The sequence below is a fragment of the Longicatena sp. genome (genome assembly GCF_982403165.1).
This window is the reverse complement of sequence record NZ_CEVYEL010000001.1, coordinates 57,672-101,532: the sequence shown is the minus strand read 5'-3', so window position 1 is coordinate 101,532 and position 43,861 is coordinate 57,672. Positions and strand designations below refer to the sequence as shown.

At 38.4% G+C, this 43,861-nt stretch carries 39 protein-coding genes and 3 tRNA genes (1 of these 42 running past the window's edge); 36 read left to right on the top strand and 6 right to left on the bottom strand.

Features of this window, described 5'->3' with window-relative positions; genetic code table 11:
* Window positions 1-19: 19 nt before the first annotated feature.
* Entirely contained in the window at window positions 20-166 is a 147-nt protein-coding gene (locus AC1VS3_RS00485) for a helix-turn-helix domain-containing protein (protein ID WP_331866636.1), read from the bottom strand.
* 858 nt (window positions 167-1,024) lie between these two features.
* Between AC1VS3_RS00485 and AC1VS3_RS00480 the strand changes: the two genes are divergently transcribed.
* From AC1VS3_RS00480 to AC1VS3_RS00455, 6 genes are all read left to right on the top strand, one after another.
* A tRNA-Ile gene (locus tag AC1VS3_RS00480) sits at window positions 1,025-1,101 on the top strand.
* A gap of 18 nt (window positions 1,102-1,119) precedes the next feature.
* Window positions 1,120-1,195 (top strand) — tRNA-Ala (locus AC1VS3_RS00475).
* Between the two features lie 318 nt (window positions 1,196-1,513).
* Entirely contained in the window at window positions 1,514-2,170 is a 657-nt protein-coding gene (locus AC1VS3_RS00470) for a hypothetical protein (protein ID WP_008689962.1), read from the top strand.
* Window positions 2,171-2,373: 203 nt separating this feature from the next.
* The gene (locus AC1VS3_RS00465) at window positions 2,374-3,306 is read left to right on the top strand and encodes an AAA family ATPase (protein WP_008689960.1); all 933 of its coding nucleotides are present in this window, start codon (window positions 2,374-2,376) and stop codon (window positions 3,304-3,306) included.
* Window positions 3,306-4,298 carry a DUF58 domain-containing protein gene (locus AC1VS3_RS00460; RefSeq protein ID WP_008689958.1) on the top strand — a complete coding sequence of 331 codons (993 nt, stop codon included), beginning with the start codon at window positions 3,306-3,308 and terminating at the stop codon, window positions 4,296-4,298. The genes AC1VS3_RS00465 and AC1VS3_RS00460 overlap by 1 nt, the downstream gene beginning before the upstream one ends.
* Window positions 4,291-6,426, top strand: coding sequence for a transglutaminase-like domain-containing protein (locus tag AC1VS3_RS00455; RefSeq protein WP_008689957.1), 2,136 nt, complete (start codon window positions 4,291-4,293; stop codon window positions 6,424-6,426). The genes AC1VS3_RS00460 and AC1VS3_RS00455 overlap by 8 nt, the downstream gene beginning before the upstream one ends.
* A gap of 135 nt (window positions 6,427-6,561) precedes the next feature.
* On the opposite strand, the gene AC1VS3_RS00450 is transcribed toward AC1VS3_RS00455, so the two are convergent.
* Window positions 6,562-6,954 (bottom strand): thioesterase family protein, encoded by a 393-nt coding sequence (locus tag AC1VS3_RS00450; protein ID WP_008689956.1) that lies wholly within the window; start codon window positions 6,952-6,954, stop codon window positions 6,562-6,564.
* A gap of 107 nt (window positions 6,955-7,061) precedes the next feature.
* Between AC1VS3_RS00450 and AC1VS3_RS00445 the strand changes: the two genes are divergently transcribed.
* The 5 genes from AC1VS3_RS00445 to AC1VS3_RS00425 all read left to right on the top strand — a co-directional run bounded on the left by AC1VS3_RS00445 (window position 7,062) and on the right by AC1VS3_RS00425 (window position 9,893).
* On the top strand, window positions 7,062-7,715 hold the full coding sequence (locus AC1VS3_RS00445; protein ID WP_008689955.1) for a ferritin family protein: 654 nt from the start codon (window positions 7,062-7,064) through the stop codon (window positions 7,713-7,715).
* A 69-nt stretch (window positions 7,716-7,784) separates the two neighbouring features.
* Window positions 7,785-8,834 carry a hypothetical protein gene (locus AC1VS3_RS00440; protein WP_008689954.1) on the top strand — a complete coding sequence of 350 codons (1,050 nt, stop codon included), beginning with the start codon at window positions 7,785-7,787 and terminating at the stop codon, window positions 8,832-8,834.
* 73 nt (window positions 8,835-8,907) lie between these two features.
* Window positions 8,908-9,570, top strand: coding sequence for a deoxyribose-phosphate aldolase (deoC, locus tag AC1VS3_RS00435; protein WP_008689953.1), 663 nt, complete (start codon window positions 8,908-8,910; stop codon window positions 9,568-9,570).
* A 75-nt stretch (window positions 9,571-9,645) separates the two neighbouring features.
* The gene (locus AC1VS3_RS00430) at window positions 9,646-9,792 is read left to right on the top strand and encodes a hypothetical protein (protein WP_017144552.1); all 147 of its coding nucleotides are present in this window, start codon (window positions 9,646-9,648) and stop codon (window positions 9,790-9,792) included.
* Between the two features lie 25 nt (window positions 9,793-9,817).
* Window positions 9,818-9,893 (top strand) — tRNA-Asn (locus AC1VS3_RS00425).
* A 315-nt stretch (window positions 9,894-10,208) separates the two neighbouring features.
* On the opposite strand, the gene AC1VS3_RS00420 is transcribed toward AC1VS3_RS00425, so the two are convergent.
* Window positions 10,209-10,784: a DJ-1/PfpI family protein gene (locus tag AC1VS3_RS00420; protein WP_008689952.1), complete on the bottom strand. Its 576-nt coding sequence runs from the start codon at window positions 10,782-10,784 to the stop codon at window positions 10,209-10,211.
* Between the two features lie 363 nt (window positions 10,785-11,147).
* On the opposite strand from AC1VS3_RS00420, the gene AC1VS3_RS00415 reads away from it, so the two are divergent.
* The 9 genes from AC1VS3_RS00415 to AC1VS3_RS00375 all read left to right on the top strand — a co-directional run bounded on the left by AC1VS3_RS00415 (window position 11,148) and on the right by AC1VS3_RS00375 (window position 21,675).
* Window positions 11,148-12,212: a M42 family metallopeptidase gene (locus AC1VS3_RS00415; RefSeq protein ID WP_008689951.1), complete on the top strand. Its 1,065-nt coding sequence runs from the start codon at window positions 11,148-11,150 to the stop codon at window positions 12,210-12,212.
* Between the two features lie 95 nt (window positions 12,213-12,307).
* Window positions 12,308-13,636 carry a hemolysin family protein gene (locus tag AC1VS3_RS00410; protein ID WP_008689950.1) on the top strand — a complete coding sequence of 443 codons (1,329 nt, stop codon included), beginning with the start codon at window positions 12,308-12,310 and terminating at the stop codon, window positions 13,634-13,636.
* Window positions 13,637-13,821: 185 nt separating this feature from the next.
* Window positions 13,822-14,271 carry a thioredoxin family protein gene (locus AC1VS3_RS00405; protein WP_008689949.1) on the top strand — a complete coding sequence of 150 codons (450 nt, stop codon included), beginning with the start codon at window positions 13,822-13,824 and terminating at the stop codon, window positions 14,269-14,271.
* A 663-nt stretch (window positions 14,272-14,934) separates the two neighbouring features.
* Window positions 14,935-15,354 carry a peptide deformylase gene (locus AC1VS3_RS00400; protein ID WP_008689948.1) on the top strand — a complete coding sequence of 140 codons (420 nt, stop codon included), beginning with the start codon at window positions 14,935-14,937 and terminating at the stop codon, window positions 15,352-15,354.
* 164 nt (window positions 15,355-15,518) lie between these two features.
* Window positions 15,519-16,496, top strand: coding sequence for a sugar ABC transporter substrate-binding protein (locus AC1VS3_RS00395; RefSeq protein ID WP_008689947.1), 978 nt, complete (start codon window positions 15,519-15,521; stop codon window positions 16,494-16,496).
* Window position 16,497: 1 nt separating this feature from the next.
* Window positions 16,498-17,811, top strand: a complete 1,314-nt coding sequence (locus AC1VS3_RS00390) for a sensor histidine kinase (protein WP_008689944.1) — start codon at window positions 16,498-16,500, stop codon at window positions 17,809-17,811.
* Window positions 17,804-18,463, top strand: a complete 660-nt coding sequence (locus AC1VS3_RS00385; RefSeq protein WP_008689942.1) for a response regulator transcription factor — start codon at window positions 17,804-17,806, stop codon at window positions 18,461-18,463. The genes AC1VS3_RS00390 and AC1VS3_RS00385 overlap by 8 nt, the downstream gene beginning before the upstream one ends.
* Window positions 18,460-19,764: an ABC transporter substrate-binding protein gene (locus tag AC1VS3_RS00380; RefSeq protein ID WP_008689940.1), complete on the top strand. Its 1,305-nt coding sequence runs from the start codon at window positions 18,460-18,462 to the stop codon at window positions 19,762-19,764. Before AC1VS3_RS00385 ends, AC1VS3_RS00380 begins: the two co-directional genes overlap by 4 nt.
* Window positions 19,765-20,313: 549 nt before the next feature.
* Window positions 20,314-21,675 carry a glycoside hydrolase family 3 protein gene (locus AC1VS3_RS00375; RefSeq protein WP_008689938.1) on the top strand — a complete coding sequence of 454 codons (1,362 nt, stop codon included), beginning with the start codon at window positions 20,314-20,316 and terminating at the stop codon, window positions 21,673-21,675.
* 162 nt (window positions 21,676-21,837) lie between these two features.
* On the opposite strand, the gene AC1VS3_RS00370 is transcribed toward AC1VS3_RS00375, so the two are convergent.
* From AC1VS3_RS00370 to AC1VS3_RS00360, 3 genes are all read right to left on the bottom strand, one after another.
* On the bottom strand, window positions 21,838-23,232 hold the full coding sequence (locus tag AC1VS3_RS00370) for a polysaccharide deacetylase family protein (protein WP_008689936.1): 1,395 nt from the start codon (window positions 23,230-23,232) through the stop codon (window positions 21,838-21,840).
* 264 nt (window positions 23,233-23,496) lie between these two features.
* A complete protein-coding gene (gene tgt / locus AC1VS3_RS00365) occupies window positions 23,497-24,708 on the bottom strand; it encodes a tRNA guanosine(34) transglycosylase Tgt (protein ID WP_008689935.1) in 1,212 nt (403 codons plus the stop codon).
* The gene (locus tag AC1VS3_RS00360) at window positions 24,705-25,340 is read right to left on the bottom strand and encodes a queuosine precursor transporter (RefSeq protein ID WP_008689934.1); all 636 of its coding nucleotides are present in this window, start codon (window positions 25,338-25,340) and stop codon (window positions 24,705-24,707) included. The genes tgt and AC1VS3_RS00360 overlap by 4 nt, the downstream gene beginning before the upstream one ends.
* Before the next feature lie 265 nt (window positions 25,341-25,605).
* On the opposite strand from AC1VS3_RS00360, the gene AC1VS3_RS00355 reads away from it, so the two are divergent.
* From AC1VS3_RS00355 to AC1VS3_RS00280, 16 genes are all read left to right on the top strand, one after another.
* Window positions 25,606-26,364: an SDR family NAD(P)-dependent oxidoreductase gene (locus tag AC1VS3_RS00355; RefSeq protein WP_008689933.1), complete on the top strand. Its 759-nt coding sequence runs from the start codon at window positions 25,606-25,608 to the stop codon at window positions 26,362-26,364.
* 287 nt (window positions 26,365-26,651) lie between these two features.
* Window positions 26,652-27,893 (top strand): glutamyl-tRNA reductase, encoded by a 1,242-nt coding sequence (gene hemA / locus AC1VS3_RS00350; RefSeq protein ID WP_008689932.1) that lies wholly within the window; start codon window positions 26,652-26,654, stop codon window positions 27,891-27,893.
* Window positions 27,878-28,777: a hydroxymethylbilane synthase gene (hemC, locus tag AC1VS3_RS00345; RefSeq protein ID WP_008689931.1), complete on the top strand. Its 900-nt coding sequence runs from the start codon at window positions 27,878-27,880 to the stop codon at window positions 28,775-28,777. Before hemA ends, hemC begins: the two co-directional genes overlap by 16 nt.
* Window positions 28,770-30,230, top strand: a complete 1,461-nt coding sequence (cobA, locus tag AC1VS3_RS00340) for a uroporphyrinogen-III C-methyltransferase (RefSeq protein ID WP_008689930.1) — start codon at window positions 28,770-28,772, stop codon at window positions 30,228-30,230. The genes hemC and cobA overlap by 8 nt, the downstream gene beginning before the upstream one ends.
* 3 nt (window positions 30,231-30,233) lie before the next feature.
* Complete coding sequence (gene hemB / locus AC1VS3_RS00335; RefSeq protein ID WP_008689929.1) at window positions 30,234-31,205, top strand: porphobilinogen synthase; 972 nt, start codon at window positions 30,234-30,236, stop codon at window positions 31,203-31,205.
* Between the two features lie 2 nt (window positions 31,206-31,207).
* On the top strand, window positions 31,208-32,503 hold the full coding sequence (gene hemL, locus AC1VS3_RS00330) for a glutamate-1-semialdehyde 2,1-aminomutase (RefSeq protein WP_008689928.1): 1,296 nt from the start codon (window positions 31,208-31,210) through the stop codon (window positions 32,501-32,503).
* Entirely contained in the window at window positions 32,500-33,732 is a 1,233-nt protein-coding gene (locus tag AC1VS3_RS00325) for a precorrin-2 dehydrogenase/sirohydrochlorin ferrochelatase family protein (protein ID WP_008689926.1), read from the top strand. Before hemL ends, AC1VS3_RS00325 begins: the two co-directional genes overlap by 4 nt.
* A 214-nt stretch (window positions 33,733-33,946) precedes the next feature.
* Window positions 33,947-34,315, top strand: a complete 369-nt coding sequence (locus tag AC1VS3_RS00320; protein ID WP_008689924.1) for a hypothetical protein — start codon at window positions 33,947-33,949, stop codon at window positions 34,313-34,315.
* A 64-nt stretch (window positions 34,316-34,379) separates the two neighbouring features.
* Window positions 34,380-35,153, top strand: a complete 774-nt coding sequence (locus AC1VS3_RS00315; RefSeq protein ID WP_008689922.1) for a histidinol-phosphatase HisJ family protein — start codon at window positions 34,380-34,382, stop codon at window positions 35,151-35,153.
* A 38-nt stretch (window positions 35,154-35,191) separates the two neighbouring features.
* Window positions 35,192-35,740, top strand: coding sequence for a histidine phosphatase family protein (locus AC1VS3_RS00310; protein ID WP_017144555.1), 549 nt, complete (start codon window positions 35,192-35,194; stop codon window positions 35,738-35,740).
* Between the two features lie 207 nt (window positions 35,741-35,947).
* Window positions 35,948-36,997 (top strand): CobW family GTP-binding protein, encoded by a 1,050-nt coding sequence (locus tag AC1VS3_RS00305; protein ID WP_481275472.1) that lies wholly within the window; start codon window positions 35,948-35,950, stop codon window positions 36,995-36,997.
* A gap of 9 nt (window positions 36,998-37,006) precedes the next feature.
* Window positions 37,007-37,954: a TIGR03943 family putative permease subunit gene (locus tag AC1VS3_RS00300; protein ID WP_008979699.1), complete on the top strand. Its 948-nt coding sequence runs from the start codon at window positions 37,007-37,009 to the stop codon at window positions 37,952-37,954.
* A gap of 192 nt (window positions 37,955-38,146) precedes the next feature.
* Entirely contained in the window at window positions 38,147-40,891 is a 2,745-nt protein-coding gene (locus AC1VS3_RS00295) for an Ig-like domain-containing protein (protein WP_481275471.1), read from the top strand.
* Between the two features lie 167 nt (window positions 40,892-41,058).
* Window positions 41,059-41,514, top strand: coding sequence for a DUF3284 domain-containing protein (locus AC1VS3_RS00290; protein WP_008689915.1), 456 nt, complete (start codon window positions 41,059-41,061; stop codon window positions 41,512-41,514).
* A 40-nt stretch (window positions 41,515-41,554) separates the two neighbouring features.
* A complete protein-coding gene (locus AC1VS3_RS00285; RefSeq protein WP_227160462.1) occupies window positions 41,555-43,549 on the top strand; it encodes a BglG family transcription antiterminator in 1,995 nt (664 codons plus the stop codon).
* Window positions 43,550-43,683: 134 nt separating this feature from the next.
* Window positions 43,684-43,861, top strand: partial view of a PTS sugar transporter subunit IIA gene (locus AC1VS3_RS00280; RefSeq protein ID WP_008689913.1) — the 5' portion only. It continues 275 nt past the right edge of the window; 178 of the gene's 453 nt are visible here — the first part of the coding sequence; it begins with the start codon at window positions 43,684-43,686; its stop codon lies off the right edge, out of view.

The following is a 43,861-nucleotide window of genomic DNA, read 5'->3' as shown; positions in this document are numbered from 1 at the left end:
GGAAAACACAGGTTATTTCTTAATATCCTTTTGTTTGGGAAACTCCGGTTTCCCACTTGGACACAGCTCTGTCTGTAATGCTTAGTCTTTCTGCGAGTTGCGCTTGTGTTAATTTTTTCTCTTTGCGGCATCTCGCAATAAACTTACCTGTTTTTATTTGATCCATTGAGCGTTCTCCTTTCACCATTACAATACACGTGTTTTCTATTTTATAACACGAACTATTGGTTGAGTATGCTAAATTCAACTGTTGGTTTGGTGATTATAATACATTTACTAATAAATTCATTGGACAATCTAGCAATTTTACTTATCTGTTTGATTTCCATCAGACATCAACAGTTTTTTTGCTGCTAGGACAAGACATATAGTTTCATTCCTTTTTATCTTTAAAACAAAGTCTAACAATATAATTATATGCGGGCAATCGATGAAAAGCAATAAACAGAACATATGTTAAATTTTAAGACTGTAATCTTTTCTTAAGGTTCTTACATGGAAATGATTTTAACAGAAAAAAGGCACTACTCTTGAACAGAAGAAAAGCAACTTTGGTAGGTTTGTTGCTGTTATGGAAAGTATGTGGGTAACATGGAATTCATGCTACGCATAATTTATAAAGAGCAGATGTCCAGACGTAAAATTATATGGTTAACGTTTTTCAGAAAGTGGATATTGTTTTAAACAGCGTTGAAGGACCCATTTCTATACAAAATTTAAAGACACTGAGAAACTGAAGAATATGGCATAACCTTAGTAGGGGATGATACCACCTAATACGGAGAACTCATCAAATATGTTGAAAGACTTCCATAAGATGTGGTATGCAAGACATGAGATATAAAAAATTATTCATGATGTGGAGAATTGCGGTTAGAAGATATACTTCTATGTAGTCAAAAACCCTTTAGTTATAGGCTTTTTTAACACTTTATAAAAAAAACAAAAAAATTTTATTTTTTTAAAAAAAGTTGTTGACACATTAGATATCCCATGGTATTATATATGGGCATTCGATGGAAACGGGCCTGTAGCTCAGGTGGTTAGAGCGCACCCCTGATAAGGGTGAGGTCGTTGGTTCAAGTCCATTCAGGCCCACCATCGAATTTAAATATACATGGGGTTTTAGCTCAGCTGGGAGAGCACCTGCCTTGCACGCAGGGGGTCATCGGTTCGATCCCGATAAGCTCCACCAATAAACACATTCGATTCCGAAGTATCGGGATCTTTTTTTTGCATTAATCTTAAAAGGTATAAACTTGGCAAGGCAGTTGCCAAACAAGAAGGTATGAATCATTTGCATAAAGAAATCTAATAAACACATTCGATTCCGAAGTATCGGGATCTTTATTGCATTAATCTTAGAAGGTATAAACTTGGCAAGGCAATTGCTAAACAAGAAAGTATAGATTTTTTTCATAAACGTATGCTGTACCACCTGAATGTGCAAAGATTTGCTTAAGGTAGTTGCAATCTTATAAAAATAGTGTACTATTACAAAAGGTGATAAAAAATGAAATATATCAATGGAAAAGAATTACTCATGTTTCTAGAACCTCCGATTACAAGACTATCCGTATTTGAGGCAGAAACTGTCGATGCAGCGCTCATCATGTGTGCGGAAGCATTCAAAAAATTAGAAACCGAATTTCAGGTGACAATTGACTTTGCGACCTTCAAATACCAACTGTTAAAAACGATGGGAGAATTTTTACGTGCCTGTCGTGAAAACGAACATGAATGTTTACAGCAGCCAAGAGCACACATTGCCCAAGAACGCTATGAAGCTTTAGCAATTGATATAGCGCAATGGCCTAAGCACTTACAAAAAAATAATGCAGAAAACTTCTTTATCATAGAATATTGTTTGTGTTATGCCAATATTTTAAGCCGCTATCTTATGGACAGTGGTTTACCAAAAGAATTTAGCTGTCGCTTAGCCAATGATGCGGCAATCAAACTGGCACAGTGGTGTGATGAGAATTGTGTCAAGAAGTGTGCATATGAATGTATACGACGCAGCTCTTCAAACGGATATTGTACCTTATGCAGCTTTATGATCCAACCAATGGCTTGCCCTAAGAAACAGGAAATTCCATATGCTCGCTTACAGTTGGAAGAGGATGATTTACAATGCATGCGTCCAGAAAATTTAACGTTAGGATCCTGAATTAGGATCTTTTTTTATTACATTAGGAAGTATACGGTAAGGGAAAGAATGCGAGAATGGAAAGGGGTCAAACTTGTCAAGCCAGATAAAAGCAGTTTATCGGAATGGTTATTTTTTAAGATTTCTTTTGTATTTCAAAATTGACAAATACACAAAAATGACATACGCTAAAATTATATAAACAAGACAGAGGGAAAGCGATTATGAAAAAAACAACAGAAATTTTACAAGAAGTGAATAAGGTCATGATTGGAAAAAAACAAGAAGTCGAAAAAGTTATGATGGTGATTTTAGCTAAGGGACATATTCTTTTGGAAGATATTCCCGGTGTCGGAAAGACAACATTGGCGATGGCATTTGCCAAAGCTATGCAGCTTAACAGCAAGCGTATGCAATTTACCGTGGATGTTTTGCCAAGCGATGTGGTTGGCTATAGTGTAATTGATCCATCTAGTGGAGAAGTTCGTCTGCATGAGGGCGCTGTTTTTTGCAACATCTTTTTAGCTGATGAAATTAATCGAACGTCAAGTAAGACACAGGCGGCCTTACTAGAAGTCATGGAAGAAAAACAAATTACCATAGATGGATATACACAAACGGCGCCACAGCCATTCATGGTCATCGCTACACAAAACCCATACGGTTCTGCCGGTACACAGCTTTTACCAGAAAGCCAGTTGGATCGTTTCATGATACGTATGAGCATCGGCTATCCAAGTGCACAGGATGAGGTTGAAATGTTAAAGCGAAAACAGGCTAAAAAGCAATATCAGATACAACCAGTTGCCAGTGTAGAGGATGTCATCGAAATGCAAAACGCATGCGATGCCATCTTTGTACATGAGGATATTTATCAATATATCGTTGATCTGGTGAATGCTACTCGTCATCATGAGCGAATTTATCAAGGGGCAAGTCCACGTGCCAGTATTGCCTTAACGGCTATGGCCAAAGCACATGCCTATTTAGCCGATCGTGATTATGTCATACCGGAAGATGTCACTCAAGTCTTCCACGATGTTCTTGCACATCGTATAGTAATGAAAAACGATATTGTTAAGGATCATCGCACGACTGCTGCTGTTTTACAAAACCTTTTAGATGAGATTGAAAAACCGCAGCTGAGGAAAGCATAATGCTTCGCGCCTGGTGCCGCTATCTGCTTTTGTTGGCAGTGTGTGCACTGCTCTACATCTTTTTAGGCGGCTATTTATTTCTGATAATTTTGACAGGTGTTATTGCGCTGCCCTTGATTAGTTTATTTGCCATGCTGATTTCATCAAATCATTTACAAGTAGACTTTCAACGCCGTAAAGAGGGCAGTTACTTTTATTGCGCCAGTGGGAAATGGTTCCCGCTTGCTCAACTCAAAATCAACATCCAACAAGAGAATATCTTTTTGGATGAGCAAACCCAAGATAATCTGACCTTATTTACAAGTGATACCATCGTGTATGTTCCTATGATTGCCCATGAGGCAACGATGGGAAAAATTCGCTTATGCTTTGATGGTTTTGTACTACAGGATATGCTAGGATTATTTCAACGCCATTACCACAGCCATCAAAAGCGTACTTATTATTTATATCCTCATGCAACTGGGGCCACTATATCATCACAAATTCATGATATCTTACAAGATCAGGAACATGTATATGAAGGTCATATCCAACACGGTGGCATCTTAGAAGATACACATGAAGTGAAAGAATACCAGCCTGGTGATGATTTGCGCCATATTCATCATAAATTAAGCTACAAATTAGCGAAGACAATGATACGTACTTTTGCCTCTTACCAACAGGAACAACTGCTTGTATATTTAGATTTGCATGGAAGTGTTGAGGAATGCGAGCAGGTTTTGGGACACTTTTATGCCTGTGCTATAGAATGGATACAGCGTTCTATGAGTGCCATTGTCTGTTGGAATTCTAAAGATGGCAATTTGGAACAGGAGGTCTATGATAAAGCGAGCTTAAAACGTTGTTTACAGGCAATTCTCGCACATCCCAAAGCGGAAGAAGAGGACAATGTTCTTTACCGTTCACAGCTGGGGACACACGTATGCATACGCTCTAGCGGGATAGAAACATCTATGGATGAGAAAGGAAGTGATGTGCATGCATAAGACATTCTCACTTACCGATCGCTTTCTTTTCGTCTTAACAAGTTATCTTCCTTTCCTTATCTTCCTATGGGTTTTTCAAATGCTGAATGGTGTCGTACTATGTACGACCTTTATCGCAACACTGCTTTTTCTATTCTTACAAACGACAAAACTGAAAAAATGGGTAATACCTATTTATGGTGCTTTGATAATGCTTTTACTTTTAAGTCTGATCATTAACTTTCGTGATACCATTAATGCCATATATAATCAAATCACATCTGTGTATGCTCATTCTTCCAACTATACGTTTCAAGTTTATGAAGTGACACTATCACAACAAGAGCTTCCTTTCTTATTTTCACGAGTTTGGATAGCGTTGTATCTGATGATCATGTTACTGGAATACCTTTTTATCATTCGCTGGAAACGTCATTTCCCAGCCTTTGCCATCAGCTTTCTGCTATATTTTCCAACGATGCTGTATAGTGTCAAACAGCCATGGCTGCTTACCTGTTTGCTTTTGATGGATTGGTTTACTTTATTGTTTCTTTCTTATATCAGAAGACATAGTACACGTTCATGGCATTATGGCAAGCTGTTTGGCTATGTTTTGCTTTGCTTCTCTCTTATATTTGGTACGCTTTTTATCCTATTACCAGAAAAGGAGTATGAAGTCTCTTCCACTAGCAGTCATATGCGTCAAAAACTGTTACAGACAATTGAGCAGTTCACTTATAATTTGCGTTATGGCTCAGAAAGCATAGGTGAAATTGACTTAGGAAGAGCGGGGAATCGTTCTTATACTGGTGCTATCCAAATGGAACTTACTTATCCTAAGGCATCTCGCTTATATTTAAAAACCTATAGCGGTGCTATTTATGATGGACATACATGGAAATCCCTTGCGCATAAACAATATCGTCAATATCCCAATATTGATTGGACAACAATTCGTTTTTGGATGAATCAGGCGGCATTACCGAAAAATATTCATGCGAATCCATTGATGATCAAAGATATGCGCGCCAATACACAATATGCCATTGTGCCATATTATCTTAAGCACATCAATCAGGATATGAATATTTATTATGATGGCTATGCAGCATGGAGCAATTCAACAAAGGATGCTGTTACTTATGAAATCTGGGATGATGAACAAAAAATATTGCATGTACCACAGGGAACATCCTATAAGGAATATGTGGATTTTATTAAGGAGCAGTATTTACAGCTACCTAAAGATATAAAAGAAAAATTTAATACGGTAGAAGACTTACAAGATAACTTCCATCGTTTTGCGTCTACGGAAGAAATTATTGACTATGTAAAAGGCTATTTGTATGCTCATACCCGCTATACACTTTATCCGGGATCGCCTGACCTTTCCAAGGATTTTGTTTCCTATTTCTTATGGGAAAATCAGGAAGGGTATTGTGTTCATTATGCATCCTCTGCTGTATTGTTATTACGCTATTATGGCGTCCCAGCCCGTTATGTAGAAGGGTATCGTGTGGATAGCAATGCTTATGATCATGAAGGACATGCACAGGTCAAAGATTCTGATGCACATGCCTGGGTGGAAATTTTTGATGAAACCTATGGATGGATGCCTGTGGAAGTAACGCCGGCAGCAGATAACGATTCTACCATACAAAAAAGCGAACAGCCTCTCACGCAAACAACGCCATCAGAAATTACCCCCGGTCTTGAAAATAAGGAAGAGCCGAAACCAATCCAACAGCCTACGCAACACTTAATGGAAGAAAATGGCACGACAACAACGTCTGCCTCTTCCTCGCTGCCTTCTTTCTTGTTACCAGTTCTCGTTGTGCTTATCTTACCCTTATTCATTTATGCACAGGCAAGCCTAAGAAGAAAGTATCGCCGGAAACAGTTGGAAAGCATGAAACAACGACAAAAGCTGTTAACGCTTTATGGCTGGTTAGAAGATTTATTCCCATATGGAGCGAAGATTGATCAAGAAACATTACAACTTGTGGAAAAAGCACGCTTTTCGCAGCATGAGATTACGAAAGAGGATGTACAACAACTGCAATCGCAATGGCAAACGCAGCGAGCTCATGTTCTTACAACATTGTCATGGCAAAAGAAGCTTCGCTTTTGGATATGGGATGCGCTATAAAACAACATAACAATCATTTTGAAAAGGAATATGCACCTTGCTAGGATATTCCTTTTTTTCATTCACAATAAAAAAACAGCGATTGAAATGTCTTTCCATTGAATAACAAATGAAAATTCACTTCAAAAGCTGCTTTTAACAAAGTTTTGCTTGGGCTTTTGCTTCAAACTTTTCTTTCATCACCACAAAACGTTCATGGCTTGCTTTACCGATGATATCCTTTTCATCTTGGGCGATGATCGAAAAGGTGACTTTCTTACGATCAACCGCGATAATTTCAGCGCTTATCCGAACCTTCATACCTGCTGGTGTGGCAGCATCGTGTGTCGTATGCATCAAGACACCAACACTGGTTTCTCCTTCTTCTAAGAAAGGCTGTAGACATTGCACTGCCGCATGCTCCATCGCCGCAATCATCATTGGTGTTGCATATACAGAAACAATGCCGCTGCCCACATTGCAAGCAAGCTTAGCTTCATCTACGATTACTTCTTCTTGACACTTTGCATGTAATTGAACTTCTTTCATCTTTTATCTCCTCTTACGACAGGTTTCCTGCCCATTTTTGCAGCATTATTATAGCATAATCTTCTTTTTCATATCCATACTAGAATTGAAAAAGGAGGAAATCTTGCATGTATTTGTATGATAATCAATTACCTATGGAAATAAACAATATTACCCCAGATCCTAAGCTTTATGAATATATGGATCATGAATGTGGCGGATGTGAAAAAGGCTTACAACTTGCTATATTATATTTGCGTCAAAGCTTCATGATACACAATCCCACATTTCATGAATTATTTCGCCGTATTGCTGCCCGTCGCTTAAGTGATATGGAAGTTTTAGCCGAGCTATTGCACCATCTGCATGGGGAAGATGATCGCTATTATGATGAATCCAATGACGATACCCCGGTCTTTGCATTTATTCCACCCTGTGATCAGCCAACGCATAAGGAAATAAAACAACATCATGTAAATAATGATCTAAGCGCTGCCTTACTATGTGATATCGAAGAAGAACAAGCCTATCAAACATATTATGAACAAGTATTAACCAAAACAAAGGATGAAGAGACAAAAAAGGTCTTGACATATTTATCTGAGAGCAGTGCCCATGTATTGCAGCATTTAAGAACAACACTGGACATTTTAACTACACATGACGAATTAAAAGACTTTGGAGAAGGGGATATGCATAATGCATGGGATTTAGATACGTCCAATTATTTTGATAAACCGAATCCATATTTCTTCAATCCAAACGACAAATTGAATAGCTGATAGAAGAACGGTCACATTTGTAAGAGATGCGACCCTTTTTTTCATGTATAATAAATACAGGTGATGCATATGCATGAGAAAAAGGATACAACAAGATATCAGAAGAAGATAAAAACGCAGCTGCGCTTATTTACTTGGCTTTTTCTATTGTTTTACATATGCTATGCCGTTTTACAAGTCATGCTATTGAAAGAACTATTTCCAATTCGCTTCCAAGAGCCACAGAAAAGATACATGATACGTTTACTCATGGAAGGGATATTATGGCTGTTTATCGTCAGGTCATTGCAAAAGGGTAGAAAGATTGCGCGCCTACTGTTCACCCTATGTGCGATCCTCTCTCTGTATTTTCTATCGGCACTGCCTGCTTTTTATCAGCTCAGCCTGTCTGGCTGGGAAGCTACGACGTTGCGGATCTTATTCACCTTATTGATGATCAGTAAGTACCTCATCACCTTTTGTTGCGTCTGCTATCTCTATCGCGATCCACATATTGTCAGTATATGGAAAAAAGCAGATAGAAGGATGGCAATAACGCAGCCAGAAGAGGAGGAAGAAAGACAAGAAGATGAAGTCTTAAACCAAGTGTTACAAGAAGTATCTCTGGTCCATATGGAAGAGGATAATCGTCTTTTTATAAGAGCACAGCATTTTTTACATCGCTATACGTTTTATCTTGTCATGATTTTATTGGGGACGTTGATAGGCTTCTTACTGTTTTTATTCATCATGCAACTAAGTTTTCCTACGGACATAGATGGGTTACAATATGTGCAGCGGTTTTTCCTGTTAGCTATTCTTTTTACGTCGTTGCTATGGTCTTTTGCAGGTGTTGCCATGTTCATGTACAGTTCTTCCTGTCGCATTCTAATCATGCTTGCATGGCTTTGTGAAAGTATCCATCTGCTGCAAGAACTCCCTCAAGTATGGCAGACTTTTCAAAGTCAACAGTATCAACTGCCTTCCATACTTTGCATTATCGTGTTGGAGTTATTGCGTTATGGATTATTGTTAAAGCTTACGATAGCGCTATATCAAAACCCATTCTTGCAATTATATTGGAAACGTAAAACAGCAATTAAAAAAGCCCAAAGAAACAAGGATAGTCGTTATAGCTGAGAAACAATAAAATCAGGTTTTCGTTTCAGAGGGAAAATGCTATACTTAAAGTGATAAGTAGGAGGATGTTCTTATGAAAATGAACAAATATATCGATCACACTTTATTGAAAGCGGATGCTACACAGGATAAGATCCAGGTATTGTGTGAAGAGGCTAAGAAATATGATTTTGCGAGTGTTTGTGTAAATACGTATTGGGTAGCTTATTGTGCGAAACTATTAAACGATAGTGATGTTAAGGTTTGTACGGTCGTAGGTTTCCCACTAGGCGCAATGAGTACGAAAGCAAAAGCTTTTGAAACAAGCAATGCCATTGCCGATGGGGCAGAAGAAATTGATATGGTAATGAATATCGGTGAAATGAAGGCACATCATTATGATGCTGTTCGTGATGATGTGGCTGCTGTTGTTAAAGCGGCAGATGGACACTGTGTCAAGGTAATTTTGGAAACATGCCTATTAAGTGAGGAAGAAATTGTGAAGGCTTGCCAGCTTTGTGTAGAAGCAGGGGCAACCTTTGTGAAAACATCCACTGGTTTTTCTACAAGAGGTGCAACACCAGAAGATGTGAAGCTGATGAAGGATACCGTAAAAGATAACTGTAAAGTTAAAGCAGCTGGCGGTGTACGTTGTCGTGCAGATATGGATGAGATGATTGCAGCAGGTGCTGATCGTATCGGAACCAGTGCCGGAGTTCAATTGATGCAAAATGAAGCAAGTGAAGGAGGCTATTAAGCCTCTTTTTCATAGCGCAATGAAAGAATTCTTATCTGCTAGAAAAGCAATCGATAGAACACGCTAAAAGTTTTTATGATAGCACAAAACGGAATTCATAAAAAATTAAGTAAGATTGGAAAAAAGATGGAAGTAAAAAAACACTTGCAAGGAAGCATTCCACATGAAGCTTTTTCTGCTATTTTTGCTAAAAAAGATATTGTCAAAAAACTAACTTTATGATATTATAATTAAGCACTTGATAAGTGCCTTAATAGCTCAGTTGGTAGAGCATCCGGCTGTTAACCGGCAGGTCACAGGTTCAAGTCCTGTTTAAGGCGCCATTAAAAAAGATAACCTCACAAATGTGAGGTTTTTTTGTTATGTTTGCGATATCCTAAGTAAGTGCTTTTTAATAAGTTGCTGTTAAACTATTTAAATGGTTTCTACCAAATAACCATTAAATTGAAAGAGGCTTCTTTAGCATTATAAGGCAACTCAATAAATAGCCTCTTTTAAACGACATTTTAAATAGTATTATCGAGAACCCTTGATTAATCAGTACTTCGAAATTACTTGAAGGAATATAAAAATGTGTCACAATGCCTTTACAGGACGAATGACACATTTTCTTACATAGATGAAGTTTTTTGCTGCCTTTATAATCCAAATGATTTAGGATAAACGGGAATATCTAGCATTCTGCCTATTTCCATAGCCCACTCACGAAATCCATAGATCACACTGGTGATGATATGCTCATGACGGATAAATTTAAGATCTTCTTCAGCACAACATGCATCCCAATCGATCATATTCTGTAAACAGCTTAAAGCGTAACCTTCTTCAACAAGATCTTGTTTGTTCATGGCACACATAAATGGGCGATCTTTTAGAATGCCGGCATTGTATAAAAGTAAAGGAGCAATGGAAATAGCCCCAATGACTTTTTTCTGTTGATCAAATATGCGCAATTTTTCTTTAAGAAGTTCATTCTTTAATATAGTAGGGTTCTCTTCCATAAATCCCGACAACAAGATGCCATCATAATCATCAACATCCAATTCATCAAGGGTATGTTCACATTGCAATACTATGCCTTCTTCACTGCGATATGCTTTCTTTTCAACACCAAAATAAGTAACGGGGATGTCAGCCATACGAAGCATTTCTAAAGCTACGGTGATTTCACACAGGCAATATCCCTCATATAAGATAACTGCAATTTGTTTCATAACGTCATTCCTCTTCTTTCTTAGTACAATAAAGCACAATGGATGAATTACGTTTTTCTTTTGATTTTATGCTCACTTAACCATGACAAAAAATAAAAGCTAGAGAAAAATTATCGATATTTCTTTACATACATGTGCGCATACAAAAAGCAAATCATCCATTGAAAAAAACATTCGTTTTCTACAATAGATTATTTGCTCATGTTCATCACCACGCCATTTCTTATTGCTTTTATTGTAGCCTGTGTTTGGATGTCTGTCAATAAAAAGGGAAACCATAGTGATGCAACATCTTACTTTTCCAAAGACTTCGCATATGCTACAATATTTTGTAAGTATAAAAAAAGAAAAGAGGAATACAGCATGAATGAAATAGAGCGAATCAAGGCCTTAAGTAATGCCTTTGGACCAAGTGGCATGGAAGATGATGTAATCGCATTGGTACGTGAAGAGTGTAGTGCTTTTCATTGTGAAGAGGATCATATGCGCAACTTATACATTTATTCATCGACAAGCAACACGAAGCAAGAAAAACCGATCATTCATCTTGATGCCCATGGGGATGAGGTTGGTTTTATCATCCAGGCCATACGTCAGGATGGGATGCTGCGCTTTCTACCCTTAGGCGGTTGGGAAGCGAAAAACATCGTTGGGAATAGTGTGCTTATTCGCAATGTAGACGGTGAAATCGTACAAGGCATCGTATGCAGCAAACCTCCACATTTTATGAAACAGAGTGAAAAAGGAAAAGCCATCGCTTTTGATGATTTGCTCATTGATGTAGGAGCTACCAGCTTAAAGGAAGTGCAAGAATCTTATCGTATACAGATAGGCTGTTTTGCCGTACCCAATGTTTTATGTTCCTATGATGAGCGTCACGATATCTTTATGGGAAAAGCCTTTGACTGCCGCATTGGCTGTGCCGCTTTGATTGAAACGATGCATCAGGTGCAGAATATGGATGTAGCAGTACAAGGGACGATATCAGCACAAGAAGAAGTTGGCGAGCGGGGCATGAAATGTGCTATTCAAAACATCCATTGTGATGTTATGATCGCTTTTGAAGGATGTCCTGCAGATGATACCTTTGAAGAAAGCTATATGATTCAAAGCGCATTGAGAAAAGGACCGATGTTACGTCATTTTGATTGTTCTATGATTACCAATCCACGTTTTCAACGCTTTGCCTTGGATGTGGCAAAACGTCATCACATACCGGTACAGGAAAGCGTACGCAGCGGTGGCGGCACCAATGGAGCCATTTCTCATACGCATTTGCGAGGCATTCCAACCATCGTAATTGGGATTCCAGTTCGTTATGCTCACAGCAGTTATGGTTATACAACATTAAAAGATTATCAAAATGCTGTCAAACTTGCCGTGGCGATAATAAAAGATTTAACAAAAGAAATGGTGGCATCTTTTTAATTAACCAAAACTTAACAAAGGAATATTCACAAATGGAAGAACTTCTGTTACAATCAAGACCATAATATAATTTAGAAAAGGAGCGATTTTAATTTATGGACACAGACCCCGCAGGGACCTCTATTACGTTACAATTGATTTTAATGGTGATATTAACAATGACAAATGCCTATTTCGCAGCGAGTGAAATGGCCATTGTTTCTGTTAATAAAGGAAAAATCAAACGCCTGGCTCAAGATGGAAATAAAAAGGCTAGGTTAGTTGAACAGCTGATGGATGCACCTACGAATTTCTTATCTACGATTCAGATTGCCATCACGTTATCCGGCTTTTTCAATTCCGCAAGTGCGGCAACGGGAATTTCAAGTTCGCTTGCTGAAGTATTACAGCGTTGGGGCATTCCCCAGGCCAATACGATCGCCGTGGTGTTGATCACGATGCTTATTTCTTTTATCACGCTTATCTTTGGTGAATTGGTACCCAAACGAATGGCTATTCAAAAGGCGGAAAGCTTTTCCATGTTTTGTGCTAAGCCGATTTTGATAATTAGTAAAGTAGCGTACCCTATCATTAAGATTCTCTCGGTATCTACCACGCTTGTTTTACGTTTGTTTGGCATACAAGATGAACATGTGGAAGAATCTTTATCGCGTGAAGAGATTCGCAGTATGCTAGAAGATAGTCGTGAAAAGGGTGTGCTTGATGAAGCTGCGGCAGAAATGATGGATGGGGTTTTTGAATTTGATGAGATCTTGGCTAATGAAATCATGACACCTAGAACACAAGTATTTTGTATTGATATAGATGATCCCAAGGATGCATATGTACACGTTCTGATGGAAATGCAGTATTCTCGAATACCGGTATATGAAGAATCTATTGATAATGTGATCGGTATTTTAAATATTAAAGATTATTTTACGCAAGCATATCAACATGGTTTTGCTTTTGTGGATATCCGTAAGATATTAAGAAAGCCGTATTTTGTTCCTGAAACAAAAAATATCGATGATTTATTTCAAGAGATGCAGAAGTTGCATCAACATATCGCGATTCTGATTGATGAATACGGAGGCATGTCCGGTATTGTGACCATGGAAGATCTCGTAGAAGAAATCATGGGAGAAATCGAAGATGAATATGATGATGCGCAAGCGATGATGTTACGCAAATTGTATGATAATGTCTATGAAATCAATGGTAGGATGCCCATCGAAGATTTGAATGAAGCACTGCAAATAAATATTGAGAATGAGAAGTATGATACGATTGGTGGTTTCATCTTAGATCAGTTAGGCTGTATCCCTGAAGATGGGGAAAGTGGAACCTTATATTGGAATGGTATACAATTTCAAATGTTAGAAATCAGAAATCATCGTATTGAACGTATCCGTGTGGAATTGCCGAAACAAAAGGAAGAATAACGAAAATAAAGGCTATGCGAAAGAAAGGAATTTTCTAATGCATAGCCTTTCTAAATTAGATTGCGATAAAATTTGGAAAATGAGAAAGTGTTGTCATCTGTTTACTTTTTTATCAAAAATGGCTATACTATTAAAGAACATCCAGAGGTGTTGTACCGCTTAAAGAGCGGCATATGGAGGTTTTTATGAAAAAAATTATGTACATTACGACGTTATGCTTTCTTTTGCTGCTAAGTGGATGCGGCGGTTATACAAGAGATGAAACACCAGGTGCCTTACGCACGATTTCCGTAGCAGATATGGAAAAGAAAATGAAAAATAAAGAAGATTTTGTAATCGTATTTACCCAAAGCTGGTGTGCACATTGTGAGAAATTTCGCGATATGCTGGATGAATATTTACCAAAGCACCATGTGATCGTATACGATGTTGTCATTGACAAAGACCCTAATCCGGATCGCAGCGGCAATATTAAAAAGATTCAATCTTACTTTAAAACCATGGATAGTACGCCTTCCTTGTATTATGTGGAAAAAGGTAAGGTCAAAGATGAATTGGAAAACGGCGATGATGGAATCACGAAAGAAAAATTCGACAGCTGGGTCCAAAACTTTAAGCTCGATGAAAAGAAATAAGAAATTTGCGCTAAATAGCGTTGAAAATTAACATTTGTCACATATGACTAACAAATGTCATGAAAATTATGTGACAAAAGAAAGTTGCAATTCTTTACCTGGTTGTATACAATATAAGTGCAATAGTAGAATGATTGTTTGCAGTGTAGATCTACATCAAACAAAACATCTATGGTATTGTGGAACAACTAGATTTAAAGTATAAGTCTCTTTTAAATCTACACTACATTGGTGGATGGGGCATATCAGGAATAAGGATACGAAAATCAGATGTCTGCTGGTAACATTCAATGGTTTTCTTAAGATTTCCTTTCACTAATTATCATAATATAAGACCCCATACAATCCTTTTTTGAATAAACATGAAACCCTTCACACATTACACACGGGGTCATGCCTTATTCTCTGAGATTACACCGTTCATTCAATTACATGCGAGTGTTTCATACAATTATGAAGCAGGAAGAAACAAGTCAATGATGAGAGAGTGGCTTGTTTTTTCTTATGTTTTTAACATGGAGAAACATCACTTTTTCCTTCCGAGAAAAACATCTAAGGTGCTCTAAACGCAATCGCTTATACAAAAGCGGGCTTAATGTGTTTTATCATAAAATGAAAAGGAGTGGCTTTTTCTTAAAAAGGAAACCGAAAGGAGAGAACGAAATGATTAGCGAAATCAATCACGATATCATACTATTACAGAAAACAAGTGAGCCAGCAACAGAAAAAGATCTATGGGTGGCAAAAAATCTATTGGAAACACTGCAAGCACATGAAGATAGGTGTGTAGGCATGGCTGCCAACATGATTGGCATATTCAAGCGAATCATTGCTTTTGTGGATATTGATACAGGATTTCATTGGGTCATGCTGAATCCGGAAATCATCAAAACATCAAAAGAAACTTATCTGGCGCAAGAACAATGTCTGTCCATCAGCGGAATTCGCCAAACAAGACGCTATCGCCGTATCAAGGTACGATATCAAGATGAACATATGAACATAAAGATTAAGACCTTTCATGATAGGACTGCACAAATTATTCAACATGAAATCGATCACTGCAATGGCATACTAATATAAACGCTCTCGTTGTTTTCATTTCACCAACAAACAAATTAAGAAATGTCATTCCTTTTTCTCATTGTGAAAATTCCGGCAGATATCTTTTTTCACTCTGGAAATTGCGGTAGGAATGCTTTAGAATATGATATAATAAGGAAAAACAGTCAGGAGGAAGGGTACGTATGTCAAAAATGAAGGGCGCATTGAAAACGGCTATCATTTTTTTGTTTTTAATGGTGTTTGTGGCGGCAGGCATCAGTATCTTTAGTAAAGCCAGTAAAACTTCCTTTGTCTATCGCAGTAAGGAGCCTCTGAAAATCGGTGCTACCTACATGACACTTAACAATCCTTTCTTTAGTATCATTGATGAAGAAATACATAATGTAGTCGAAGCGAATGGTGATGTGTTAATCAGTCTTGATCCTGCCTTAGACTTAGAAAAACAAAAACAACAAATACAATACCTCATTGATCAGAATGTCCAAGCGATCATTGTCAATCCTGTTGATTTCAACGGCTTAACTTCCTCCCTTGAAGCAGCCAAAAAAGCCGGTATCCCGGTCATTGCTGTGGATAGTGAAGTCATGGACAGTGACTTAATTACTTACAGTGTAATGTCAAATAATTATGATGCCGGTGTCCAGTGTGCAAAAGATATGATGAAATATAAGAAAAAAGCAGATATCGTTTTATTACAACATAGTACAGCATATTCTGCTGTTCAGCGCATTCAGGGCTTTATCGATACGATTAAAAATGATCCCAATTATCGTATTGTCGAACGCATTGAATGTGATGGTCAATTAGAGATTGCAATGCCGCTTATGCAAAAGTTCTTGGAAAAGGATGTATCTTTTGATGTGGTAATGGCTTTAAATGATCCAAGTGCATTAGGTGCTCTGGCAGCCATGCAAGATCAAGGCAAATTAAAAGATGTATTCGTATATGGCGTAGATGGCACACCGGAAACCAAGACACTGATATCAGAGCATATCATGCAGGCAACGGTTGCTCAATCACCAAAGACATTAGGAAAAATGGCGGCAGAAGCTGTTTATAAGATTCGCAATCATGAGAAAATAGAAAAACTTCAGCGTATTCCAGTGACCATCATCACACAAAAAAACGTCGGGAAATATTCATTAGAAGGGTGGCAATAGTATGTTACGTAAACAACTTATGGAAAACAGACTGCGCTATACCTACTTCATCATGTGCTTTCTGAATTTCACGATGATTGTCTTTATCAGTTCGATTATTTATATCACAACCAAACGTATCTGTGATATGCAAGAGGCAAGGACCTTTTTATCGATGATTGATTATTTACCGAAAGATCCTATGCATAGTATGATCTTATCAATTACAGCCTTTGTGGCATTATTGATCGTGATGCGTCTGCGTTTAAAACTACATTTTGAAACATGGCAGCTGGTGCTTTGTTTTCTGGTTGAGTCAGGCTTATGTCTATTGATCATGGAACGACTATATTTCAGTTCCAATTCCATATTGTTGCTGATGATGGCTGATTTATTAACCTATATTACTTCCAATACCTATCGTTTCTTCTTTATGGTTGTATTGGTTACGTTTTATTTAGGTGCTAATTATGATTTCTTATCGGCTCGTGTTTCCATGACATCCTTCTATGATTATATCAACTGTTATAATTCCTTTGTCAAATCACTCTTATTAAGTGTTCAAAATACCCTAGCCAGTCTGAATATCATTGTTTTTATCATCTACATGGTCTTTCTGGTTCAAGATAAGATCAATGAAAACAAGCGTTTCTTAGCATTGAATGAAGAATTACAAAGCTTAAATGAACAACTGAAAGAATATGCCGATATACGTGAAAAAATGGGAGAAACAAGAGAACGAAATCGTTTAGCCAGAGAAATCCATGATACACTGGGGCATACTTTGACGGGGCTATCCGTTGGCTTAGATGCCTGTGTGCTGACCTGTGAACTGGATCCCAAAGCCACACGTAAGCAATTAAGTGTATTAAGTGAAACCGCCAGAAGAGGCTTAAAAGATGTTCGTCGCTCGGTTGATAAGCTGCGACCGGATGCCTTAGAACATTATACCTTGAAAGTGGCAATTGATAAGATGATCAAGGAATTTCAGGAAATTACGGATGTGACGATTCACTTTGTCTGTCATTTACCTAAGTTAACCTTTGATTCTGATGAAGAAGAAGTCATCTATCGTATTATTCAAGAGGGAATGACCAATGCGGTTCGCCATGGACATGCGACGAAAATATATATTTCTATCGCAAAGGAAGAAAACACGTTAATATTAATAATAGAAGATAATGGTATAGGATGTGAAAACATCAAACCAGACTTTGGTCTTCATCATATGCAGGAACGCATTGAGTTATTAAAAGGGAATATACGTTTTTATGGTTCCAGTGGGTTTATCATTATCGCTGAAATACCAATTCGGGAGGGTTTAGAATATGATTAAGATTTTAATTGCAGATGATCAGGAATTGATTCGTGAAAGCTTAAAAATCATCCTAAGTACCAATAATGAATTTGAAGTAATTGATACAGTAGGGAGTGGAAAAGAAGTAGTCGAAAGCATACGCCGTCATATACCGGACATTATTTTAATGGATGTTCGTATGCCGGATATGGATGGTGTGCAATGTACCAAATTTGTCAAAGAAGTATATCCTGAAATTAAGGTTATTGTATTAACGACATTTGATGATGATGAATATATTTTCTCGGCCTTAAAATATGGGGCAAGTGGTTATTTATTAAAAGGGGTATCTTTAGATGAATTGACCTCCGCAATTAAAACCGTTCTGCAAGGAGGAGCTATCTTTAATCCGAATGTTGCCAGCAAAGTGACCAAGATCTTTTCAGAAATGGCAAAAAACAATATCGTGGCAGAACGTATTCATGATGAAGACTTACCGAATTTAAGCGATACGGAATGGAAAATCATTCAACAAGTATCACAAGGACTTTCGAATAAAGAAATCGCTGAAATATTAAAATTCACAGAAGGTACGATACGCAATTATCTCAGTGTTATTTTGGATAAGCTGCAGCTGCGTGATCGTACACAACTGGCTATCTGGTATATCCATAGAGGAAAAGAAGCATGAAACGGAAGGTTATAGCCGTTGCGGCTGCCTTTTTGTTGATCGTGTCAATCTTATTATATATGACCTATCAGAAAAATAAGCCAATCACATTGACGTTTGGCATGTTTGCCGGCAGTAATTGGGATGTGCCCAATGGCGAAAGCTATAAGATCATTGATGAAGTTGTGGAACGCTTTGAACGTAAACATCCTAATGTAAAGGTAGAATATGTCAGTGGTCTACAGAAAAGTGATTACTCTGAATGGCTCTCGCAACAGGCTTTAAAAGGCAATTTACCTGATGTATTTATGATACGATCAAATGATTTATCTACATTTTCTGATATCGGCATCATGCAAAATTTGAACAGCTATATTCATAAGGATGATGCATTCGATAAAGCGGCATACTTTACACCATCCTATCAATCCGGAACTTATCAGAAGAAACAATATGCACTCCCTTATGAAAGTGTACCAACATTAATGTATGTCAATCGTACCTTGTTGGAAAAAGAAGGTATTTCTCTTCCATCAGATGACTGGACATGGGCCGATTTCTATGATATCTGCCGCAGGGTGACAAAAGATACGAATGAGGATGGCGCATTAGATCAGTTTGGTGTTTATGGTTATGGCTGGCAAAATGCAGTTGCCTCAAATGGAGCTACGGTATTTTATGCGGAAGGTACAAAAGCAACTTTAAGTGATGAGCGGGTATATGAGGCGATAGAATTCACCAGAAGATTAGAAGAACTAAATCAAGGCATGACACCAACGAGCGAAATGTTTGATAAGGGACAGGTTGTTTTCTGCCCTATGCGTTTTAGTGAATACCGCACATATAAACCCTATCCTTGGCGTGTCAAGAAATATAGCAGCTTTGAATGGGAATGCATCCCTATGCCAGCAGGGCCTCAAGGAGATAATGTATCGGAACTTGATACCTTGTTGATGGGAATGGCAAAAACCTCACAGCATAAAGACCTCGCATGGGAATTCTTAAAAATGTTATCCTATGATGAAACAACGCAGGAGGATATCTTTGCTTATTCACAAGGAGTTTCTGTACTAAAAGACATTACCAATTCAAAGACGGTAAGTCGTTATCTGCAAGAAGATACACCAGGAGAAAGTGCTTTTAAGCTAGATTTCTTCAATAAAACAATGGAACATGCTATACCAGTGAATAAATTTTCAGATTATGATCAGGCAATGTCTGTTGCGGATAGTGAAATACGACGTCTTTTATCCACGGATGAAGATATTAAAACAATGGTGAATACACTGCAAAGTAAACTGGATATTTTATTACAAAATTAATAGTATTTCTAACATCGTTCAAACTGTTGACTCCATATGCAAAGGAAAAGTCAGCAGTTTTATTATGCTAAAGTTATATAATTGAGATTACATTATCTGACTATTAAACTTCTTATATACACACAGTATTTCTACATGTCAGCTTACGATTAAACTTTTGATAAACACGCAGTACTTCTATATGCTATCTTACGATTAAATTTTTGATAAACACGCAGTACTTCTATATGCTATTTTACTATTAAACTTTTAATAAACGTCCAGTACTTCTATATGCTATCTTACGATTAAACTTTCGATAAACACACAGTACTTCTATATGCTATCCTATAAGTTTTATTATCATCACACGACTTATGAACTGGTAGTTGCTTAGGATATGGTACCAAGGAAGAATGTGAAATTGGAAGAAGCAGATGTATATAACTATTAGAATGATGATTTATCCTGGGATAGGTCATCTTTTTTTGATGAAAAGATGTAAGAATTTTACTTTTGTAAAAAAGAGTACGCTATACTAATATCATAAATCTAATGGGAGGTAAGCTTATGCAAAAACGAATCTTATGTGGTTTATTTGCATGTGTGTTATTACTTGGTGGTTGTTCTACAAATACAAATGTTCATAAAAAAGAGCCAGAGAAGCAGAAAGATACAGAGAATAACAGTGAGGTTAATAAAACTTATGAATTTACAGGTGTTATTAAAGATCTGACATCCAATAGTATCATGGTGAAGAATCAAGATGAAGAAAAGCGATTTGATCGTGAACAAATGAAGATGGAAGGTACGGATACGTTGTTACTGGATGAAGAAGTAAGTATTACTTACCGAAAAGAAAAAGAGCATTTGATTGCTCTTCAATGTGTCGTGAAGAAGGTCGCAAAGCAACAGGAAGAAAAAACCGAAAAAGAAGTGGCTATCGATAAGATTATTGCCTCTATGAGTATCGAAGAAAAAGTCGGACAGATTTTCTTTGTCCGCTGTCCAGACATGTATTCTATAGAGGATGTGGATACATATCATTTAGGCGGATATATTTTATTCGACAGAGATTTCAAAGATCAAAACTATCAAGATGTTGTGGCAAAGCTCACCGCTTATCAGAAAGAAGCAAAAGTTCCTTTGTTAATCGGGGTTGATGAAGAAGGGGGAACTGTGAATCGGGTGAGTACTTATTTTCGTGAAGTTCCATTTTGGTCACCACAGGATTTATATCAAGAAGGTGGTATGCCGCTGATTATTTCTGATACTAAGGAAAAGGCAGAATTATTAAAAGGCATGGGCATTAATGTGAATTTAGCACCAGTGGCAGATGTTTCGACACATACAGAGGATTTTATATATGCACGATCTTTCGGCAAGAACGCACATGAAACAGCGAACTATGTGAAAACCGTAGTTCATACGATGAAGAAGAATCACATTGGTTCTTGTTTAAAGCATTTTCCTGGCTATGGAAACAATGTGGATACGCACACCGGTATAGCAATTGATAAACGTTCTATGGCAACTTTTGAAAATAGTGATTTTATCCCTTTTAGCGCCGGGATACAGGCAGGTGCAGATAGTGTTTTAGTTTCCCATAATATTGTAAAGTGCATGGATGCTAAACATCCGGCATCGTTATCTGCAAAGGTCCATAGGATATTACGTGAGCAGCTGAAATTTCAAGGCGTTATAATGAGCGATGATCTGGCTATGGATGCAATTACGCAATATAGTGATGATGCTAGTGTGGCCGTAAGTGCTGTCAAAGCAGGTAATGATTTATTAATTTGCAGTAATTATCGCGTACAGTTGCCGGCCGTTCTAGAAGCAGTGAAAAAGAAAGAAATTCAGGAAGAGCAGATTGATGCCTCCCTGCGTCGTATTTTAAAGTGGAAATATGACTTAGGTTTATTGTCATAAACGATACGTAAAAAAGCAACTCATCTTGGTTTATTATCATAAATGATACGTAAAAAGCATCTCATCATGTAGAATTCCCATTGATAGTTACAGGGAATGATACGATAAGATGCTTTTTTAACTATATGATTACTAATAAGCTACTAAGGTATTACTATAGAATCAATTATTAATGCCATGGTGAAATCCAGAAACACTACTATCTACGGTTTTAAAGGTATAGCCAAGGGATTGATAATATTCAATGATCGCAGGTAAGGCTTCTACACTTGCTTGGGATCCTGGATGATCATGCGTTAGCATCATCAATGGAGATGCCCCGCCATAAGATGTTGCCTCTTGAATCAAAGATGCACTCGGCAAAGCCGAATTTCCATCGCCGCTGCTGGAATTCCAATCATAATATTGATAGCCTCTTTCTTGAACTGCTTTTGCTAAGCGTGTCATTAACCCGGGGACGTTTGAAGAAACCGTGTTACTACTGCCTCCAGGGAAGCGGATAATGTTTGGTGTCAAGCCGGTTTGTTGTTTCACAACATCACTTATGTTTTGTAAATCTTTAAAATAAGCGGATTCGCTAGCATAAAGAGCTCCATAATCATGTGAATAGGTATGTAGTCCAATGGCATGGCCTTTTTGATATGCTGTTTTGATATAGCCAAGATAGGAAGGGCATTGCGCTGTAACAAAAAAGGTCGCTTTTACATGATAACGGTCTAATATTTCCAATACCTTTGGTGTGTTTGCACTAGGTCCATCATCAATTGTTAAATAGATGATTTTTCCAGATGTTTTTTCTTGCACGATGACGGTACGATTTATTTCTGTCTTATTACCGGCTTTGTCTATTGCCTGATACGTTATGCTATAACGTCCGGGTTGTTTTGCGTCAAAGTTATTTTTATTTATGGTAAAGTTAATCTTACCATCACGATCATCAATTGCTTCTACGCCTTTTTTGAAGTCAGGCTTCTCACCTTTTTGGATGGTCATATCTAAAATTCCGGTAAAAACAGGTGGCTGTGTATCTTTTTTTAGAATATTTGCAACAGCCTTTACCGTTGTCTGGTTTTTTCCTTCATCTTCGACGATGATTTGAACGGTTTGTTTGCCAAGTTTTGTAAAGGAATATGCTTTTGCAAAACGAGCTGTTGTTTTCGTAGCATCATCAATTTTTTGAATAAAATCCTCAGGTGCTACCTTATCACCGATGCTTATTTTTTGATCTTGCGCTACTACAACAGGTGGTTTGCTGTCTTTTACGATATAATCAAGGGTGAATGTATGACCATCTATAGTATAGGTTATTTGATGATTGCCAAGTTTTGTCGTGTCGATGTTTGTTTCTACATGTACATCCTGAAGTGAACCATGATCGATCTTTTTGATGAAAGCTTTAGCAGAATAGGTTTCTTTCACTTCCAGGGTTATCGGGTTCTGCGTAAAGTGAATACGTGGCATACTGAACCATATATAGCCGGCAACGGATAGAACAATGATTAGTAAAGCACAAAGAAGAATGCACAGGTAACGTTTTTTCTTTAAAGTATTTTTCATTTTTTCACTCTTTTCCTTACCATTATAGCATAGCATGGTTTTATGGTGAAAATTAGGAAGAAATTATAACAATAGTAAGTATTCTTTAATAATATGATGATATAAAAAAGGAAATTGTTTCGGTTTTTCATAAAATAGCTTTCTTTTATCTTGTTTTTGCTTTTCTAGTTAAGGTGCCTAATTTTTATACACCTATCGAATAACCTTGCACATGATTTTTAGGCAGTAAAAAAGACAATCGTATCTTAGGATACAACTGTCTGTTTATCTGTGGTAGTAGTTCTTTAAAAAGTTTTCTTTAAATTCGGCATATGTACCATCCAGAATCGCTTGGCGTGCTTGCTCTGTTAAGCGAATGATGAAACGCAGGTTATGCATCGATGCCAGATTATAATATGTATGCTTGTCTTCTTGTTTTTCTGATTTCATGAGGGCTCTTAACTGTCCGCGTGTCCAACCTGCTTTACATACCGGACAATCACAGCCTTCATCCAATAGTTCTTCACTATCCGCAAATTTTGATAAGCTATAATATCCATGGGTCGTATAGATCCTGCCATGTCTTGCTTCACGTGTTGGGGCAACACAATCAAAAGTATCGGCCCCCATTTCTACGCCAATGAGAATATCGTCCGGATGGGATAAGCCAAGCAAATGACGAGGCTTATTTTCTGGTAATTCTTCACAGCACCAGGTCAGAATTTCACCTAAACTTTCTTTTAGAAAAGCACCGCCCAGACCATAACCGTCAAAATCCATCTTGGCAAACTTTTGTGCGGTAGAACGTCGTAAATCTTCCCAACGTCCACCTTGTAAAACACCATAAAGCGATTGACGATAGCCTAAATCATCTCGGTGTTTTTTATGTTCTGCTAAACTGCGCAGTGCCCAGCGTTCCGTTCGTGCTAAAGCTTCGACGTTATATTCATAACTATCTGCCAGTGAAGTTAATTCATCATAAGCCATATGAATATCAGCACCGATGCGACATTGAATTTGCATGGATTCCTCTGGACCGATAAAATCATCCTGATCAGTGAAAGGATCATGAAACTGTACCCCATCTTCACTTACGATAGCTAAACGATCCTTAGGATCAGTATTGATAACCTCTTTTTCTCGATCCATACTGACGACTTTTCCTAAACCGGAGCCTAAGGACATAACCTGAAATCCTCCAGAATCGGTCAAAGTAGGTCCATTCCATCCAGACCATGCGGCCAATCCTTTCTGTGCTTGGATTTCTTCTGAAACATTGCGCAGATGATATCCATTGCTCAGCATTGCCTGTGCCTGAATAGCATGCAAATCCTGCATGGATAAAAACCGGACTTCACCCTTTGTGCCGACGCACATGAAAGCAGGTGTCTTAATATCTCCATGCGGTGTGTGAATGATACCTGCTCTTCCTAGTTTTCCAGGTATCTTTTTGACGATTTCAAAGCTAAATGTATTGTTGTTTTTGTATTCTGTCATTCTATCATTCTTCCTTTTAAACTTTTTGCGATGATGGCCTCAGCTGGGGAGAAGATAACTTCAAAGCTGATGCCGAGTACATAAGCAAATATCGCTTGTGCCAGAAATTCATGGAACGGCAGGACACCCAGAAACGCGATTGTTTCAAAGATGAAGGCATCCAGGATATGAGCAAATGCAGAAGAGCCTAACGCTCTGGCAATAAAACTTTTGGCAAATATGCCATCGTGATTCTTTAACTTCATGAAGATAACGTTATTCAATAGATTGCTGCAAACATATGCGAGCAGCGAACCAAGAATGATTCGTGGTGTAAAGCCGAATACACTGGCATATGCATTCTGCATGTTCCAACCATCATATGCCGGTAAAGCAATGACGATATAAAATACGATGATGGCTAGAATATTGATAAGAAAACCAGCTACAATAATATTTTTGGCAATCTTTTTTCCATAGAATTCCACAATCAAATCACCTATGATATAAGTGAGTGGAAAGACAACGACACCTCCATCAACAGCAATACCAAAAAAATTCCATAGCTTTATAGCGGCTAGATTAGATATCAGCAAGGTACTCACGGATATCGTAGCGAAGTAAAGTAAAAGCTTTTGTTTAAAATTTGGCATGGTGATATTATAACATAAATCAGTGAGAATGGAACCTACAGGAAGCAGACGGGTTACATGGTTAATAGGATTCTTTGTTTGGATTGTTTGAAAAACGGTATAAGGGCAATATCTGATACATATCCTATGAATAGGATCATCGTTATGCCATAGCTATACAATGGTTATCTTTTGTCTTTATTTTTGCATAGGAGTTGTGTTTTGTTTGTGATAGAAAAGGTTATATGCTATAGTTTGGTTATAAAATAAGGGAGGTTTTATACCTATGGATCAATTTACATCATTAAGAGAAAAAGTAGTTATCGTAACCGGAGGTACACGTGGTATTGGTTTTGAAACGGTGCGTAGTTTTTTACAAAATGGCGCAAAGGTCGCAATGCTGGGATCACGTCAAGAAACGGTAGATCATGCAATGGCATTGCTGATGGAAGAGGATCATACGTATCCTGTTAAAGGCTATCATCCTGATCTGCATGATGTTGAGGCAGTACAGGCTATGTTAAAGGATGTTACAGAAAAGTTTGGCAGTGTGGATATCTTGGTGAATAATGCAGGTGTATCTGATGCTACCTCTATTTATGCCTATGATGATGATCATTTTCTGGATGTCTTAAAAATTAATGTTGATGCAGTATTTCGTTTATCACGTTTAGTTGCACCGGTTATGAAGGAAAAAGGAAAAGGTGTGATTATCAATGTCAGCTCCATGGTATCGCTTTATGGACAGCGTTCGGGCAGTGCTTATCCAACGAGTAAGTTTGCCGTGAATGGAATGACGAAATCCTTAGCCAGAGAGTTAGGCAAAGATGGCATACGTGTGAATGCCGTTGCTCCCGGCATTACAAGTACCGATATGGTAAAGGCGTTAGATCAGACAATCATTCAGGCGATGGCTGCCAATGTCCCATTACAACGTTTAGGCGAACCGCAAGATATTGCCGATGCGATATTGTTTTTGGCCAGTGATATGGCATCCTATATCACAGGTGCTGTATTATCCGTTGATGGTGGATTTGTCGGATAAGGATTACGGATTTTATACGCAGGCACTCTTTTTTAGATAAAGAAAGAGTGCTTTTTTTACCTGTTTCCTTTGTTTCTGCATTATTCCTTTATCTTTGACCATATCGGCGAATTAGGGTGCTTAATTTGGGCTATCTTTTAGGTCTTTGTTTTTTCGCAGAGAACATAAAAAGCTACACCTGTAGCATAAGATATTTTTATGGATGCTTCATAAGAATTTATGGATGCCCTCTTTCATTGAATATCACATTCAATTTTATTATAATGTAGAAAGCGAGGTGTAAACATATGAAGTTTGGTGTAATCGGTATCAGTTATCAAAAAACCTCCATTCAAAAACGTGAAGGGGCATCCTTTAGCGATACGCAAAAATTACAGCTTTATGATGAACTACTAGATAGCAAAATCCTACAAGCAATGAGTGTGACAACATGCAACCGCAGTGAGTTGTATATTGTCTATGAAGAAAAGCAACAGCTGCATCAGGCGATCACCTTATTTGTGAAGATGGCGAAAACCATTGCTCGTGAAGATGTCTTTGTTAAAACGGGAAAAGAAGCCCTACTATATTTGTTTGAAGTATGTGGGGGCTATCATTCTATGATCCTTGGAGAAGATCAGATTCTTGGGCAAATGAAAACAGCATATGCATTTGCCAATCAGGCAGGAGCATGTCGCAAAGAGCTGCATCGCATCTTACAAACTTGCTTTTCCTGCATCAAACAAATAAAACAGACATATCGCATCAGCGAAATATCCACATCGATTGCTTATCTTGCCTATACATATTTAACACAGCAAACAACGTTGCAAGGGAAGAAAATTCTATTGATCGGAAGTGGGGAAATGGCACAGCTGATGCTTATGTATCTTAAGGATGTAAAAGCGGATCTTTGGCTATGTAGTCGTACCTTAGCTCATGCATCAAAATTACAGGAAGGAAAGGAAAAGCTGCCGATTGTACCTTTTGAAGAACGATATTCTTGTATTAAGGATTGTGATATGATCATTTCAGCAACGGCAAGTCCGCATGTCATCATTAAAAAAGAAGCGTATCCTCTCACAGAGAAAGAACAATATCTCATGGATCTGGCTTCTCCCAGGGATATTGATGAGACCATAAAAGATGAAAATCATCATCTCTGTAATCTAGATGATTTGCAAATCATCGCTGATAAGCATAGCAAAGAACGGCAAAAAAGAATGCGCCTGGCCTATGGGGATATGGTACAGCGTGTGGATTCTTTAATGGAATGGCTGTGCCATGTACAGGTTGACAAAGCGATAGCTTCTTTACAAACATACAGCAAACAACAGGCACAACATACGTATGAATTATTAAAACAGAAATTATCTTTACAGCCACATGAGGAACGCATGATGAAGAAAGTGCTGGAAACTTCTTTTTTGCGTATGGTAAAAGAACCGATTCTTTCCTTAAAACAGCTGCAGGAAGAAGATCAGGAACAATATGCGGCAATGGTAGAGCAGCTATTCTTAAAGGAGGATGACATATGCGATATATCATAGGAACCAGAGGCAGTGCCTTAGCCCTTGCCCAAAGTGAACAAGTTCGCACTTTATTACAAAACACCTATCCCCAGCATAGTTTCACGTTACAGATCATTGCCACAAAGGGGGATCTTCAACAGCATGTGGCATTAGATCAAATGGATGCCAAGGGCATTTTTGTGAAGGAAATAGAAGAAGCTTTGTTAGCAGGAAAGATTCATATGGCAGTACATAGTTTAAAGGACATGCCAACCCAATTACCCAAAGGATTATGTTTTACTAAAACGCTTCTTCGCGAAGATGCACGAGATGTTTTTATATCCCGTACCAAGACAGCGTTTCATGAATTAGGACCTCAGGCGAAAATTGGCACTGGCAGTAAACGCCGTAAGGTACAACTAATGAAACTGCGTCCGGATATATCTGTTGTGGGGATACGGGGGAATGTGGATACCAGATTGAGAAAAATGGAAGAACAGCAGCTTGATGGCATCGTTTTAGCAGCCGCAGGCTTAAAACGTTTGCAAGTACAAGGAATTTCTTATGAATATTTCCCCTACACATCTATGATACCGGCTTGTGGACAAGGGGCTTTGGCCATTGAGGTCAAAGAACAAGATGCCACGCTTTTAACCATGATCAATGCTTTGGCGAATACACATATTGATCAGGAAATTCAAATAGAACGCACCTTTTTACAGGCAATCGATGGGGGATGTCATACGCCGGTTGGTGCGCATTGCAAAATCACGGAAAAGGAAATCGTGTTTGATGCTCTTTATGGAAATGAGGATTGTAGTAAGATGTGTGATCTACATTGGAGGCGTCCTTTAACAGACGCACAGCAGCTTCCCTTTGAAGCAGCGAAGTATTTGATAAAGGCGGTGCAATCACATGAATAAAGTATATCTGGTTGGGGCAGGATGTGGTGATCCTGCATTATTAAGTTTAAAAGGAAAGGCTTGTATAGAAGAGGCAGATTGTATTCTATATGATCGCTTAATTGATCCTTCCTTATTATCCTATGCCAAAGCAGATTGTAAGCTAATTTACGTGGGGAAAGAGAACCATAAGCATACGATGCCGCAAGCGATGATTCAAAAACTGCTTGTAGATGCTGGGAGAACCTATCCTGTTACGGTACGTCTAAAAGGCGGAGATCCTTATGTATTTGGCAGAGGGGCAGAAGAAGGTCTGGCATTAGCACAGGCAGGTATTGCTTTTGAGGTTGTTTGCGGTATTTCTTCTGCTATCGGTGGTTTGGCATATGCCGGGATTCCGGTTACTCATCGAGGATATACCAATGGGTTTCGCGTATATACCGCACATTCACAAAAAGATGTCCTTGCCGATTTAAACTTTGCGGAGCTAGCCAAAACAAAGGATACGCTGATTTTTTTGATGGGCTTGCGCTCAGCCATGCAGCTTGTGGAAAAATTATTGGCATGTGGTATGGAGAAGGCTACGCCAATGGCCATATGTTCGCATGTCAGTATGCCTAGCCAAAAGGTGTTAACGACCACATTGGCAGAACTGCATCAAAAAGACATTGATACCTTATCTTCTCCTGCCATCATTGTGATTGGTGAGGTAGTTAAACTAAGAGAAAAGCTTTGTTTCTATGAACAAAAACCATTATTTCAAAAGCGCTATCTGCTAGTCAAGGTACAGAAAGAAGAACATCAAGCAGCAAAGCTATTACGCGAGCAAGGAGCATGGTGCGAGGAAGTACAATGTGGGTATTGTAAAGCGATAGCACATACATGGACAAAAGAAGCATTCCAATCTTTTACCCATGTCGTGTTTACTAGTGCGCAGGTGGTGCATATCCTCATGAAACAGCTGCAGGAGGCAGGTTTTGACAGTCGTATTCTTTATCAGTGTAAACTTTGTGTCATGGGAAAAGGAACCAAAAAGGCTTTGGCACAATATGGCTTATGTGCCGATCTGATGCCAAACATTCATGACAGTAAACATATGGCAGAGCTTTTAACAGCATCTGTTCAAAAACAGGATCATATCCTACTGCCAAAAGCTGTAAATGGAAATACGTATTTGCAAAAGACATTAGAAACACAATGTAAGGTAAGTTATGTGCCTTTATATACGATAGAAGAGCTGCCCCATTCAATACAAGATGAGGATTATGATGGCGTTTTAATGACGTGTCCTTTTAGTGTTCAGCAATATGCAAAGCAGACAAAGCAACGTAAGCAAATGGTGTATGCAATGGGAGAAAGAACAAAACAGGCATTGATAAAAGAAGGATTCACCTCCATTACGACATTGAAACATGCGGAAATGGAAGAATTTGTGAAAGCCATTTTACACCATGAAAAGAAAGGAAGGGACTAGAGCATGTATCGAGGTCGAAGATTAAGAAAAAACAGTGTCATCCGTGATATGATGAAAGAAACCAGATTGTCAGCAAAGGAGCTTGTTTATCCGCTTTTTGTGACGGAACAGCCAGATGTCAAACAGGTAATTCCAGCAATGCCGGGTGTGTATCATTATTCATTGGATCATTTGCATGAGATTTTAGATGAGATGGTAGAAACGGGTGTTTTATCCTGTATCTTGTTTGGTATTCCTTTACATAAGGATGCCTGTGGCAGCAGTGCATATGCACAAGATGGCATCATCCAGAAAGCGATTGCTTATATTAAACAAGAATATCCAATGCTTTATGTCATTGCGGATGTCTGCATGTGTGAGTATACAGATCATGGACACTGTGGCATCTTATGTGAAGATGGTCATGTAGATAATGATGTAACCTTAACCTATTTAAATAAGATTGCCTTAAGTTATGCAGCTGCTGGTGTTGATATGGTTGCGCCAAGTGATATGATGGATGGTCACATTGCATCTATTCGAGAATGTTTGGATGCACATGGCTATCAAGAAGTTGCGATTATGGGGTATAGTGCCAAGTATGCTTCTTCGTATTATGGACCATTTCGCGAAGCTGCACATTCTGCCCCAAGCTTTGGTGATCGCCGCAGCTATCAGATGGATTATGCCAATCAAGAAGAGGCAATGCGTGAGATAGCAGCAGATATTGAAGAGGGTGCAGATGTCATCATGGTGAAACCGGCTTTGGCCTATTTGGATATCGTAAAGATGGCCAAGCAACAGTTTGCGACACCTTTATGTGTATATAATGTCAGTGGAGAATATAGCATGTTGAAGTTGGCTGTAGCGCAAGGCTTAGTAAAGGAAGAAGTTATTTATGAAACCATGCTAGCCTTTAAGCGGGCAGGTGCAGATATTATCATCACCTATTTTGCTTTGGATATTGCAAAGCAACTTCGTAAAGGAGAGTGCTGAGCATGAACCATCAAAAGAGTGAGGCCTTGTTTGCCAAAGCTTGCCGCTATATACCGGGTGGTGTGAATTCCCCGGTGAGAGCTTTTGCGAATGTAAAAGAAATACCCTTGTTTGTAGATCATGCAGATGGTGCGTATCTATATGATGTTGATGGAAATGCCTATTTAGATTTTATCTGCTCCTGGGGGCCGATGATTTTAGGACATAATCATCCCTTATTGGTAAATGGTATGGAAGAGGTCATGTGCAAGGGAATCAGCTATGGCTTATGTACACCGGATGAGGAACATCTGGCAAAACTTATCTGTGATGCGTATCGTGGTATGGATATGGTACGTATGGTGAATTCGGGTACAGAAGCAACCATGTCTGCCATTCGCGTAGCCAGAGGCTATACCAAGCGCAATAAGATTATTAAGTTTGAAGGGTGTTATCACGGGCACAGTGATTGTCTGTTAGTGAAATCCGGCTCCGGTGCTTTAACCTTTGGCACGCCGACGAGTCCCGGTGTTCCTGAGGATATGGTAAAACATACACTGGTGTGCCGTTATAATGATCTGGCTTCCGTTAAAGAAGTGATGGAACAATATCCTGATGATATTGCGGCTGTCATCATTGAACCGGTTGCCGGTAATATGGGAGTCGTTGGCGCGAACGCTTCTTTTTTAGAAGGCTTACGGGCACTATGTGATGAATATCACAGTGTTTTGATCTTTGATGAAGTCATTACCGGTTTTCGTTTGGCATATGGAGGAGCTGCCCAATATTATGGAATTACTCCGGATATGGCATGCTTCGGTAAGATCATAGGTGCCGGCCTTCCGGTAGGAGCCTATGGAGGAAAAAAGGAAATTATGTCTTGTGTATCTCCATGTGGTCCTATCTATCAGGCAGGTACATTATCGGGGAATCCTTTGGCAATGCATCTGGGCACGCTATTATTAGACTATTTAAAAACACATCCACACCTATACACAGAGTTAGCAGATAAGGGACATTATCTGAAAACAGGTATAGAAAAATTGTTACAGGAAAAAGGATTACCTTTCCAAGTGCACCAATGCGGTTCTTTACTAACGCTGTTTTTTACAGATACAGCAATATCTTCTTATGATGAAGTGAAAACATGCTCGCAGGATATGTTTACCACATATTTTCATACCTTGTATGAAGAAGGCATCTTACTTGCGCCTTCTCCTTATGAGGCCATGTTCTTATCCGATGCACATACCAAAGAACAATTAGATTATGTACTAGATAAGATAGCACTTGCGTTAGATAAGGTCAAACGTCTATGAGCCTTTGTGTACAACTAGAGTTGAAAAATCGTAAGGTATTGATTGTCGGAGGCGGCCATGTGGCATTAAGAAAAACAAAATTATTTTTGCGCGAAGGTGCTAAGGTAACCATCGTTGCATCAGATATCTTAAAGGAACTGTATGCTTTGGCACAATGTCATAAGCGTGCATTTACACAAGATGATGTTCTTGATGCTTTTTTGGTGGTGGCAGCAAGCAATGATGCTGAGGTGAATGGAAAAGTGCGTCAGGCTGCCCAACAGGCAAATGTCTTATTTATGAATGTGGAAGCTGATTCGCAAAGTGATGTACATGCCATGTCTTATATAGAGGATGCTTATTATGCTCTTGCCTTCACTACCAAAGGGAATTCCCCTTGCTATGCAAAACAGGTCTTAGAATCGTTTAATGCACAGCTTAAACAACATCATGTACCATATCTTAAAGCTTTAAAGACGCTGCGCGCAGCCATTTTGCGACATGTCAAAGATGGTGTGAAAAAGCATGCATTATTAGAGGAGTTGATGACGATGGAGCTACCTTTGCTACAATTTTTAGCAAAGGCTTATCTGCAACAAAGGGCATGTGTCTTGGTGTATCATGGTGTGACAGGGGAAAAAGCTCAAGAAGAAATCGCGTTGCTGCTACAAGAACTATCTTTACATCAGCCAGCCATGGCTTTTGGTTATGCTTATCTTTCAAAGCGAATTTTATCGCAGGTAAACGATGAGCGAACAGCAGTATTTTCTTGTAGAAAGCTACTTGCTTTCTTGCAGGATGTATCAATACCGGTACAGGTGGTTCCTATGTTTTTGCAGGAAGGGCACTTTTATGAAGAAGCAAAGCAACTTGCATATGAATACCATGCTTCCATCTTACCCTTACCTTATGCAACAAAAGATAAACTACATGCATTACTTCAGCATTTGTATGACACTTATCATAAAGAAGGTACAAAATTGCTTATCACTTTTCATGCCAGTGAGGATTCACACTTCGAAAAACGCTGTCACGCCATTTGTGCAGAAATGAAGGATATGACTTGTTGCGATGAGAAGCAAAGCAAACAATTAGAAGAAACGATTCAAAGCTATCCATTATATATGTTATATGGTAAGCATGCTTCGGCTGCCAGCACGAAACGGATATCCTGTATGAGTGATAAAATTTTACGTAAACAGTTGTTTGATCATATCATGAGCATGTTGCAAGAGAAAGCTACAACTTAACCATTTATGGTTTGTCATGAGAATTGCATATCCTTTTGATGATAATGGAATAAAAACGCATCAATTCATTTAAAATTCAAGAAACTCCTCTTGTCGGAATACTATTTCTATTGTATAGTAAACATAGCAAAAGATTTTTTATAAGATGTGAATAACCTATGCAAAAGGCTGCATAGTATATAGTAAATCATAAGAATATTGGAGGAGTTTTTTCATGAAATTAAAACACGATCATATGTTGGCACAATTGTGTCATTTTGGTTTCCGCTGTGAGGAGAAGACAGCGGATGGTTTTCTGCGCTATTCCAGACGTATTGGCGATCTTTTAATTACGGTTGCGAATGGTCAATTTGAAAATAAGATTCGTCTTTCTATGCTGGAAGATAAGGAAGGACATATCCGTACCTCTTATCATGATTTGCATGCTTACACGGATTTAATAGGGGCATTGGCACAAGCCGGTATGCTTTTGGAAGAAAGCTATGTCTTGCATCATCATGAAGAAGATCATGCCACTGTTTATGATATGCATGAGAATCCATTAATTGCATTTCCTAAGAAACCAGAAGGGTTTATGATCTAAACAAAGGGTTTGCAATCTCTTTTTATTAACAGTATAATGATGGAAATAAAAAGGGGTGAGCATTATGATTGATGGACATACACATTTAGAAAATGGGCCATTGACACCTGATTACTGTATGGAATTTATCGAGGCAGCAGTGGCAAAAGGGATAGATACTTTGCATATACTGGATCATACACATCGCTTTATTGAATTTGCGCCGATGTATGAACCCTTAAAGAAGGCCGATCCCAGACAAAAAGCATGGTTTGAAAAAAAACAGTTAGAGCCTTTACAAACCTACTTTGATTTAATCGCTGAAATGAAGTCAAAACAGCTTCCTATTGAAGTAAAATTTGGCTTAGAGGTTTGTTATGCTCCCAGGGATAAAGCATTTTTAAAAGATTTGTTACAACAATATCCCTACGATTTTCTGATTGGAAGCATTCATTCCATTGATGGTTTATTGTATGATATGGAAGCATTTTCCCGGGAAATATTATGGGATAAATACGATACAAACGCGATTTATCAGCGATATTATGAAATTATGGAAGATATGATATGCAGTGGTTTATTTACGCAAATCGGACATCCCGACCAGTTAAAGTTATTCCATTATACACCTACGATGGATATGACACCGATATATGAGCGGATTGCTGCTTTAGCAAAACGCTACCATGTTCAGATGGAAAATAATACAGGTATTTATTATCGCTATCATCATGAGGATATGGGGACGAATGCTGCTTTCCTTAACATTTTGAAGCAACATGGTGTGGACATCATAACTGCCAGTGATGCACATCGTAGTGAACATGTGGGGATGTATATAAAAGAAATAAGTGAATGAGCCTTTCCATAGGGCTCTTTTCTCTGGAAAGGATGTATATGAGTTTATATTTTGTAAGACATGGTCAAACCGATTGGAATCAGCAAGGGAAATTGCAGGGAAGAAGCGATATTCCTTTAAATGCTATCGGTATTCAACAGGCAAAAGATACGAGCAGGTTACTAAAAGATGTATCTATTGAAAAGATTTTTTGTAGTCCGTTAACGCGGGCCATGCAGACAGCGGCCATTTTGCAGGAAGTCACAAAATGCGATATCGTATATGACGACCGTTTAAAAGAGCGCTGCTTCGGTGATTTGGAAGGTAAGAAGATGAATACCATCACAACATACCTTTGGGATTTCCAAGCATTACCTTGCCCGCATGCAGAAGCAATGGATGCTTTCTTTCAACGTGTGCAGGAGTTTCTAAAAGAAATTACCACAGATCTTAGGACACATGATTATTTGATCGTAGCTCATGGAGGTGTATATCTGCCGGTACATGAATATTTTAAAGGATTACAACGTGAACAAGATCTGATGAAGATTGTGCCTAAGAATTGCACCCTAACTAAATTTGATGCATCACTCAGTATTCTTGTTTAATATTGTAAGGATGTTTTAATTGCCAATGAACCTATGCAATCGCATTGGTTTTTTATTACGATTGTATGAGCATCCTTTCTGCAAGAGCAAATGTGCAATGGATACAAATGAATCTATCACAATAATGGTAGTTCACAGAAAGGCTTTCTGGTGTTATACTTACCAATGTTGGGAATCCTAGTATATAAGATAGAAAGGAAGGTAGCTATGACAAAAATTGATATTATTTCCGGCTTTTTAGGAGCAGGAAAGACAACTCTGATAAAGAAACTGTTACAAGAAGCATTTGGAAAAGAAAAGATCGTCTTAATTGAAAATGAGTTTGGTGAAATCGGTATTGATGGCGGCTTTTTAAAGGATGCCGGTGTGGAAATTCGGGAGATGAATTCCGGCTGCATTTGTTGTTCATTAGTCGGTGACTTCAGCGAAGCATTAAAGAAAGTGATTAAAGACTATACACCAGATCGCATTATTATTGAACCAAGTGGCGTTGGAAAACTATCCGATGTCATTCAGGCAGTGCGCGGCGTTGCGGAAGAAATGCAGGTGCAGATGAACAGCTTTACGACAGTTGCGGATGCTTTGAAGTGTAAGATGTATATGAAAAATTTTGGTGAGTTCTTCAATAATCAAATTGCTTATGCTAATACGATTGTATTAAGCCGTACGCAAAACTTAAATGAAGAAAAGCTACACGACGTTATTCATGCGTTAAGACATGAGAATGAACATGCGCGTATGATTACAACACCATGGGAAAAACTTGATGGCAAGGAAATCTTACAGGCTATGGAACAAAGTGATGATCTGGCGAAAGAATTATTAGAAGAAAGTGCAATTTGTCCAGAATGTGGGCATCATCACGAACATGGTGAGCATCATCATCACGATCATGAACATGACCATGACCATGATCACACCTGCAGTTGTGGACACGACCACGATCATGACCATGAACATCATCATCACCATCACGCAGATGATGTCTTTACCAGCTTTGGCAGCGAAACGGTGAAGAAATTCAGTCAGGAAGAGTTAACAGCTATCTTAAACGCATTAGCTGATGAAGAAACCTATGGAATGATCTTACGGGCAAAAGGCATGTTAGAAAGTGATAAAGGGGAATGGCTATATTTTGATATGGTACCTCAAGAACATGAAATTCGTATTGGTGCGCCTACCTATACCGGACGATTCTGTGTCATTGGCTCTAAGTTAAATGAAGATGCACTGAAACAGCTGTTTCATGTAGAATAGGAGATCTTTATGACAGTACCTGTATATTTATTTACCGGTTTTTTAGAAAGTGGAAAAACCTCTTTAATCAAAGATACCTTACTGGACCCTGGGTTTAATACGGGTGAAAAAACGCTATTATTGGTATGTGAAGAAGGTATGGAAGAATATGATGAGGATTTTCAGAAAAAGACCAATACTGCCATCGTCACTGTGGATAAGTATGAAGATCTGACCTATAAATTCTTAAAAAAATGCGATAGCATGATAGAACCAGAACGTGTAATGATTGAATTTAACGGAACATGGAATCTGACCAATTTCCTTGATACGTTAGATTTTCCATATGACTGGTTGTTGGTTCAACTTCTTTCTACCGTAGATGCCTCTACCTTTGAAATGTATCTAAACAATATGCGCTCGATGATTTATGAACAATTGGTGCATTCTGAAACGATTATTTTTAATCGTTGTGATGAAGATACCAAGAAACTCTATTTGCGGAATAATATCAAGGCTATTAATAAAGGCGCACAGATTATTTATGAAATGAGAAATGGGGAAATCGCGGAACTTGGCGAAGAGGATATGCCATTTGATCTGCATGCAGATATTTTACAAATCCGCGATGATGATTATGGCTTATGGTATATGGACGCCATGGAACATCCGCAAAAATATGATGGCAAAATTGTAGAATTGAAAGGAAAAGTCATTTCGACACATGTAGATGATATTCCTAATGCTTTCGTATTTGGCCGTTTTGCGATGGTTTGTTGTGCAGATGATACATCGCTTATCGGCTTATTGGTACACTATGCATCTTCAAATGAGCTTTTGCCGAAAGAGTGGGTAAAGGTTCGCGCTAAGGTGAAACTTGAGTATGATGAAGAATATCAAGGAAATGTGCCTATTTTATATGCAGATGATGTAACAACGGTGGATGCATTAGCGGATGAGTTTGTTTATTTCAACTGATTTTTCATGAGGTATACTTTATAAATGATCATAAGGCATTAGCAAAAGAAGCGAATGCCTTTTTTAATTATATACTAGCGCAATATTACCTAATTTTCTGTTTGATTTAAACTTCTTAAGGTTTCCTTTCAATGCGCTTTTTTGCCTTTTTTTGTGTTATACTTCTAATAAAAGATGAAGGAGGGTATGCAGTTGAAAAAATTATTTGTGGGATGTTTAGCGATAGCCTTGTTAATTAGTAATATGACGGTCGTATCCGCACAAACGGCTACTGATACGACACAGGAAAAAACATCCACTTTTGATGGTATAGAAATTGTTACGGGCGAAACCTATCAACCGGTTTCTGAAGGTAAAAATACAATGAAGAATGTAGCTATGGGAGATACGATGGAAAAAGGAAATTTGTATCGTTCTGCCCGTGTTGCAGACCCTTATTGGGAAGAAGGGAAATTCTATGATGGCTATGGCACTTTATTGTATGGCGGAAATGCAAAGAAAATCATAGATGTTTCAGAATGGGAAGGAGTAATTGATTGGGAGAAGGTAAAAGCATCCGATGTAGATGGTGTTATCTTACGTGTAGGCTATGGGAACCAAATGATGGATAAACAGTTCTTGCGAAACTTAAAAGAATGTAATCGTCTGGGGATTCCTTATGGTTTCTATTTATACAGTTATGCGTATGATGCGAATTTTGCATATGCTGAGGCACAAGGATTGCTTGAAATGTTAAAGGGACAGGATCTTTCCAATCTGGCTTATCCAATTTTTTATGATATTGAAAACTTTGGAACATGGTCAGAAGATGGTGTTACCTACCATACTCCATCAACGATTGCGGCATATGAAGAAATCATTGCCACCTTTATTGCGCATATGAATGAGGCTGGTTATCATGGCAAGGTTCAAGTTTATTCCGGTCGTTATTATACACAAACGAAACTTAATTCGGAAAAGATTTTACCTTATGTTTCATGGATTGCCGAGTATGGTCCTAAATTGAATTATGTAAATACGTATTATGATGGAGAAGTGGCATGGCAGTATACGGAGAAAGGCAGTGTGGATGGTATTTCTTATGATGTAGATATCAGCAGTTTTGCCGGCGATGCAATGCATGTCATACTTCCTTCAAGCATTCAATTATCAGCTTCTACTGCAACACTTGAAACAGGACTGACCAAAAAAATCAATGCCAGCGTGTATCCTACAGGTGCTTACGATGCATTGTCATGGACAAGCAGCAATCCAAAGGTTGCACAGGTAAGCAGCAATGGCACGATTACCGCAGTGGCATCGGGAAGTGCAGTCATCACGGCAAAGACAGCTAATGGAAAGACGGCTTTGGTAAATGTGCTTGTAAAGACGCCAACGGTGAAATTATCAGCCATTTCTAAAACAATGTATCGTGGGGAAACAACTAAGCTAACAGCGACATCCAGTAACAAAAAGCCTGTATCTTGGACAAGTAGTGATCCTACGATTGCCAGTGTAGATAGCAATGGAACAATTAAGACACTAAAAAATGGTACGGTGAAAATCAGTGCAAGTGCTAATGGTGGTAAAGCTACATGTACCATCACGGTGAAAGAGCCAATTCAGATCAGTGCAACAACTTCTTCTATTTATCGTGGTAAAACAACGACATTAAAAGCAATACCGGCATATAGTACGACAATTACATGGATGAGCAGTAATCCATTGATTGCGACCGTAAGTTCTAATGGTGTAGTCACCGGTAAGAAAGCAGGAACGGTAACGATAACAGCCAAAGCGTTTGGCAAGAGTGTTACAAAAACAATTAAAGTGGTAGAGCCATCCTTAAAAGTAACAGGAAGTACATCACTTTATCGTGGTAAGACAACCACCTTAAAAGCCACAACTTCGTATAGTGCCAAGGTCACATGGACAAGCAGTAAACCATCGATTGCGACCGTAAGTTCTAATGGTGTAGTCACCGGTAAGAAAGCAGGAACGGTAACGATAACGGCCAAAGCGTTTGGCAAGAGTGTTGCGAAAACGATTAAAGTGGTAGAGCCATCCTTAAAAGTAACAGGAAGTACATCGCTTTATCGCGGTAAGACAACCACCTTAAAGGCCACGACTTCGTATAGTACCAAGGTCACATGGAAGAGCAGTAAACCATCGATTGCGACCGTAAGCTCCAGTGGTGTTGTCACTGGTAAAAAAGCAGGAACGGTATATATTTATGCGAATGCTTATGGAAAAAGTGTGAAATATAAACTTACGATAAAAGAGCCGGCTTTAAAGTTAAATAAGAGCAGCAGTTCAATTTATAAAGGGAAAACAACGACCTTAAAGGCCACGACTTCCTATCGTACCAAGGTCACATGGAAGAGCAGTAATTCATCAATTGCGACCGTAAGTTCCACTGGTGATGTCACTGGTAAGAAAGCAGGAACGGCATATATTTATGCGAATGCTTATGGAAAAAGCGTAAAGTGTAAAGTAACGGTGAAAAATCCGACAATTACATTAAATAAAAGCAAAGCAACTGCTTATGCTGGAAAAAGTTATACCTTAAAAGCAACAACCTCTTATCGTACGAAAATATCTTGGAAAAGCAGTAATACAAAAATTGCGACGGTGGATAGTAAAGGTATGGTAAAGCTTAAAAAAGCAGGTAAAGTAACCATATCCGCAACCGCTTTTGGGAAAAAGGTGAATTGTGTACTAACGGTGAAAAATCCGACATTGAAGGTAAGTAAGGCAAGCGTAAGCATCTATAGGAAGAAATCTTATACGGTGAAAGCTACAGCAGTACCTGGTGGAAAAGTAAGTTGGTCTTCCAGCAATAAGGCAATCGCAACCGTATCCAGCAGCGGAAAGATCACCGGGATGAAAAAAGGGACGGCTTATGTATATGCGAAGATTCACGGTTTAAAGAAAACAATTAAAGTTATTGTAAAATAAGGGCAAGATTGATATAATCAGCCCTTTTTTACGCATTTTATGTATAGAATAATAAAATATTATCTTAAATATACAGGTTATGAATTATTTACAACCGCTTTCATTTGTTATATAATTTGATACACTCCCGATAGAACTTGCATCTCTATACTGAAGGAGGATACATTATGAAAGTAAGACAACATCTGCAAGTGTCCGCAGAAGCTTTTTTTGCGGAGATTATGACATCGATTTGTGCAGATATTCAAAAAGAAACAAAGAAAAAAGTGCGCATGGCAATATTAGAAAAAGGATATTCCTATACCAAACGCTTGCCTAAGCGCAGCACGAAGAATGCCGAAGTGATTGTAAAAATCTTAGACTGCATTCCCAATCGTCGTTACTGTGCAAGCTTTACAAGCCAGATGGATATCACGATCGTATCTTACGACATTGAAGTGATGGATGCCGGCACGATTGCCGTAACCTATGAAGAAAATTATCAGCTGAAAGATGCCTATCAGCTGAAACATCGCTTTTTCAGAGATACGTTATTAGCAAAAGATGCCCAAAAACGTGGTATTAAATTATTGAAACATATTGAACATTGTATCATCAAACAGCAGAAAGCAGGTGCTGTGTGAGATGTTAACCATATCCTTAGAACCCAAGCAGAAGGATTTTATGGAAATCCTGTTAAACGCTGATGCGCCGATATCTATGATGATGCTACAAAAGCAATTAAATATGAGCAGACGCAGTGTATATTATATCGTCAATAAAGTAAATGAACTATTTGCCCAACTGCATATGGAACCTATTTCGAATATACGTGGGAAAGGCTATGTGATGAGTGAAACACAAAAGCTGCAGCTGAAGCCTTTTTTAGAACAACAACAGGATCATTTCCTGCGCCCTAAAGAACGTATTTTTTATCTTATCTGTTGGATGATGTATCCAACAAAACCGATTCACATAGAAGATATCATACAAACCTTGGATATATCACGCAATTCGGTTTTTAATGATCTTAAGGGACTGAAACATGAACTGTCTCATTATGATTTACAGCTAGAATTTGATTTAAAACAAGGGTATTTCATAACCGGTAAGGCATTGCATAAACGAGCTGTTCTTTTATACAGTTTAAAGATGTTGTTACATCGTGTGCATTATCGCAGCTTGAGCTTCCTGAATGTGGGGGAAGTAGAAGATTTTTATGAGCGCTTATTGCGTATCTCAGCTGAAATGGGAAATGAATTTGATAATGCTAATCTACTATCCATTTCCTGCCTGCTGGGAATCATTCATTACACGCATGATGAATTTGATTTCTCTTTATTGGAGTTGAAAAATTTAGCGGAAACAAAGGAATTGAATCTGATTGATACATACTTTCAAGATTTTCATGTACATGAACGCTTGTATTTGGCGGTACATCTGTTAGGCTCTAAGGCTGGGGAAGCCTTACAGGTAGAGGATGATGAAAATGATATTCGTTTGTTTGAATTGGCACAACGGATGAGTGATGCCTTTGAACGCATGGCATGTCTGCAGTTGGTTGATAAGAACGGCTTGATCAATTCCCTTTATCTGCACTTCAAATTATCTATGTATTATTACCGTTTATCTATTCAGGTAGTAAATCCTATGATACAGGAAGTAAAAGAGCATTATGCGGATATTTATGCGATGATTTCCATGATATGTCAAGATATGGCAAAAGCTTTTCCTTTCCCCGTTATGGAAAGTGAATTGGTGTATATTACCATGCATTTTGGCGGACATCTGCGTAAAGGAGGCGGTAAGTTTTATCGCCGTATCAAAGTATTGGTGGTTTGTCCAAGTGGTATTTCGACTTCAACGCTATTACGCAGGGAAATTGAAGATTTATATTCCAATGTGGATGTCGTGGCAACGACCTCAGCAGCGAATCTAGCGCAGTTTGAGGATGAAGTGGATTTTATTGTATCCACCATAACCCTTACCAGTGAAGTACCTTGGATACGAGTAAATACGATTTTAACACAAGAGGATAAATCGCGTATCGCCTCGATGATGATGTTGAATTATGAATCTTATACGATGGATCGCAAACAAGTGAATGGGTTATTTGATGTATTGCGAAAATATGTAGAGGAAGCACAAATGCCTCAATTACAGCGGGATGTCGTAGCATATTTGCGTAATGGCAATGTGTTGGTACATGTAGAAGAGGAAGAACAATTGCGTATCTTTGATGCTTTAAAACAGCAGACCATCCAGATCTTGGATGAACCAATGGAGTGGCAACAGGCGATCCATAAGGCCAGTGAGCCATTGTTGCATAGGGCAATCATCAAGAAGAGTTATGTACAAGCGATGATTGATTTATTATATGATTATGGTCCCTACATCGTATTGGCGAATGGTGTGGCAATTGCCCATGCCAATCCTGAGCAAGGGGCAAATGCTTTAGGATTATCACTGCTTATCAATAAACAAAGCATTACGTTTGAAGATGATGCCAACGTGCATTTTCTCTTTGTATTATCCAATCCTGATCAGGATAAACATTTGCATCTCTTACGCGATATCATGCGTTTGGCAAATGATACAGCTTTAGTAGATCAGCTTCTTAAGATGGACGATACGCTAGCTGTATTAGAAGGATTAAAGAAATTATCCAATATGCAATAAGGTATTAAAATAAAAAAAGGAGTCCAAGTGATTGCACAATGAAGTTCAGTCGGCTTGGACTTTTTCGTATCTTGCATGGTTGTTATAATGGCAACGTAAAGAGATGCATGTCTTACAAAAAAGGAGTGGATAAGGTGAAAGAAGAAAGTATTCAGCTTGCGAATATACAAATCGTATCACAGGTAAAGGATTGGCAAGAGGCAGTAACCTTAGGGATACAAAGATTAATTCTTCACGGTGATGTAAAGGAACAATATCTTAAGGCAGTCATCGATAACGTAAAACACTTTGGTACGAGTTTTATTGTTTCAC

Coding starts and splice junctions, on each gene's coding strand:
- AC1VS3_RS00485 (WP_331866636.1), bottom strand. CDS start 166: ATGGATCAAATAAAAACAGGTAAGTTTATTGCGAGATGCCGCAAAGAG.
- AC1VS3_RS00470 (WP_008689962.1), top strand. CDS start 1,514: ATGAAATATATCAATGGAAAAGAATTACTCATGTTTCTAGAACCTCCG.
- AC1VS3_RS00465 (WP_008689960.1), top strand. CDS start 2,374: ATGAAAAAAACAACAGAAATTTTACAAGAAGTGAATAAGGTCATGATT.
- AC1VS3_RS00460 (WP_008689958.1), top strand. CDS start 3,306: ATGCTTCGCGCCTGGTGCCGCTATCTGCTTTTGTTGGCAGTGTGTGCA.
- AC1VS3_RS00455 (WP_008689957.1), top strand. CDS start 4,291: ATGCATAAGACATTCTCACTTACCGATCGCTTTCTTTTCGTCTTAACA.
- AC1VS3_RS00450 (WP_008689956.1), bottom strand. CDS start 6,954: ATGAAAGAAGTTCAATTACATGCAAAGTGTCAAGAAGAAGTAATCGTA.
- AC1VS3_RS00445 (WP_008689955.1), top strand. CDS start 7,062: ATGTATTTGTATGATAATCAATTACCTATGGAAATAAACAATATTACC.
- AC1VS3_RS00440 (WP_008689954.1), top strand. CDS start 7,785: ATGCATGAGAAAAAGGATACAACAAGATATCAGAAGAAGATAAAAACG.
- deoC (WP_008689953.1), top strand. CDS start 8,908: ATGAAAATGAACAAATATATCGATCACACTTTATTGAAAGCGGATGCT.
- AC1VS3_RS00430 (WP_017144552.1), top strand. CDS start 9,646: ATGATAGCACAAAACGGAATTCATAAAAAATTAAGTAAGATTGGAAAA.
- AC1VS3_RS00420 (WP_008689952.1), bottom strand. CDS start 10,784: ATGAAACAAATTGCAGTTATCTTATATGAGGGATATTGCCTGTGTGAA.
- AC1VS3_RS00415 (WP_008689951.1), top strand. CDS start 11,148: ATGAATGAAATAGAGCGAATCAAGGCCTTAAGTAATGCCTTTGGACCA.
- AC1VS3_RS00410 (WP_008689950.1), top strand. CDS start 12,308: ATGGACACAGACCCCGCAGGGACCTCTATTACGTTACAATTGATTTTA.
- AC1VS3_RS00405 (WP_008689949.1), top strand. CDS start 13,822: ATGAAAAAAATTATGTACATTACGACGTTATGCTTTCTTTTGCTGCTA.
- AC1VS3_RS00400 (WP_008689948.1), top strand. CDS start 14,935: ATGATTAGCGAAATCAATCACGATATCATACTATTACAGAAAACAAGT.
- AC1VS3_RS00395 (WP_008689947.1), top strand. CDS start 15,519: ATGTCAAAAATGAAGGGCGCATTGAAAACGGCTATCATTTTTTTGTTT.
- AC1VS3_RS00390 (WP_008689944.1), top strand. CDS start 16,498: ATGTTACGTAAACAACTTATGGAAAACAGACTGCGCTATACCTACTTC.
- AC1VS3_RS00385 (WP_008689942.1), top strand. CDS start 17,804: ATGATTAAGATTTTAATTGCAGATGATCAGGAATTGATTCGTGAAAGC.
- AC1VS3_RS00380 (WP_008689940.1), top strand. CDS start 18,460: ATGAAACGGAAGGTTATAGCCGTTGCGGCTGCCTTTTTGTTGATCGTG.
- AC1VS3_RS00375 (WP_008689938.1), top strand. CDS start 20,314: ATGCAAAAACGAATCTTATGTGGTTTATTTGCATGTGTGTTATTACTT.
- AC1VS3_RS00370 (WP_008689936.1), bottom strand. CDS start 23,232: ATGAAAAATACTTTAAAGAAAAAACGTTACCTGTGCATTCTTCTTTGT.
- tgt (WP_008689935.1), bottom strand. CDS start 24,708: ATGACAGAATACAAAAACAACAATACATTTAGCTTTGAAATCGTCAAA.
- AC1VS3_RS00360 (WP_008689934.1), bottom strand. CDS start 25,340: ATGCCAAATTTTAAACAAAAGCTTTTACTTTACTTCGCTACGATATCC.
- AC1VS3_RS00355 (WP_008689933.1), top strand. CDS start 25,606: ATGGATCAATTTACATCATTAAGAGAAAAAGTAGTTATCGTAACCGGA.
- hemA (WP_008689932.1), top strand. CDS start 26,652: ATGAAGTTTGGTGTAATCGGTATCAGTTATCAAAAAACCTCCATTCAA.
- hemC (WP_008689931.1), top strand. CDS start 27,878: ATGCGATATATCATAGGAACCAGAGGCAGTGCCTTAGCCCTTGCCCAA.
- cobA (WP_008689930.1), top strand. CDS start 28,770: ATGAATAAAGTATATCTGGTTGGGGCAGGATGTGGTGATCCTGCATTA.
- hemB (WP_008689929.1), top strand. CDS start 30,234: ATGTATCGAGGTCGAAGATTAAGAAAAAACAGTGTCATCCGTGATATG.
- hemL (WP_008689928.1), top strand. CDS start 31,208: ATGAACCATCAAAAGAGTGAGGCCTTGTTTGCCAAAGCTTGCCGCTAT.
- AC1VS3_RS00325 (WP_008689926.1), top strand. CDS start 32,500: ATGAGCCTTTGTGTACAACTAGAGTTGAAAAATCGTAAGGTATTGATT.
- AC1VS3_RS00320 (WP_008689924.1), top strand. CDS start 33,947: ATGAAATTAAAACACGATCATATGTTGGCACAATTGTGTCATTTTGGT.
- AC1VS3_RS00315 (WP_008689922.1), top strand. CDS start 34,380: ATGATTGATGGACATACACATTTAGAAAATGGGCCATTGACACCTGAT.
- AC1VS3_RS00310 (WP_017144555.1), top strand. CDS start 35,192: ATGAGTTTATATTTTGTAAGACATGGTCAAACCGATTGGAATCAGCAA.
- AC1VS3_RS00305 (WP_481275472.1), top strand. CDS start 35,948: ATGACAAAAATTGATATTATTTCCGGCTTTTTAGGAGCAGGAAAGACA.
- AC1VS3_RS00300 (WP_008979699.1), top strand. CDS start 37,007: ATGACAGTACCTGTATATTTATTTACCGGTTTTTTAGAAAGTGGAAAA.
- AC1VS3_RS00290 (WP_008689915.1), top strand. CDS start 41,059: ATGAAAGTAAGACAACATCTGCAAGTGTCCGCAGAAGCTTTTTTTGCG.
- AC1VS3_RS00285 (WP_227160462.1), top strand. CDS start 41,555: ATGGAAATCCTGTTAAACGCTGATGCGCCGATATCTATGATGATGCTA.